Origin of the sequence: Streptomyces sp. SYP-A7185 (assembly GCF_046103685.1) — a bacterium.
GTDB lineage: Bacteria > Actinomycetota > Actinomycetes > Streptomycetales > Streptomycetaceae > Streptomyces.
Genome location: NZ_CP122310.1, coordinates 5,925,524 through 5,981,568, shown reverse-complemented (window position 1 = coordinate 5,981,568; position 56,045 = coordinate 5,925,524). Strand labels below are relative to the sequence as shown.

Below are 56,045 nucleotides of genomic sequence, written 5' to 3'. Positions count from 1 at the left end.
CGGTCGCCGTTGTACGCGACCACGCCGACGCTGCCCCGGGCGCTGGCCGCGACCGGTACGCCGCCCAGCCGGACCGCGTGGCTGCGACCGCGCGCGTCGAAGGCGTCGAAGCCGTCCCACACGGCCAGGTGGCGCAGCGGCTCGGCCTCGTTCTCGTACGCGACGACCAGCGTCCAGCCGCCCCACGCGCCGGCCTTGGAGTGCCCCATGGCCACGTTGACCTGCGCGACGGTGTAGAGCCCCGCCCCGCTGGCGCGCACCAGCGGCGTGACGTCGGCCGATGCCTGGAAGGCGTCCGCCCCGTTGGCGGTGCGGTGTCCGACCAGGGTGTCGGCCCTGACGTGCTGGTAGCTGCCGCCCGGCTCGGCGATGAGGGCCTTGCCGTTGTCCTTGGGCGGCTTCTGCTCGCCGACGCGGAGGTTGCCGCCCCAGTACAGGCGCGCGTAGGACACCCGGGAGCCGGACGGGATCCGGACCTCGCCGCGGCTGGAGTTGTAGGTGTTCGGGTCCTGGTCGACGTCGACGTAGAACATGTCGAAGTCGTTGTTGGCGGCCGTCCCGCCGCCGCGCGCGGAGGGGCACGACACGGCGCGCTCGGCCATCGGCTCGCGGCAGGTGATGGAGGTGTTGGCGGCGCGGGTGATCCCGCCGTGCTGGAGGGAGTGGTAGCGCTGCTTGAACTCGATGCTCGCCGCCTCGGCGGCGGGGGGCGCGGGCGCGGCCACGGCGGCGCCGGGCGCGGCGACCACCGCGAGGGAAAGGGCGCACCACGTCACGCGCCGCAGCAGGGGGGCCAGGGAATTACGCATGACCGGGGGTGCCCTTTCGGGAAAGGCCGAACCAGGAGGGGGACCATAAGAGGGAATGGAATGCGAAAGTCACACCGGACCCGTAACTTCCCGCACTTGTTCGTTCAAATGACATCAGGAGGAGAGCAACACTAGCGGCTTTGAGGATTAATCAAGGAAGGCTGACAAGTGTGTCGGATTGGTGAAGTGACTAACGCCCGAAGGCGCCCGCAATCACGGTTCGCGGGCGCGCGTGGCAACCGCGCGCCGACAGATCACCCTTTTGGGCCCACAACTCTCTCGGGCGACGCCCGTTGATCCATGCGCCGGGCACCCCGCCCTGCCGAGCATCAACTGACCAAGGAGCAACTCTCCATGTCGCGTACCGCGAAGGCCCTCGCCCTCTCCACCGTTGCCGTCGCCGCCATGGCCGGCAGCGCCGGCATCGCCGCCGCCGACGCCGGTGCCCAGGGTGCCGCCACCAACTCCCCCGGTGTCATCTCCGGCAACGCCGTCCAGGTCCCGGTCCACGTCCCGGTCAACGCCTGCGGCAACACCGTCAACGTCATCGGTCTCCTGAACCCGGCGTTCGGCAACACCTGCGTCAACAGCTGACGCTTCGGCAGCACGCCCTGAGCGACGGCCGTTCTCCCCCGAGGAGGACGGCCGTCGTGCGTTCCCCAAGGTCCCTCCGACGGCCGCCATGCCCCCGAATGGCAGTCGCTCGGTTGCGGTCGGTCCCCACCGCTTTCACGGTGAACACAAGATCCGACGCATCACCGAAGGGAACATCCATGCGTGCTCTGCCCGTACGGCGCATCGCGACGTCCGTCCTCTGCGCCTCTCTCCTCCTCGGGACAGCCGGCCCCGTCATCGCCGCCGAGAGCGACTCTCCGCATGGCAGCTCCCAGGAGGCGGCCCGCGCGCCGGTCCCCGGTGCGGACAAGCTGCTGGCCCAGGCCAAGACCCTGGGCGACGCCGGCGGCGTGCTCACCCCCGTCACCGATCTGCTCACCGCCGTACTCAAGGCCGACGCCGGGAAGCTGACGCCCGAGCAGGCCACGAAGCTCGCCGCCCCGGTGAAGGACGCCATCACCAAGGCCTCGGCCGCGGCCCCCAAGGCCCCGGAGCTCCCCGAGACCCCGGCGGCACCCGAGACCCCGGCGCTCCCGCAGGCCCCGGCCCTCCCCAAGGCCCTGTCCGACGACGACAGGGCGGCGGCGGCCGACCCGAAGGCCGACGCCCTGAAGGCGCTCCAGACCGCGGTCGACACCCTGGTCAAGGCCGCCACCAGCGGCGACGTCAAGGCGGTGACCGGCGCGGTGCCGACCGTGCTCACCGGTCTGGTCAACCTCGTCGCGGCCACGCTGCTCGGCGGCGGTCTCCCGGCACCCGACCTGGCGGGCCTCCCGGCCCTGCCGAAGGCACCGGAGCTGCCGGCCGCCGGACTGCCGCAGGCACCCCAGCTCCCGGCCGCCGGTCTGCCCCAGGCGCCCGCGCTCTCCTGAGCCGCTGCCGGTTTCCCGTCGCGTCGGCCCTCACGGCCGGCGCGACGGGTTTTTCACGTGCGAATGACCGTGCTCCACGGGGAGTTCGTGCGTCCATCTCATAAGAGAATGAGACACCGCCTTCGTTCGGGTGGGTTCCGGGAATTTCCGCCGCACAGAGTTTCCGCCGTACAGAGCGCTCGTTACCCAAGGCGAAGTGGAAATCCCCCCAGGCGACCGTGTGTCGCCGCAGAAAGGAACACGATGAAGCCCCTGAAGGCTGCCGCCGTCGTCGCCGGGTCCATGGTCATCGCAGGTGCCGCCGCACCCGCTTTCGCCGCCGACCTCACGCCCACCAGCCTGAACGGTGCCCTGGACACGATCACCGCCCAGCAGACGCTCGACGCCGCGCCGGTGGCCACCAACGCCCTCGACAAGGAGAACAAGGACTCGGTCGTCAACACCGTGTCGGGCGCGGCGGACAGCCTGCACGCGGGTGGCGGCGCCGGCAAGCTCCTCGGCGGCCTCCCCGTCGCGAAGTAGAGCTTCTCCTCTGCTCCTTGTCACCACCCCGAGCCGTACCGCCGCGAGCGAACGGCACGCGGCAGCGAGGGCCGGTCCCGCGGGCACATGCCACGGTACCGGCCCTCGGGCTTGTCTCCGGCCCGATTCACCCTCCCCGGCGCCCAGTTCGACTGGAGAGCCCCGGAGTTCGACCGGCCCGTGACCCGATCGTGTGATCGCGCGCCCGCACTCACCCAGTCAAGTGAACGGCGGGAACGGGACGCCCGGGCACCTCGCTACCGTTCCAAGATGACCTCGACATCGAGCGAAACCCGCACCTTCCGAGCCGCCGATCTGGGCACTCTCACCGTGGTCGCCTGGAGCGGTGAACACCCCGAGGAAGAGCACGACATGCCCTTCCTCCTCGCCTACTCGCTCGGTGACGGCGAAGGCGGCCCCGAGGCGGCGACCGCGGCCATCGAGACCCTCCTCCAGAACACCGGACTGCCCATCGGCGGCCCCGTCGTGGAGAGTTCGCGCAACCCGAGCCTGCCCGTCACCCTCCTCGTCGAGGCCGGCCAGGCGGTCCTGAACATGCCCTATCTCAACGCCCAGTGCGTCGTACCGCCGGAGTGGCTCGCCGCGGTGGAGGCACGCGGTCACGCCTACTTCATGTTCACCACGCGCCCCTGGCCCGAGGCCAAGCCCGGCGTCCCCCTCGCCGAGGGCGCGCTCGCCGCCTTCGCGGGCGCCGAGGAGACGATGACGCGGGCCGCGCACTGCCTGCTCACCTCGAAGAGCCTGCGCGGCTAGGACCGGGAGTCACCGCCAGGGCCCGCACACGCCTGGGGTCCGCCGGTCGGGACAGACCGGCGGACCCCAGTACCCGTGACGCGGTGGTTCGGCGCTCGCCGTCAGAGCAGACCGAGGCCCAGGTCCGCGTCCAGCAGGTGGTGGTCGTGGTGGTGATGGTGGTGGTCGCCCCAGCAGCCACCGTGGTCGCACGGGTGGGAGGCCACCTTCCGCGCCGGAACGTCCGCGGCCTGCGCGGCGGTGGTGAGCGGAACCGCCACGGCGAAGGTGAGCACGGCGGTCGCCGCCGCACGACGAAGCTTGATGTTCATGGGGGATCTCCTAGATCCGTCGGGGACGCGTCCGACGCTAATCAGCCCCACAGACCCTGTCCTGCCGAGAGATCGCCGACTACTGCAAAAGGGTGCCGCGCGCGCCGCGGGTCAACCCAGTGAGGACCGCAGCGATGCAGACCAAGACGTCCCTTCCCGAAGCCCGCAAGCCCGGGGTCCGTGAGCCCGGGGCCCGGGTGCCCGAGGCCCCCTTAGGGCAGGTGGATCCGCCCTCCGGTGCCGCAGGCGGGAGCCGGGCGTTCGCGCTGCTTCTGGTGATCACGGGCGCGGCCGGCCTGCTGGCCGCCTGGGTGATCACGCTGGACAAGTTCAAGCTGCTCGAAGACCCGGACTTCTCGCCGGCGTGCAGCCTCAATCCGGTGGTCTCCTGCGGCAACATCATGAAGAGCGAGCAGGCCGCCGTCTTCGGATTCCCGAACCCGATGCTGGGCATCGCCGCGTACGCCGCCGTGATCTGTGTCGGCATGGGCCTGCTGGGCGGGGCGCGCTTCCCGCGCTGGTACCACCTGACGCTGAACGCGGGCACGCTCTTCGGCGTCGCCTTCTGCACCTGGCTCCAGCACCAGTCGCTCTACGAGATCAACTCGCTGTGCCTGTGGTGCTGCCTGGCCTGGGTCGCCACGATCGTCATGTTCTGGTACGTGACCTCGTTCAACGTCCGCAACGGCTTCCTGCCCGCACCCCGCGGACTGCGGACGTTCCTGGGCGAGTTCACCTGGGTCTTCCCGGTCCTGCACGTCGGCATCGTCGGAATGCTGATCCTCACGCGCTGGTGGGACTTCTGGACCAGCTGACATCCCCTTAAGGCAGCACGCGCAAGGAGGCATCACCATGGTCGGAACAGCAGGTGGACGGCGCCCGGGGTGGCTCACGCGCCGGGCCACGACGGGCGGCCTCATCGGCGTCGCCGTGGCCGCCGTGACGGGGCAGGCGGCCCTCCAGTGGTGGTCACGGCGACCGGACCGGCAACCGCCGTCCGACGACCTCGGTGACGGCGGGTTCGACGAGGTGTACGCGGGCCGGCACATCCGGGGGTCGAGGGCCGCCGCGGGCAGCGGACACGCGGGCGCCGCCTGGGACATCACCGTCGACGGGCGTCCGCTGCATCTGATGCGGCGCGCCGACGGCGGCTATCTCAGCATGATCGACCACTACCAGTCGTATCCGACGCCCCTCATCGCCACCCGCCGAGCGGTGGACGAACTCGGCCGCGGCCAGCGGCTGCGCGGCGAGAGCGCCTGAACGTCCGACCGCCGCCCCCGCATCCCCGGCCCGCAGGAGCGAACCCCCGTGGTGTACACGCGCAAGAACCAGGCCCGGCTCACCAGCGCCGAGAAGCGACGCTTCGTCAACGCGGTGCTCGACCTCAAACGCAGGGGCGAGTACGACGAGTTCGTCCGGATCCACGTCGAGCACTACGTCTCCGACGGGGACAGCGGGCTCAGGGTGGCCCACATGACGCCTTCGTTCCTGCCCTGGCACCGCCGGTTCCTCCTGGAGTTCGAGCGGGCCCTGCAACGGATGGACGCGTCGGTGACCGTCCCGTACTGGGACTGGACGGCGGACCGGGAATCCACCGCCTCGCTCTGGGGCAGCGGCCTCATGGGCGGCAACGGCCGGCGCTCCGACCGGCGGGTCACGACCGGTCCCTTCGCCCGCTCGAACGGCATCTGGGTCATCAAGGAAGGGGAGACGGACGGCGACTTCCTCATGCGCGACTTCGGCCGCCCGCAGAACCCGATCGACCTGCCCACCGAGGCGACCCTGGACTGGGCGATGCGCGACCCGGTCTACGACACCGAGCCCTGGGACTCCACCTCGTCCACCGGCTTCCGCAACAAGCTGGAGGGGTGGACCTCCGGCGTCGGCAACGCCAAGTGGCGCAACCACAACCTGGTCCACCGCTGGGTCGGCGGGCACATGCTCGGCGGCGCGTCGGTCAACGACCCCGTCTTCTGGCTCAACCACGCCTTCGTGGACCTGCTGTGGGACCGCTGGCAGGAGAGGCACCCGCGGTCCGCGCCCTACCTGCCCGAGCAGCCGCCGGGTCCCGGGCACGGCCCGCTGAACGGCCGTATCTGCGCACGTCACGAGGGGATGCCGCCGTGGGACGCGAAGCCGGACGACCTGATCGGCCACCGGGGCATCTACCGGTACGCGTGAGCGTGACGCGGTCCCACCGGGACGCGCACCCAGCAGGTCCTTGGCGCGGGGCGCGGAAAAGCCCCCGGCGGTCGTGGACCGCCGGGGGCTCATGCACGGGGGGTCAGCCGCCGTAGCCGCCCGGGGCGCCCGGGTGACCGCCGTGGCCGCCGTCGGCGTTGACGCACTGGTTGCCGAACGCCGGGTTCAGCAGACCGATGACGTCCACAGTGTTGCCGCACACGTTGACCGGGACGTGGACGGGGACCTGGACGAGGTTGCCCGAAAGGACGCCGGGCGAGCCCACGGCCGCACCCTCGGCGCCCGCGTCCGCCATGGCCATGCCGGTGCCACTGAGCACCACGGCGCCCGTGCCGAGGGCAACAGCGGCTGCCTTCGCGATGCGAGACATCACGTTCTCCTTTGAATTGACGAGTACCGCCGCATGCACGCGGCCGTACTGTCCCTTCAACGGCGTCATCGACCGCAGGTAACGGCACTCATCGGTACATCATTGGTGAAATCGGCCGAACGCCCGTGACCACCGCTGTTCCGAGCCCGTTGCGCAGCACATGATCTCAACACGACGCATCGCCGCCGCCCTGGCTCTCGCCGCCGGCGCCACCGCCCTGGCCGCGCCCGCCGCGAGCGCCGCCGACATCTCCCCGACCGGCACGCTGGACTCGCTGGCCGCGTCCTCGGTCCCCGAGGAGCACCGCGCCGAGCTGCCCACCGTCACCGAGCAGCTCAACGGCGTCAACGGCCTGTACGAGCTCCAGCAGCTGCACCAGCTGACCGACCTGGCCGCCCCGGTCACGGGCCTGGTGCCCGCGGTGGAGTACTGATCCGCCGCTGATGCACCCCTGCGCGCAGGCGGGGCCAGGTCCTTTCGGGCCGGGCCCCGCCTTTCGTGTGCCGCCCCGTGTGCGGCGGTGGACGGTCGCCGTGCTCCGGATACTCCGGTGACAACACGGCGTACGGCTTTCTAGACTCGCCGGGCGGGCCGCGACGGGAAGTCGGCGGCACGCGCACGCCGATCGGACGATCGGCCGACCGAACGATTCAGCACGTCAAGTGAGGGGGGCCGGGCCATGCGTGAACGCACAGCTGCCCACGCTCCCCGGTCCCGGTTCGACGTGATCCTGGTGTCTTCGTGCGTGCGGTGCCGGCTGCGCGGCCGTCACCGGAACTCCGCGGCGACCCTCTGATCCACGGACGCACGTCTCCCCTGTGAGCACGTGCGCCCGAGTACGCCCGAGTACGCCCGGACATTCGCGCTGCCCCGCCCCCATCACACCGAAAGGCCACGGGCCGTGCGCACCACCGTCAACACCCGGACCACACACCTGCCTCCGCGTTCTTCCGGCACCTGTGCCGACGTACGCAATCTCGGCATCCTCGCCCACGTCGACGCGGGCAAGACCACCGTCACCGAACGGATCCTGTTCCTGACCGGTGCCACCCACAAGAGAGGTGAGGTCCATGACGGCACGACCGTCACCGACTTCGACGCGCAGGAGCGCGACCGCGGGATCACCATCTTCGCCGCGGCCGTCAGCTGCGCCTGGGACGGCCACCGCATCAACCTGATCGACACCCCGGGGCACGTCGACTTCGCCGACGAGGTGGAGCGCTCGCTGCGGGTGCTCGACGGCGCGGTCGCGGTGTTCGACGCCGTCGCGGGCGTGGAGCCGCAGAGCGAGTCGGTGTGGCGGCAGGCCGACCGGTACGAGGTGCCGCGGATCGCGTTCGTCAACAAGCTGGACCGTGCGGGCGCCGACCTCGACACGGCGGTCGCGTCGATACGGGAACGCCTGCACACGGTCCCGCTGGTGGTGCAGCTGCCGATCGGGCGCGATGACGCGTTCACGGGAGTCGTGGATCTGCTGGGCATGCGGGCGCTGATCTGGCACGCGGGCAGCGACACGTACGAAGTGGCGCCGGTCCCCGAGGCGCTGCGCGAGGAGGCGCACCGGCGCAGGCGCGCCCTTGAGGAAGCGGTGGCGGAGCTGCACGCGGCGGCGATGGAGGAGTACTGCACGACGTCGGCGCTCTCCACCGCCGCGCTGACGGCCGCGCTGCGCGACCTCACCCTCAGCCGCGAGGGGCTCGTGGTGCTGTGCGGGTCGGCCTACCGCAACCGCGGGATCGAGCCGCTGCTCGAAGCCGTCGTGGCCTATCTGCCGTCCCCGGCGGACGTGCCCGCGGTGCGCGGCACCCTGGGCGACGCCGTGCAGGAGCGGGCGGCCGACCCGGAGGCGCCGTTCGTGGGCCTGGCGTTCAAGGTGAACGCGACGGCGACCGGACGCCTGACGTACGTACGCGTGTACGCCGGAACGATCACGAAGGGAGACACGGTGATGGACGCGGGAACGGGCCGGACCGAGCGCGTCGGCCGGATCCTGCGGGTGCGGGCCGACCGCCACGCGGAGCTGGACCGGGCCGCCGCGGGCGACATCGTGGCCGTGGTGGGCCTGAAGACGGCCCGCGCGGGCACGACGCTGTGCTCCCCCGCGGCGCCGCTGGTCCTCGAACCTCCGGCGGTGGCCGTCTCGGTGGTCTCCGTGGCGGTCGAGGCCCGCAGGAGCGTGGACACCGGCCGGCTGTCGGCGGCGCTGGCACGTCTGGTCGAGGAGGATCCGTCCCTCGCGGTGCGGGTCGACCGCGAGACGGGCCAGACGGTCCTCTCCGGCATGGGCGAGCTGCACCTGGAGGTGGCGGTGGAGAAGATCCGCCGGGCCCACGGCATCGAGGTCGGCGTCGGCCGTCCGCAGGTGGCGTACCGCGAGACCGTCGTGCGCGGGGTGTCGGGTCTGGTCTACCGGCACGTCAAACAGGACGGTGGCGCGGGCCAGTTCGCGCACGTCGTCCTGGACGTCGAACCGCTGGCGGCCGAGCCGGGCACGCCGCTGACGTTCGCCTTCGGCGCCACGGTCACCGGGGGCCGGGTGCCGCAGGAGTACATCCGCGCGGTCGAGGCCGGCTGCCGGGACGCGCTCGCGGAGGGTCCCCTCGGCGGGCATCCGGTGACGGGCCTGCGCGTCACGCTCACCGACGGGGCGACCCATCCCAAGGACTCCTCGGAGATGGCGTTCCGGGCGGCGGGCCGGTTCGCGCTGCGTACGGCACTGCGCGCGGCGACGATGCAACTCCTGGAACCGGTGGTGGAGTTGACGGCGACGCTGCCGGACGACGCGGTGGGCGGTGTGCTCGGCGACCTGGCGGCGCGCCGCGGCCGGGTCACGGACTCGGCCACGCGCTCCGGGACGGCCACGGTCACGGCGACGGTGCCGCTGTCCGAGCTGTTCGGCTACGCGTCGCGACTGCGCAGCCGTACGCAGGGGCGGGGCACGTTCACCAGCCGCCCGCTGGGATACGCGCCGGCACCGGCCGGGGTGCATGACCGCTAGGTGAGCGGGAGAAGCGGGGTCACGCCCCCACGGCGTGGCCCCGCTTCGATGCCGCCCCTAGCGGGCCACCCTTACCGGAGGGAGAAACTCCTGGTGGAGGACTTCTTCGCACCTCCTCCGTTGATCACGAACTGCGATCCGGGTTCCTTGAAGATGTCGCCGTCCCGCGAACCGCTGATCGACACGTCGGTGAGCGTGGCGCTGCCCCGCGCGCCGCTCATGGCGAGGATGCCGGAGCCGTTGTTGGACTTGGAGATCGTCACGTCGGAGATCTTCACGTCCGGCATGGTGCCGCCACCCGTCTTGAACTGGATGCCGTCGTACGTCGAGTCGTGGATGTCGGTGTCGCGGATCGTGACGCCGGGGATGTCCGGGCCCTGCGCGAACAGCGTGATGGCGCCGAACTCCTGGTCCTCGTTCCAGAACGCGCCGCCGGTGCGGTAGAGCCCGTTGTTGGCGATCAGCGTCTGCCCGGTGAAGGGGATCGGGTCGTGGTCGGTCGCGAGCATGATGCCGGGGTAGTTCATGGTGTCGTACACGAGGTTGTTCTCGATCTTGTTGCCGTAACCGCCGTACACCGCGATGCCGTTGGCCCGCCACGGCAGCTGGACCGTGTTGTTGCGGAAGGCGTTGTCGTGGCCGACGTCCACCGAGGTGTCCTTGACGTACTTGCTGGCCCACACGGCGAGCGCGTCGTCGCCGGTGTTGCGGAACGACGAGTTGAAGACGGTGGAGTTGCGGGTGCCGTTGGTGAAGTTCACCCCGTCCGCGTACGTGTTGCGGATCCGCATGCCGCTGAACTCCAGGCCGTCGCCGGGGCCCCACAGCTCGGGGATGTTGCTGTAGTCGCGGCCGACCCAGGCACCGACGTTGGCGTGCTCGATCCACACGTCGTTGATCTTCGTGTTCTTGCCGAAGCGGCCGTTGAGGCCGACGCCGCCCTCCGCGTTGCCGTCGCCGCCGCGGATGGCGCCGGAGCCGAAGATGGCGATACCGGAGATCTTGGTGTTGTCGTCGATGTCGAAGCCGAAGTTGCCCTCGTGCGGATGGTTGATGCCGCCCGCCTCGTGCGGCGGGGTCAGCGTGTAGAGCTGGGAGTGCCACATGCCCGCGCCGCGGATCGTGACGTCACGGATGCCCACCTGGTTGAACTGGCCGCGGTTCAGCGGGTCGTCGGTGAGGATCTTCTGCTCCTGGCGCCACTGCCCGGCCGGGATCCACACGCAGGCGATGTCGCCCTTCTGGTCGGCCGTCACCGCGCGCTGGATGGCGGAGGTGTCGTCGATACCGTCGTTCGGGATGGCGCCGTACTGGGTGATCGAGGTGCACTCGGCGGGCTTGCTCGCCGCGGGGGCCACCTGCTCCAGGTCGACCAGGTCGACGACGTAGAACGCGGCGTCGTCACCGGCGTCGCGCTGGAGCTTGAACTTGGTGCCCTGCGGATACGTCTGCGTGAGCAGCGCGTGCGACTCGTCGAAGAGCCGCCGCGCGTCGCCGCCGGGGGTGTTGGTCAGGCCCTCGGGCTGGTCGGTGTTGCCGTACAGCCAGCTGTGCTTGGAGGAGAGGGTCAGCTTCTGCACGAACTTGCCGTCGGCGTAGAGGCTGAGGGTCTTCTCCTGGCCACCGCCGCCGGGCGCGTCGGGTATGGAGTTGCGTACGACGATGGAGTTGGCGGCGCTGGTCGAGGTGAACTCGACGAACTGGCCGGTGGAGGTGAGGCGCACGGACTTGCGCCCCGAGGACTCGGTCGCGTAGTTGGTGTGGCCGAAGGTGCGCTCGGCGTCGGCTTGGAGGAGCGTGCCCTCGTACCGCCCGTCCTCGGCCTCGTACTCGACGTACGGCACGGCCGCCCCGCGTCCGACCACGATGGAGCGGGCGAAGACGTTGTTGTTCTCGTTGGTCTCGGCGACCGTGTTCGTGGCGTCGGCGGTCGCGGTGAGCGTGGCGCCGCCGCTGACGGCGGTCCAGCTGCCGCTGATGGTCACCGTGGCCGTCTCACCGGCGGCGATGGCGGGAGCCGTGCCGGTGAGGGTGGCGCCGCCGACCGTCAGCCGGGTCACCGATCCGGCGCTCACGCCGCTGGTGCCGCGGTTGTGGACCTTCGCGGCGAAGGTGACCTTGGCGCCGACGGCGGGGTTCGCCGGGTCGGAGGTGATGCCGGTGACTTCCAGATCGGGCCCGGGGCTCTGACTGACCGTCAATTTGCTGTCGGCCGTACGGCTGTTGTTGTCGTCGTTCTGCTCGTCGACGGTGTCGGTCGGGTCGACCACGGCGGAGACGGTGTAACTCCCCTGCGCGCGCTTGCCGATGGCGACCTTCACGACGGCCGACTCGCCGGCGCCGAGGGCGGGTACCGCGGCGCTGCCCGCGACCGTGCCGCCGAGGCTGACGTTCACGGTGGTGGCGGCTGCTGCCGCACTGCCGGTGTTGCGGACCGTCGCGTTCACGGTGACCGGGTCGCTCTCGGAGGGCTGCGCGGGGTCCCAGGTGAGGTTCGAGACGGTGAGGTCGGGGTTGGGCGCCGGGGTCCCCATGACCTGGAACTCGGCGGCCTGGGCGCCGTATCCGGAACTGTTGCTGAAGATCTTCAGCTGTACGTCGGCGTATCGGCCGCTGACCGGGATGGTCACCGAGTTCTGGTTCCCGGACGGGCTGAAGGAGTGGTCGGCGCGGGCTTTGACGGACGTGAAGCCCTGCGCCGACTGCTCACGGCCGAGGACCTCGATGCTCTGCGTGCGGGTCGCCCAGGCGGGGTCGGAGTTGAGCTTGACGACGACCGAGGTCAGGTCGGCGTTGGCGCCGAGCTTCACCGTGAGCGTCGACGGGTGGCCGCTCGACTCCCAGTAGGTGTTGGTGTTGTTGTCGTTGGCGTTCGGGGCGAAGTAGTTCTGCGTCGACGAGGACGCCTCGATCGGCTTGTTCAGGGCGAGGTTCACGGGCTCGGCGGCGGGCCGCGCGGCAGCCGCGCCACCGCCGAGGGGCACGAGCCCCAGGGCGGTCAGTCCGGCACAGAGCGCGGCGGTGATCAGCCGCCGGCCGCGTCGTTGCTTACGTCTCATGGCGTCCTCTTGTTCCACGGGGGTGTCGCACGGGGGGTGCGGTGGAGGGAGTGCGGTGGAGGGAGTGCGGTGGAGAGTGGTGCGGTAGATGGGGTGCAGTGGAGGGGGCACAGCCGGATTGCAGAAGATGCGGGATTTCCGACACACAGTCAGTTTTTTGCGGCTGCGGGCCACAGATTTGCCCCACGCCCCGGGAATGTCAACGCTTCGCACACACCACTCAACCCCTGTACGCAGCAAGGGTTTTCGACTTGCGCTGCGGTTGCGTAGCGGACGGCAGGGGCTTGGGGCTGGCCAGTGGGGGTCGGCGGGATGGGACGGAGGGCACACCTGTCACCACACGTCACCCCGGGCAGCAAATTTCTTGCTCGATCCCATCAAAAATTTGCGTGCCCCTGCCAGTCATACGCCGAAGGAAAAGCGCCACGCCCGCACGCCCGCCCCGCTGATCGGCGCCTGGCGTGCGCACATCCCGGTATGGGCATCCTCGCCCCGGCGCCATCCCGGCACGGGAAAGAGCAAAGGGCCCGACTCCGAAGAGTCGGGCCCTTTCTGAACTGCATGGTCGCCGGGCAGCGGCGCGGTGATGCGGGATGCGTCGGCCGTCACACGTTGAAGCGGAACTCCACCACGTCGCCGTCCTGCATCACGTACTCCTTGCCCTCCATGCGGGCCTTGCCCGCCGCGCGGGCGTCGGCGACCGAGCCCGTTTCGACCAGGTCCTCGAAGGAGATGACCTCGGCCTTGATGAAGCCCTTCTGGAAGTCCGTGTGGATCACGCCCGCCGCCTCGGGGGCCGTGGCGCCCTGGGGGATCGTCCAGGCGCGGGATTCCTTGGGGCCTGCCGTGAGGTAGGTCTGGAGGCCGAGGGTGCGGAAGCCCACGTGGGCGAGAGTGGCGAGGCCCGGCTCTTCCTGGCCCACCGACTGGAGGAGTTCGAGTGCCTCGTCCTCCTCCAGCTCCACCAGCTCCGACTCCAGCTTGGCGTTCAGGAAGATCGCCTCGGCCGGGGCGACCAGGGCGCTCTGCTCCGCCTTGAACGCGTCGTCCGTCAGCTCGTCCTCGTCCACGTTGAAGACGTAGAGGAAGGGCTTGGTGGTCAGGAGGTGCAGGTCGTGGAGGAGCTCCTCGCGGCCCGAGCCCTGGACGATGCCCGCCGAGAAGAGCGTGTCACCCTTCTCCAGGATCGCCTGGGCCTCCTCGACCGCCTTGACCTTGGGCGCCACGTCCTTCTTGATCCGCGACTCCTTCTGGAGGCGCGGCAGGACCTTCTCGATCGTCTGGAGGTCCGCGAGGATCAGCTCGGTGTTGATCGTCTCGATGTCGTCCTTGGGCGAGACCTTGCCGTCCACGTGCACGACGTTCTCGTCCTTGAAGGCGCGGATGACCTGGCAGATGGCGTCCGACTCGCGAATGTTCGCGAGGAACTTGTTGCCCAGGCCCTCGCCCTCGCTCGCGCCGCGCACGATGCCGGCGATGTCGACGAAGTCGACCGTCGCCGGGAGGACCTTCTGCGAGCTGAAGATTTCCGCCAATTTCGTGAGGCGGGGGTCGGGGACGCCGACCACGCCGACGTTCGGCTCGATCGTGGCGAACGGGTAGTTGGCCGCAAGCACGTCGTTCTTGGTCAGGGCGTTGAACAGGGTCGACTTGCCGACATTGGGCAGACCGACGATTCCGATCGTGAGCGACACGTTGCGACTTCCCGTACGTGAGTGCTGGGGGTGGACGGCCCGGAGGGCCGGAGCGACCGTAGGGCAGTCCCCCAGTCTACGGCGTGCGTGCCCCGCCCTCGTCGGCGTACCGCCCTCCTTTCGAACGCATGGCCAAGGTCGGCCAAAGGGCGTGTCCCAGGCAGGATTATCGGTATGGCTCGACCTAGGTTGGTCCGGTGGAGCAACACAGGACGCGTCCCCCTCAGCCTCCGGCCCGGCCGCGACGCACCGCGCCCCTGCCCCCGCAGGGCAGGCCCGCCGATGCGGCGACGGTCTACCGCGCCGCCTCCCGTCCCCGCCGCCCGATGCCCCCCTTCGTCCGCAGACTGCACGCGCTGCCGCTCTACCGCGTCCTGCGCGGGATGCCGAACCCGCGTCTCACGGGGCTCGGCAGCGCTCTCTTCTGCGCCGCGACGATGTTCCTGCTCGCCTGTCTGCTGTGGCTGCTCTTCGGGGGTTCCGCCGTCGCGTACGGCGTGCTCTTCGTGCTGGTGAGCGGTCTGACCGCGTTCTGGGTGCGGCCCGCCGACCTGGTGACCGCGCCGATCGCCGTGCCCATCGCCTTCGCCGTCGGCCTCGTGCCGATCTCCGGAGGAAACGGCGGAGGCTTCGGCGGGCACTTCATGGGCCTGATCACCCTGCTCGCGCTGCACGCGGGCTGGCTGTACGGCGGGACGCTCGTCGCCGGTCTCGTCGTGCTCGGGCGGCGCGTCAAGCTCATGGGGCAGCGGCGCCGGGCGCGGGCCGCGTCCCCCGCCACCGCCGGGGCGCGGCCTCGGCCGCCCCAGGGCGCGAAACGGCGCATGCCCACCGCGTAGGCAGGCATGCGCCAGGCAGGCTTGCGGCGGTGAGGCATGCGCCAGGCAGGTTTGCGGCGGTCAGGCATCCGCCGGTCAGGTTCGCGGCGGTCAGGCATGCGCCGGTCAGGTTTGCGGCGTCTTGCCCTACGCCTTCTCCGCCGCCATCGCCGCGCCCACGATCCCCGCGTTGTTCTGAAGCTCCGCGGGGACCAGCTCGGCCCGGATGCCCTCGATCAGCGGCAGGAACTTGTGGGCCTTGCGGCTCACGCCGCCGCCGATGATGAACAGCTCGGGCGAGAACAGCATCTCCACGTGCGCCAGGTACTTCTGGACGCGGTGCGCCCAGTGCTCCCAGGTGAGGTCCTCGTCCTCCTTGGCCTTGGACGAGGCCCGCTTCTCCGCGTCGTGCCCGTGCAGCTCCAGATGGCCCAGCTCGGTGTTCGGGACGAGGCGGCCGCCGGTGAACAGGGCGCTGCCGATGCCCGTGCCGAGGGTGAGCAGGATGACCGTGCCCGTGCGGCCGCGGCCGGCACCGAAGTGCATCTCGGCGACGCCCGCCGCGTCCGCGTCGTTCAGGACGGTGACGGGGGCACCGCCGATCCGGTCCGAGACCAGCTTCTGGATGTCCGTGCCGATCCAGCTCTTGTCGACGTTCGCCGCCGTGCGCGCGGTGCCGCCGGTGATCACTCCGGGGAACGTGGCGCCGACCGGGCCCGTCCAGCCGAAGTGCTCGACGACCTCGCGCACCTTGTCGACCACGCCGTCGGGCGTCGCCGGTTGCGGAGTGAGCACTTTGTGCCGCTCTTTTGCCAGGTCTCCACGGTTCAGGTCCACGGGCGCGCCCTTGATCCCTGATCCGCCGATGTCCACACCGAAGATCTGCATGCGACCCACGTTACGGGCAGTGCCTGGCACGCGCGTTACTTCCGGGACAGCTCGGCGGCCTCGGCGCGCAGGTCGCGGCGGAGCTCCTTCGGCAGCGAGAAGGTGATCGACTCGTCGGCCGTCTTCACCGTCTCCACGTCCGCGTACCCCCGCTCGGCCAGCCACTCGATGACGCCGTCCACCAGGATGTCGGGGACGGAGGCGCCCGAGGTGAGACCGACCGTGGACACGCCCTCCAGCCACGCCTCGTCGATCTCGTCCGCGCCGTCCACCAGGTGGGAGGCGGGGGCGCCCGCGTCCAGGGCGACCTCGACCATGCGGATGGAGTTCGAGGAGTTCTTGGAGCCGACGACGATGACGAGCTCGGCGTCCTCCGCCAGCTTCTTCACCGCGATCTGGCGGTTCTGCGTGGCGTAGCAGATGTCGTCGCTCGGCGGGGAGATCAGGCCGGGGAACTTGGTCTTGAGGGCGTCGACCGTCTCCATGGTCTCGTCGACCGACAGCGTGGTCTGGGAGAGCCAGACGACCTTGTCCGGGTCGCGGACCTCGACGTTCGCGACGTCGTCGGGGCCGTCGACCAGCGTGATGTGGTCGGGCGCCTCACCGGACGTGCCGATGACCTCCTCGTGGCCCTCGTGGCCGATCAGGAGGATGTCGAAGTCGTCCTTGGCGAACCGGACGGCTTCCTTGTGGACCTTCGTGACCAGGGGGCACGTCGCGTCGATCGTCGCCAGTTTCCGCTCGGCGGCTTCCGCGTGGACCGTCGGCGCCACGCCGTGCGCGGAGAACATGACGATGGAGCCCTCGGGGACCTCCGCCGTCTGGTCGACGAAGATGGCCCCCTTCTTCTCCAGGGTCTGCACCACGTACTTGTTGTGGACGATCTCGTGGCGGACATAGATCGGGGCCCCGTACTGCTCAAGGGCCTTCTCGACGGCGATCACGGCACGGTCCACACCCGCGCAGTAGCCGCGGGGGGCGGCGAGCAGGACTCGGCGGGCAGGAGTCGAAGCAGTCATACCCCCATCGTAAGGCCGAGCCCAGCGCGTCAAAGATCGCCTTCTTGGGGAGACTGGAGGCCTGCGTTCACTTACGGAGGCACGATGTCCGGTTACTCCGGCAACTCAGACAGGGCGGCCGGCGCCCACCCCGGCGCCACCGGCGAGGGCGAGGGCGGCGGCGACGGGCTGCGTCGCAGCCTCGGTTTCCGCGATCTCGTCGTCTACGGGCTGCTGTTCATCGCCCCGATGGCGCCGGTCGGAGTCTTCGGAACGCTCGACGCCAAGTCGCACGGCGCCGTGGCCCTCGTCTACATCATCGCCACCGTCGCGATGGCGTTCACCGCCTTCAGCTACGCCCAGATGGTGAAGGTGGTCCCGCAGGCGGGTTCCGTCTTCGCCTACGCGCGCGTGGGGCTCGGCAACGGCCCGGGGTTCATCGCCGGGTGGATGGCGATGCTGGACTACCTCCTCATCCCGGCCGTCGCCTATCTCTTCTCCGGCATCGCGATGGAGGCACTCGTGCCGTCCGTCTCCCGGTGGGTGTGGACGGCGATCGCGGTCCTGGTGACGACCGCGCTGAACCTGTGGGGCGTACGGGCGGCGGCGCGGGTCGGGTTCCTGGTGCTCGCCATGGAGATCGTCGTCCTCCTCGTCTTCGTGGTGTCGGCGATCGTCGTACTGGCGCAGGACGGGGCGCAGCGGGACTGGCTCTCGCCGCTGAGCGGGGACGGCTCGCAGGGGGCGTTCGCGCTGGGTGCCGTGGTGGGGGCGGTGTCGGTGGCGGTGCTCTCGTATCTGGGCTTCGACGCGATCGCCTCGTTCGCGGAGGAGGTGACGGGAGGCTCGGCGAAGGTGGCGCGGGCGGTGCTGTTCTGCCTGGTGCTGGCGGGCGCCCTGTTCATCGCCCAGACGTACCTGGTGGCGCTCCTGGAGCCGGTGTCGTCGGCCCAGCTGGCCGCCGAGCCGGCCAAGCAGGGGTCCGCTTTCTACGATGCGGTCGACTCGGCGGTCGGGGACTGGCTGCACGATCTGGTGGCCGTGAGCAAGGCGATCGGTGCGGCGTTCGCCGCGCTGGCCGGGCAGGCGGCGGCGGGGCGGCTGCTGTTCGCCATGGCGCGCGACCGGCGGCTGCCGGGGGCCCTGTCCAAGACGGAGTCCGGGACTCCGCGGCTCGCGCTGCTGTGCGCGGCCGTGATCACGATGGTCGCCGCGGTGTGGGCGGCCCGGCGGGACGACGGGATGGATCACCTGGTCTCGGTGGTGAACGTCGGGGCCCTGACGGCGTTCGTCTTGCTGCACGCGAGCGTGGTGGGGTGGTTCGCCGTCCGGCGGCAGGGGGGCCCGGTGAGCTGGTGGCGGCATGTTCTGGTGCCGGTGCTCGGGGCGGCGATCACCCTGGCGGTGATCTTCGAGGCCGCGGGGTCCGCGCAGGTGGTGGGGGCGGTGTGGCTGGCCGTGGGGCTCATCGTGCTCTTTGCCCAGCGGGCTCGGCGGGCTGAGCGGGCTCAGCGGGGGGACGCCTAGCCGCAGCCTCCCGGCGATTCTCTCCCGCCCGCTCACCCGACACTCCGCGTCCGGTCAGCGACGCAAGAGCCGCAGAGGCCGGGGGCCTCGGTGTCCGCCCCCACCTCGCCGAAACGGGACCCCCCTCGTGTCAGAGGGTGCCGATACGCTCGGCGCATGGCTTTGAACACGTCCGCTGATGCCCCGCTGCCCGTCGGCGAGGTGTCGCGGCTCATCGGCGGGTGGATCGACCGGCTCGGTGCCGTGTGGGTCGAGGGGCAGATCACCCAGCTGTCCCGCAGGCCCGGCGCCGGCGTGGTCTTCATGACGCTGCGCGACCCCTCGCACGACATCTCCGTCAGCGTCACCTGCTACCGCCAGGTGTTCGACGCCGTCGCCGACGTCGTCTCCGAAGGCGCCCGAGTCGTCGTCCACGCCAAGCCCGAGTGGTACGCGCCCCGGGGCCAGCTCTCCCTGCGGGCCGTCGAGATAAAGCCCGTCGGCGTGGGAGAGCTGCTCGCGCGGATCGAGCAGCTGAAGAAGAGCCTCGCCGGGGAAGGGCTCTTCGCGCCCGAGCGCAAGAAGGCCCTGCCCTTCCTGCCGCAGCTCATCGGGCTCGTCACCGGCCGCGCCTCCGCCGCCGAGCGGGACGTCCTGGAGAACGCCCGGCACCGCTGGCCCGCCGTCCGCTTCGAGGTGCGCAACGTCCCCGTCCAGGGCGTGCACGCCGTCCCGCAGGTCGTCCAGGCGGTGAAGGAACTCGACGCGCTCGACGCCGTGGACGTGATCATCGTGGCGCGCGGCGGCGGCAGCGTGGAGGACCTGCTGCCGTTCTCGGACGAACAGCTCGTACGGGCCGTCGCCTCCTGCCGTACGCCCGTCGTCTCCGCGATCGGCCACGAGCCGGACAACCCCCTGCTCGACCACGTCGCCGACCTGCGCGCCTCCACCCCGACCGACGCCGCCAAGAAGGTCGTCCCGGACGTCGGCGAGGAGTACGAGCGCGTGCGGTGGCTGCGGGACCGGGCCCGGCGCTGCATGGACGCCTTCCTGGACCGCGAGGACCGCGGCCTCGCGCACGCGCTGGCCCGCCCCTCCATGGAGAATCCGCACCGCATGATCGAGGAGCGCGAGGAGCAGGTATCGGCGCTCGTCGACCGCAGCCGCCGCACGCTGGGGCATCTGCTCGACCGCGCCGAGTCGGAGCTGACGCACACCCACGCGCGCGTGGTGGGCCTCTCCCCCGCCGCGACGCTCCAGCGGGGGTACGCGGTGTTGCAGAAGGCCGACGGCGCGGTGGTCCGGGCGGCGGACGAGGTGATCCCCGGCGAGGAGCTGCGGGCCCGGGTCGCCGAGGGCGATTTCACCGTACGGGCCCTGGCCGGCGCGGGAGACCCGGAGGACCGGGAGGACCCGGCCGCCACAGCCGCGCCCGCCGTCACAGCCGCACCCTCCGAGTGAGACGCACCGCAGCACGCAGGACCCGCTGGCCACACGAACCGTAGGAGCCGTGCGAGCCGGGCGAGCAACAGACGTCGCGTGAGCCGCACAAGCCGCACGAGCCTCACAAGCCACATGAGCTGAACGAACCGACATTTAGGGTGGGCACATGACCAGCAAGACGGACGAGGCCACGAGCCCGGCGGACGCACTCGGCTACGAGCAGGCGCGGGACGAGCTCATCGAGGTCGTACGCCGCCTGGAGACGGGCGGCACCACGCTGGAGGAGTCGCTCGCCCTGTGGGAGCGCGGCGAGGAGCTGGCGAAGGTGTGCCGCCGCTGGCTCGACGGTGCCCGCGCCCGCCTGGACGCCGCCCTGGCCGGGGGCGAGGGCGAGGACGAGGACGACGCGGAGGGCGACGACGCCTGAGCCACGCCGCGCCCCTCCCGGCACCCCGCCCTGACCTGGTGCGTTGTGAAGCGGATCACCAAGCGGCCGATTTGGTTGAAACTTAAACCGCAACGCCGTACGGTCGGTACCGCAAGCTGATTCACGCCCCACGCACGCACCGAGAAGGTTGATCCATGTCTCTCGTCCTTGACCCCGCCGCGCAGGACCTGCTCTTCCGCGAGGCCCGCACCGCGAACTCCTTCACCGATGAGCCGGTCACCGACGAGCAGGTGCAGGCCATCTACGACCTGGTCAAGTTCGGCCCGACCGCCTTCAACCTGTCGTCGCTGCGCATCACGCTGGTCCGCTCCCCCGAGGCCCGCGAGCGCCTGGTCCAGCACATGGCCGAGGGCAACCAGCCGAAGACCGCGAGCGCCCCGCTCGTCGCGATCCTCTCCGCGGACAACGAGTTCCACGAGGAGCTGCCGGCGCTGTTCCCGCACTTCCCGCAGGCCAAGGACGTGTTCTTCTCGGAGCGTCCGGCCCGTGAAGGCGCCGCGCACCTCAACGCCGCCCTCCAGGCCGCCTACTTCATCATCGGCGTGCGTGCCGCCGGTCTGGCCGCGGGCCCGATGACCGGCTTCGAGGCCGCCGGCGTCCAGAAGGAGTTCCTGGACGGCGACCACACCCCGCTGATGATCGTCAACATCGGCAAGCCGGCCGAGAACGCCTGGTTCCCGCGCTCCCCGCGCCTGGAGTTCGACCAGGTCATCGAGACCGTCTGAGACATCTGAGACGTCTCAAGACATCTGAGACCGACGCCCGCCGACGAGCGGGCGGCACGAGTGAGGGCCCCGGCGACCACGCCGGGGCCCTCACTCGTCTCACCCGTGTCGTCTCTCGCGCGTCGCCTCACGCTCGTCGTCTCACGCGCGCTGCGACTCGTCCGGACGCGTCAGGACGTCTTCAGCGCCCGCGCCATCTCCGTAAGGCGGTCGAACGACGCCGTGCCCGCGATCACCGTCGTCGCGCCCTTGTCCTCGCGTACCAGGGCGTCGTACGTCCCGCCCTTGTAGCGGTGCCACGTCCGGTCGTTGATCTTCTCGGTGACCTTCGTCCGCTCGGCCCGCTGCGTGGCCTCTTCGATGAACTTGGACGGCTTCGCCGTGGACTGCTTGACCACGACGTACTCGTCGGACGGGTCGAGGAAGCCCAGGTGCCAGGCGTCGCCCTCGGCGCCGTTGAACCGCACCGACGTCGGCTTCCACGCCTTGGCCAGGCCCTCGGGGGCCGCCACCGGGTACGCCGCCGCCCTTCGCGCGCTCAGCAGCTCGATCCTGTAGTCGACGCGCTTGACGGGGCTCTTGGAGTCGTCGTGCGGGATGAACACGTACATCGCGCCGGCCACGAGGGTGATCACCACCATCGACCACAGCATGTTCCGTACGGTCTGCTTGCCTTGTCTGCCTGCCACGCCCCCATGGTCTCAGGCCACGAACGCGACCTTTCCCCCGGCTTCCCCTCGGCCTCCCCCGCAGACCCCTCGCGCCCGATCCGCTCATGCGTGGGGCCCTCTGCTCATTTTGTCGGCCTACGGATAGAGTCGTGCCACACCCTCATCCGGCCGTCGTCGTATCAGCAGAAAGGTGCGCTCCGATGACCGAGCATCATCTCCCTTCCGAGCTCGAAGTCTCTCCCGAGGCTCCCGACCGCAACCTCGCCCTGGAGCTCGTCCGGGTCACCGAGGCCGCCGCCATGGCCGCGGGCCGCTGGGTCGGCCGCGGCGACAAGATCGGCGCCGACGGCGCCGCCGTCAGGGCCATGCGGACCCTCGTCTCCACCGTCTCGATGAACGGCGTCGTCGTCATCGGTGAGGGCGAGAAGGACGAGGCCCCGATGCTCTTCAACGGAGAGCGCATCGGTGACACCACCGGCGCCGAGGTCGACATCGCCGTCGACCCGATCGACGGCACGACCCTGTGCGCGAAGGGGATGCCGAACGCCATCGCCGTGCTCGCCGCCGCCGACCGCGGTGCCATGTTCGACCCGTCCGCGGTCTTCTACATGGACAAGCTGGTCACGGGCCCGGAAGCCGCCGACTACGTCGACATCAACGCCCCGGCGTCCGTCAACATCCGCCGCGTCGCCAAGGCCAAGGGCCGCTCGCCCGAGGACGTCACGGTCATGATCCTCGACCGCCCCCGCCACGAGGGCATCGTCAAGGAGATCCGCGAGACGGGCGCGCGCATCAAGTTCATCTCGGACGGCGACGTCGCCGGTTCGATCATGGCCGTGCGCGAGGGCACCGGCGTCGACATGCTCATGGGCATCGGCGGCACCCCCGAGGGCATCATCTCGGCCTGCGCGATCAAGTGCCTGGGCGGCGTGATCCAGGGCAAGCTGTGGCCGAAGGACGAGGCGGAGCGCCAGCGCGCGCTCGACGCGGGCCACGACCTGGACCGCACGCTGTCGACGACCGACCTGGTCCGCGGGGACAACGTCTTCTTCGTCGCGACCGGCATCACGGACGGCGAACTCCTCCAGGGCGTGCGGTACGCCGCGGAGAAGGCCTCGACCTCGTCCCTGGTCATGCGCTCCAAGTCGGGCACGATCCGCAAGATCGACTCCGACCACCGGCTCGCGAAGCTGCGCGCTTACAGCGCCATCGACTTCGACCGGGCCAAGTAGGCTCTACAGCGCGCGAGTTGCGCACACCGGAGGGGGCGCCCCGTGCGGGGGACGCCCCCTTCGGCGTAGCAAAAGGGCGATGAAGGACCGACGGAAGCGCCATCCGGCGGCGGCGAGCCTTCCGCCGGCAGCAAGCCATCCGCCGGCAGCGAGCTATCCGGCGGCGGCGATCGGACCCGCGGTCGTGTGCGCGGCCTTCTTGAGCTCCATGTCGCGCCGGCGCCGCCTGGCGAGCACCACGCGGCGCTCCGCGGCCGTGAGGCCGCCCCAGACGCCGTACGGCTCGGGCTGGAGCAGGGCGTGCTCCCGGCACTCGACCATCACCGGACAGCCGCCGCAGACGCGCTTCGCGGCTTCTTCCCTGGACAGGCGTGAGGCCGTGGGTTCCTTGGACGGGGCGAAGAACAGCCCGGCCTCGTCTCGCCGGCACACCGCCTCGGTGTGCCACGGAGAATCTTGGTCGCGCACTGGCGCCTTTCCCCAAGGGCTCGCCTGCACGCGTCCAGGGGATGCCCCATCGGCCGGAACAGCGGCTACCTGCAGGGACTGATGCGACGGCTGCAGCACGGGTCTACTCCTGACGACGGCTTCGCGAGCGAGAGACGATGCAGCAAGCTCTACCCGCTGTGCACACGCCTATGCACTGAGTTCCGATGTACGGAAGTTCGCGCCGTCAGTGGCCGGATGCGCCCCTCAGTGGCCGAGATGTTTGCGCAAGTGCTTGTGCAGGTCCCGGATCAGCTTCCCGCGCCGGGGCTTCGCCTCGATGTTGCCGAGGACCGCGAACCCGTCGACGAAGACGACCGGCGCGTCCCGCTCGGCCGAATCGAGGGTGTCCACCTCGAAGTTGCCGAGGACACCCGTGCCGTTCCCCCGCAGGGAGATGTTCTCCGGGACGCGGATCTGGACGTCCCCGAAGACGGAGATCGCCCGGATGACGACCTGCCGCTGCTCGAAGATCGCCTCGCTGAGGTCGATCTCCACGCTGCCGAAGATGGCGTACGCGTGCGTGCGGCGGCTCACGCGCCAGCGGCCCTTGCGGACCGAACTGCTGAAGACCGCGACCAGGTTCTCGTCGGCGACCGGGGGCACCACGCCGTCCGAAGGGCGGGAGGGGACGGGCTCGGGCCGCACCGCGCGGTACGCCGTGTCGCTGGCCGCGGGCAAGTCGCTGACCAGCGGCTTCAGTTCACCCATGGTCTTGGCGCGGTAGACGCCGTCGATGCGCTCGCCGTGCTCCTCCGCGGTCAGGCGCCCCTCGGCGAGTGCCTCGCGGAGGATGTCCGCCGTGCGGTCCCGGTCCGCGTCCGACGCGCGCAGGTCTGCCGGCCGCGGTTCCGGGTGGGTCTGCTGGGGGCGCTTGTCTAGGTCCACACCACTCAGCGTACCCAGACGCGATAGATCGCGACTAGCCCCTGTGGACAACCCGTCCGCCGCCCGGCGCGCGCTACTGAGCCTTACCTCACAGGCTCGCCCCGCTTCGGGCGTTCTACGCTGGTTGGCGCGTCGCCAATGGAGGCCGCGCCGCTGTCTGCCGAGTGAGGAATGGCCGTAATGCCAGAGTTTGAGTACTCCGATCTGCTCCCGCTGGGAGAGGACACCACGCCGTACCGGCTGGTGACCTCCGAGGGTGTCTCCACTTTCGAGGCCGACGGGCGGACGTTCCTCAAGGTCGATCCGGAGGCGCTGCGCACGCTCGCCGCCGAGGCGATCCACGACATCCAGCACTACCTGCGGCCCGCGCACCTGGCCCAGCTGCGGCGCATCGTCGACGACCCGGAGGCGTCGGGCAACGACAAGTTCGTGGCGCTCGACCTGCTGAAGAACGCGAACATCGCGGCCGCGGGCGTGCTCCCCATGTGCCAGGACACCGGCACGGCCATCGTCATGGGCAAGCGCGGCCAGAACGTCCTCACCGAAGGTGAGGACGAGAAGGCGCTCTCGCACGGCATCTACGACGCGTACACGAAGCTGAACCTGCGCTACTCGCAGATGGCTCCCCTGAACATGTGGGAGGAGAAGAACACCGGCTCCAACCTCCCCGCCCAGATCGAGCTGTACGCGACCGACGGCGGCGCCTACAAGTTCCTCTTCATGGCCAAGGGCGGCGGCTCGGCCAACAAGTCGTTCCTCTACCAGGAGACGAAGGCCGTTCTGAACGAGGCCTCCATGATGAAGTTCCTGGAGGAGAAGATCCGCTCCCTGGGCACGGCCGCCTGCCCGCCGTACCACCTGGCGATCGTCGTCGGCGGCACCAGCGCCGAGTTCGCCCTGAAGACCGCGAAGTACGCCTCCGCGCACTACCTGGACGAGCTGCCCGCCGAGGGTTCGCCGACCGGCCACGGCTTCCGCGACAAGGAGCTGGAGGAGAAGGTCTTCGAGCTGACGCAGAAGATCGGCATCGGCGCGCAGTTCGGCGGCAAGTACTTCTGCCACGACGTGCGCGTGGTGCGGCTGCCCCGGCACGGTGCCTCGCTGCCCGTCGCGATCGCCGTCTCCTGCTCGGCCGACCGCCAGGCCACGGCGAAGATCACCGCCGAGGGCGTCTTCCTGGAGCAGCTGGAGACGGACCCGGCGCGCTTCCTGCCGGACACCACCGACGAGCACCTGGGCGAGAGCGACGAGTCCGCGGACGTCGTCAGGATCGACCTCAACCAGCCCATGGACGCCATCCTCGCCGAGCTCACCAAGCACCCGGTGAAGACCCGCCTCTCCCTCACCGGCCCCCTGGTCGTGGCCCGCGACATCGCGCACGCCAAGATCAAGGAGCGGCTCGACGCGGGCGAGGAGATGCCGCAGTACCTGAAGGACCACCCGGTCTACTACGCCGGTCCCGCCAAGACCCCCGAGGGCTACGCCTCCGGTTCCTTCGGCCCGACGACGGCCGGCCGGATGGACTCCTACGTGGAGCAGTTCCAGGCCGCGGGCGGCTCCAAGGTCATGCTCGCCAAGGGCAACCGCTCGAAGCAGGTCACGGATGCCTGCGGCACGCACGGCGGCTTCTACCTTGGCTCGATCGGCGGCCCCGCCGCGCGTCTGGCGCAGGACTGCATCAAGAAGGTCGAGGTCGTCGAGTACGAGGAGCTCGGCATGGAAGCCGTGTGGAAGATCGAGGTCGAGGGCTTCCCCGCGTTCGTCGTGGTCGACGACAAGGGCAACGACTTCTTCCAGAACCCGGCCCCGGAGCCGACGTTCACGACCATCCCGGTGCGGGGTCCGGGCCTGGCGTAGTACGGACGGAAGGGCCCTCTCCGCGCATCGGCGGAGAGGGCCCTTCCGTGTCTCCGGGAATCCCCGAAGCGACCCCGGAGCCTCCCGGGAGCGAGGTCAGGCGAACCGCTGGTTCGCCGCCCCCGTGCACTTCTGGAGCCGCAGCGGCTCCTTGGCGCCCGCCAGGGTCAGGCAGAGGTCGTTCGCCGCGGCGGGCCGCAGCGTGCCCGCCTCACGGGCGAACTTCTGGTTGGCGCCCCCGTGGCAGTTCCACAGCGTCACGGCGGTGCCTTCCCCGGCGGTGCCCGGGACGTCCAGGCAGCGGTCCTGGGTCAGGCCGGTGTGCAGGGACCGCTGCCCGGCGTCGTACCACCAGGTCTGGTTGCGGTTGCCGGTGCAGTCCCAGCCCTGGACCTTGGTGCCGTTGCGGCTCTTGGAGGCGTCGACGTCCACGCACGTGCCCGTGCCCGCGTTCTTCAGCGGCTTGTACGCGTCGTCCCAGCCGCCCTGGTAGAGCTTGGGGCTGCCCGTGCTCGCCGGGTCCGCGCAGCCGCCCTCGCGCCAGCCGGAGTCGTAGATCTGCGTCAGGCAGGAGGCGAAGGCCGCGTGTCCGCGGGCGTTGGGGTGGAAGGACTGGCGGACCGAGTTGGAGTCCGGCGGGAAGGGGTTGGAGAGGTCCACGTACAGACCGCGCGCCCAGGTGTCCTCCATGCAGACCTCGTGGCCGTGGAAGAGGCGGGAGTTGTCGAGGTAGGTCGCGCCCGCGGCCTTGGCGGCCTTGCGCATGCCCGTCTCGAAGGCGGGGACGGCGAAGTTGCGGCCCCACTCGGTGTCGGAGTCGTAGCCGAGACCGCCGCAGACCAGCTTGCCCGGGAAGGACGGGTTGTCCCGGAAGTCCGGGCCGATCGGGCTCGGATAGCCCATGACGACCAGCTTGTAGTCGTCGCCCGCGTACCCCGCGTCCTTCATGACGGTCTTCAGGTCGCGGATGGACTGCTCGACCTTGGGCACGAGCGCGTCGACCCGCGCCTGCCAGCCGGGCGTGTACTTGCCCACGCAGGAGCCCTGGCTGAGCAGGAAGCGCGTCACGCAGTCGGTCATCACCGGCGCGAATTCGAGGTCGTCGTTGGCCCCGATGACGAGCATCACCGCCTTGATCTTGGTGTTGCGCGCCTTGACCGCGAGGTTGTCGCTCTGCACCAGCTCGTCGGGGTACTGCTTCTGCCCGCCGATCTTGATGTTGACGGTCTGCGCTCCCGAGCAGGCGACGTTGTACGTCACGTCCGCGGGGATGCCGGTGCGGTGGATCGCGGCGTCCGGGGAGCGGTGACACCAGTTGTCGGGGCCGTCGGTGCCGGGTTCGTACGTCCCGACGCCCTCCCCCGAGATCTCGCTGTCGCCGAGCGAGATGAGCCCCGTCTTCCGGTCGGCGAACGGGCGCTCGGCCGGGTCGCCGTACAGCTTGGTGGCCTCGGCCGCGCGGATCTTCTCCAGCTCGGGCGGCAGGGACGTGGCCGCGGGGGCCGCGGGTGCGGCGCTCCCCCGGCCGGTGCCTCCGGTCGCCTGGGCGGGTGCGGCGGCGACGGTGCCGAGCACCGCCGCCATCGCCACGGCCGCCGCGAACGTCCCTCGCGACCGGCCTCGGTGGCCGCGTCTGATGCGCTTCATTGCGCCTCCCCGGTTTGGTGTTACCCACGGTTTTTACTGGTCAGTAAGAGCCTTGGGAATACCTAGAACAAGACAAGTGCTCAACTTTTCAGCGGGGTTTGACGGAGAGGTAGGTTCGTGGCATGACCAGCGACGCCAGCGCAAGCGCAAGCGGTGAGTACCGGATCGAACACGACTCCATGGGCGAGGTGCGGGTCCCCGCCCACGCCAAATGGCGGGCGCAGACGCAGCGGGCGGTGGAGAACTTCCCCGTCTCGGGGCAGCGTCTGGAGCGCGCGCACATCGCGGCGCTCGCCCGCATCAAGGCCGCCGCGGCCAAGGTCAACGCGGACCTCGGGGTGCTCGACAAGGACGTCGCGCAGGCGATCGCCGACGCGGCGGCCGAGGTGGCCGAGGGCCGCTGGGACGAGCACTTCCCGGTGGACGTCTTCCAGACCGGCTCCGGCACGTCGTCCAACATGAACACGAACGAGGTCCTCGCCACGCTCGCCACCGAGCGCCTGGGCCGGGACGTCCACCCGAACGACCACGTGAACGCCTCCCAGTCGTCGAACGACGTCTTCCCCTCCTCGATCCACATCGCGGCCACGGGCGCGGTGACCCAGGACCTGATCCCGGCGCTCGGCCATCTGGCGACCGCCCTCGAACGCAAGGCGGCGGAGTTCGCCGACGTGGTGAAGTCCGGGCGCACGCACCTGATGGACGCGACGCCCGTGACCCTCGGCCAGGAGTTCGGCGGGTACGCGGCCCAGGTGCGGTACGGCATCGAGCGGCTGGAGGCCTCGCTGCCGCGCCTGGCCGAACTCCCGCTGGGCGGCACGGCGGTGGGCACCGGGATCAACACCCCGCCCGGCTTCTCGGCGGCCGTGATCGACGAGGTGGCGCGCACCACCGGGCTTCCGCTGACCGAGGCCAGGGACCACTTCGAGGCCCAGGGCGCGCGCGACGGCATCGTGGAGACCAGCGGCCAGCTGCGGACCATCGGCGTCGGCCTGACGAAGATCGCCAACGATCTGCGCTGGATGGCCTCCGGCCCGCGCACCGGCCTGGCCGAGATCAACCTGCCCGATCTTCAGCCCGGCTCCTCGATCATGCCGGGCAAGGTGAACCCGGTCATCCCGGAAGCCGCCCTGATGGTCGCCGCGCAGGTCACCGGCAACGACGCGACGGTCGCCGCGGCGGGGGCCGCGGGCAACTTCGAGCTGAACGTGATGCTGCCCGTCATCGCCAAGAACGTCCTGGAGTCCGTACGCCTCCTCGCCAACGTCTCGCGGCTCCTGGCCGACCGGACGGTGGACGGCATCACCGCGAACGCCGAGCGGGCCCGGGAGTACGCCGAGTCCTCGCCCTCGGTCGTCACCCCGCTGAACAAGTACATCGGGTACGAGGAGGCGGCGAAGGTCGCCAAGAAGTCGCTGGCCGAGCGGAAGACCATCCGCGAGGTCGTGCTCGACGGCGGATACGTCGAGCGGGGCGACCTCACCCTGGAGCAGCTGGACGAGGCGCTGGACGTGCTGCGGATGACCCGTCCGTAGCGGCCGTTCTCCCCGCCGCCCGGTCCCGTTCCCGGGAGCGTGTCCGGGCGGCGACTAATATCTCTGCATGACAGACCTCACCACGCCGCCAACGACGAGCAGCGAAGCAGCACACTGGGCCCCCGGCGCCCAGGTGCTGTGGCGGTACAAGGAGAACGCCGGGGACAGGATCCACATCTGCCGGCCCGTCACGGTCGTGCAGGACACCGCGGAGCTGCTCGCCGTGTGGATGGCGCCCGGCACCGAGTGCGTGAAGCCCGTGATCGCGGACGGGACCCCCGTGCACCACGAGCCGCTCGCCACCCGGTACACCAAGCCGCGCGCCCTGCGCAGGGACCACTGGTCCGGCACCGGCGTCCTGAAGCTGGCCCGCCCCGCGGAGCCCTGGTCGGTGTGGCTGTTCTGGGACCCGGGATGGCGGTTCAAGAACTGGTACGTGAACCTGGAGGAGCCGCGCGCCCGTTGGGCCGGAGGCATCGATTCCGAGGATCACTTTCTGGACATCTCCGTGCGGCCCGACCGGACCTGGCGCTGGCACGACGAGGACGAGTTCGCCCAGGCCCAGCGCGCCGGTCTGATGGGAGCGTCCAAGGCGCGGGAGGTGCGGGCCGCGGGAGACGCCGCGATCGATGTGATCCGCTCGTGGGGACTGCCGTTCTCGGACAACTGGCCGCACTGGCGCCCCGATCCGGACTGGGAGATTCCACGCCTTCCGGATGACTGGGACCGCACGCCCGCACATGTGACGTCATGAGACCCTTGATGCGCCCCCATGGTTCAAACGTAGGATCGTCCTCCGCAAGGGCGCACAGCAGCAACTCAGCAGCAACTCCCTGAGCTTGCGCGTTGCCTGACAGGATGTCATCGAAGGGCGGCAGAACGTGAGCGAGGCGAGCGAGTTCGACCGGTACGGCGGGCCATCCGGCGTGCTGCCCGACCGGACCGGTCAGGCCGAGGCCTTCGACGCCATCGGTCAGTACTACGACGACGCCTTCCCCCACAAGGACGGCCAGCTCGCCGCCGGGCGCAGGCTCGCCGACGCGCTGCCGCCCGGGTCGCGGTTGCTCGACGTGGGCTGCGGCACCGGCGTGCCGACCGCCCTTCAGCTCGTGGAGGCCGGGCACTCCGTCCTCGGGATCGATCTCTCCGCCGGCATGCTCGATCTGGCCAGGAAGAACGTGCCTGCGCAGAGCGCCGAGTTCCGGCAGCTCGACGTGGCGGCACTGCGCTCCGAAGGCCCCGACGGGGTCGGCCGGTTCGACGGGATCGCGGCATTCTTCGCGCTCCTGATGCTGCCGCGCGCCGAGATCCCGTACGCTCTGCGCCTGCTGCACGGACTGCTGCGCCCCGGTGGCCTGCTCGCGCTCTCCATGGTCGAGGCCGACCTGGACGACGCGGGGATTCCGTTCCTGGGGCACACAATCCGGGTATCCGGATACCTGCGGAGCGAACTGCGGCAGGTCGTGCGTGACGCGGGCTTCGACATCGTCGAAGAGGACACGTACTCCTACGCCCCGGCGAGCACCGAGGTACCACCCGAGCACCAGCTCTTCCTGCACTGCCGACGCGGCTGACCAACGTAGCCACCGGACACCAAGGCGCAGCCCCGGACGGACGGATTCGAAACGCGTGACGGAGCACTCCATCCCCGACGAGGGCCGACAGCCCCGAGCTGCCCGGCCCGCCGCCCCCGCGGATCACCGCGGGGCACCGGCGCGTGCCCCGAAGGCACGGGGCACCCAGAGCGCGGCCGCTTTACCCGCACAGGCCCGGACGGGCGACTCCACCGCGAGCCCCAGCGACGAGCACTCCCAGTCGCCGGGGCCCTCGGGGCAGCAGCCCGACCAGCACCGGCCGCGGCCCGACCAGGGCGCGGGGCAGAGCGGCGGACAGGACATCCACGACGGCGTCCCCCCGGGCGCCCCCGGCGGTGAGGAGCGGCGTACGGGACAGCCACGGCCGCCGGGCTCCGGCCCCGCGGCGATGCGACGTGACGGCGACCGGCTGCGTTTCGTGGGTGCCGCGACCCGGCGCATCGCGCGCGGCATCGACCTGGACGAGATCGTGATGGGCCTGTGCCGGGCCACGGTCCCCACGTTCTCCGACGCGATACTCGTCTATCTGCGCGACCCGCTGCCGGTCGGCGAGGAGCGGCCCAGCGGCGCACTCATCCTGCGCCTGCGCCGGACCGACCGGCTGCGCTCGATCGAGGAGGGGGCCGAGGACCCCGACACCGAGAGCAACGGCATGCCCTCCCTCCAGGTGCAGACCGACCTGGTGACCACCTCCGAGCTGTGCGAGGTGCACCCCGGCGGCGCCCTCGCCGAGGTCCTGCGCGGGGTACGCCCGGTCTTCGCCGACGCCCCCGCGGCCCGTGCCGCGCTGCCCGAACTGCTCGGCGAGGGACGCACGGTGCCCGCCGGGCAGCGGACGATCCTCGCGCCGCTGCGGGGCAGACGCCGGGTGATCGGCGCCGCGGTGTTCCTGCGCCGCCCCGACCGGCCCGCGTTCGAGAACGACGACCTCCTCGTCGCCGCCCAGCTGGCCACGCACAGCGCGCTCGGCATCGACAAGGCCGTGCTCTATGGCCGCGAGGCGTACATCGCCGACGAGCTCCAGCGCACGATGCTGCCCGAGACCCTGCCGCGCCCCACCGGCGTCCGCCTGGCGTCCCGCTATCTCCCGGCCGCCGAGACGGCCCGGGTCGGCGGCGACTGGTACGACGCGATTCCGCTGCCCGGCAGCAGGGTCGCGCTCGTCGTGGGCGACGTCATGGGGCACTCCATGACCTCGGCGGCCATCATGGGCCAGCTGCGGACCACCGCGCAGACCCTGGCCGGGCTCGACCTGCCGCCCCAGGAGGTCCTGCACCACCTGGACGAGCAGGCCCAGCGGCTCGGCTCGGACCGGATGGCGACCTGCCTCTACGCGGTCTACGACCCGGTCGCCCACCGCATCACCATCGCCAACGCCGGGCATCCGCCGCCCGTCCTGCTGCATCTGGGCGGCCGCGCCGAGGTCCTGCGGGTCCCGCCGGGCGCGCCCATCGGCGTGGGCGGCGTCGACTTCGAAGCCGTGGAGCTGGACGCGCCCGCGGGCGCCACGCTGCTGCTCTACACGGACGGCCTGGTCGAGTCGCGCCTGCGGGACGTGTGGACCGGCATAGAGCAACTGCGCGAACGGCTCGCCGCCACCGCCCAGTTGACCGGGCCGGACCATCCGCCGCCCCTGGAGGCCCTGTGCGACGACGTCCTGGACATGCTCGGCCCCGGTGACCGGGACGACGACATCGCGCTCCTGGCCGCCCGGTTCGACGGCATCGCGCCCAGCGACGTCGCGTACTGGTTCCTGGAGCCGGAGGACGCCACGCCGTCCCGCGCCCGCCGCCTGGCCCGCAGCGCCCTGGAGCGCTGGGGCCTCGAAGAGCTGACCGACTCCGTGGAGCTCCTGGTCAGCGAGGTCGTGACGAACGCCGTGCGGTACGCCACCCGTCCGGTGACCCTGCGGCTGCTGCGCACGGACGTGCTGCGCTGCGAGGTCGGCGACGACGTGCCGCAGCTGCCGCGGCTGCGCCAGGCGCGGGCCACGGACGAGGGCGGACGCGGGCTCTACCTGGTCAACAGGCTGGCCCGGCGGTGGGGCGCGACGCGCCTGAGCACCGGCAAGGTCGTGTGGTTCGAGCTGAACCACAACAACCACGGCTGAGTCCGGGGCAGTCCGGGGCAGTCCGGGGCGGCAACCGGCACTGGAACCGGAGCGGGAACAGGAACGGCACACGGCGAAGGCGCCCGGAAGCAACTGCTTCCGGGCGCCTTCGCCGTGTCTGGCCCTCAGTCCCTGCCGGGCCGCCCGTTCGGGTTCTCCGGGATCTCGATGGAGTCCGTGGGGTCGGGCTCCTCCGGGTCCTCCGTGGGCGGATCCGTGGTCGGCTCGTCCGTCGGCGGCTGCGTCGTCGGGGTCTCAGTCGGCTTGTCCGTCGTCGGGTCGTCCGTCGGCGGCTTCGTCGTCGGCTCCTTGGTCTTCGACGGCTCCTCCGTCGGCTCCTCGGGGGCCTTCGTCGTCGGGTCCGGGGGCGGTGCGATGGCCGCTCCCATGGACGTGTCCAGGTCGAACTGGCTGGGTGAGCCCATCGCGTCGAAGGTGTACGCCGCCCAGATCTGCGCCGGGAAGCTGCCGCCGTCGACGCGCGGCAGACCGCCCGCGCCCCGCATGGAGACCTGCTTGCTCTCCTCGGCGGTGCCGGCCGCGCCCTCGCCGAAGAGGCCGACCGAGGTGACCAGCTTCGGCGTGTAGCCGGTGAACCAGGCCGACTTGTTGTCGTCGGACGTACCGGTCTTGCCCGCCACGTCCTGCACCGGGCTGCGCACCGCGCGGCCCGTGCCGTCGTCGACCACGCCGGTCAGGACCGAGGTGAGCGAGTCCGCCGTGCCGCGGTCGACGACCTCTTCGCCGATCGGGTCCGGCAGCTCGATGGTGCGGTCCTTGTGCTCCACGGAGGCCACGAGCGCGGGCGTGACCTTCTTGCCGTGGTTGTCGAGCGTGGCGTAGACGCCCGCCATCTCCAGCGGGCTCGCGCCCATGGTGCCCAGGGTCTGCGCGGGCACGGCGGGCAGGTCCTCGACGTCCATGCCGAGCTTGCCCGCGGTCTCCAGGACGTCCTCCATGCCGACGTCCACGCCCATCTGCGCGAAGACGGAGTTGATGGACTTGTTCATCGCCTTCTGGACGGTGACCGGGCCATAGCTCTTGTCGTCCTCGTTCGGCGGCGCGAAGGCGACGTCGCTGCCCTTGACCGGGCGCTTGGTGGTGCCGTCGTAGATGGTGTTCGCCGTGATCGGCTGGCCCGACTGCGTCTTGGCCCCGTTCTCCAGGGCGGCGGCCAGGATCAGCGGCTTGAAGGTGGAGGCCGGCTGGTAGTCACGCCGGGTCGCGTTGTTCGTGTAGTGCTTGACGAAGTCCTGGCCGCCGTACATGGCGAGGACCTTGCCGGTCTTGGGGTCGACGGACGCGGCGCCCGCCTGCACCCGGGCGTCGGCCTTGCGCTTGTCGGGGTCGAGCCGGTCGTTCAGCTTCTTGTCGACGGCCTTCTCCAGAAGCCTCTGCTTCTTCTTGTCGATGTTGAGCGTGATGGTGTAGCCGCCGGCGTCGAACTGCTTCTCGCTCAGGTGGCCGGCCTTCATGACCTCGGCCTTGGCCCGCGTCACCAGATAGCCGGTCTGGCCCTCCAGGCCCGGCGCGGCCTTGGGCGGCTGCGGCTTCTTGAAGGTGAGGCCCTCGCGCTCGCTCGCGGACAGCCAGTCCTCCTCGACCATGTTGTCGAGCACGTAGTTCCAGCGGGCCTTGACCAGCTTCCTGCTGGCGTCCGTCGCGGACGTCCAGTCGTACTGGCTCGGGGCCTGGAGGAGAGCGGCGAGGTAGGCGCCCTGCGAGACGCTCAGCTTCTCGGCGTCGACGCCGTAGTACGCCTGGGCCGCGGCCTGGATGCCGTAGGCGCCGCGGCCGTAGTAGCTGGTGTTGATGTACCCGGCGAGGATGTAGTCCTTGCTCTTGTTCTGGTCCACCTTCAGCGAGATGACCAGTTCCTTGAACTTGCGGGTCACCGTCTGGTCCTGCGTCAAGTAGTAGTTCTTGACGTACTGCTGGGTGATCGTCGAGCCGCCCTGCTTGCCCTTGCCGGTGACGGTGTTGATCAGGCCGCGGGCCGTGCCCTTGAAGTCGACGCCCTTGTCCTTGTAGAAGGACTTGTTCTCGGCGGCCACGAAGGTGCGCTGGACCTTCTTGGGCACCTTGTCCAGCTCGACGACCTCGCGGTTCAGCTCGCCGGTGCGGGCTATGACGTCGCCGTTCTTGTACTTGTAGACGTTGCTCTGGAGCTTGGCCGCGGCGTTGCCCTCGGGCACGTCGACGACCATGTACAGGACGACGAAGCCGAGCATGCCGAGCAGGCAGAGTCCGAAGAAGGTCCCGAGGACCTTCTTCAGCGTGAAGAAGCGGCGTATGCCCGTGCGCTTGGGTTTTCCGCCGCCGGCGGGGCGCACGCGCGCTGCCCGGCGCGCGCCGCGCTGCCGCGCTTGTCGCTCTTCCGCTCGGCCCATGAGTCTGAGTGCTCCGCTTCCGTCTAGGTCTCATCCGTACGTCGAGTCAGCTCATGAAGCTAACACCGCACCCTGGGACAAACTCATGCCGATCCAGTCTTTTCCGGACGTGACAATGAGCACCTGCCCGTATGAACCGACGAACACAGGCCCCAGAAGGTTGCCCGTCTTTCGAACCCGTGAACTGTCCGTGAGCACCCCGTGACCGGTATACATCGCGGGTATACACACCGTGTAGAGTGCTCCGCATGTCCATCGGTCACACCCTCCTCGGCCTGCTTGAGTCGGGCCCGCGCCACGGCTACGACCTCAAGCGCACCTTCGACGAGAAGTTCGGTCACGACAAGCCACTGCACTACGGGCAGGTCTACTCGACCATGTCCCGCCTCCTGAAGAACGGCCTCGTCGAGGTCGACGGCATAGAGGCGGGCGGCGGCCCCGAGCGCAAGCGGTACGCGATCACCGACGCCGGCATCACCGACGTCGAGCAGTGGCTCGCCACCCCGGAGAAGCCCGAGCCCTACCTCCAGTCGACCCTCTACACGAAGGTCGTCCTCGCGCTCCTCACCGAGCGCGACGCCTCGGGGATGCTCGACTCCCAGCGCGCCGAGCACCTGCGCCTGATGCGCATCCTCACCGACCGCAAGCGCAAGGGCGACCTCGCCGACCAGCTCATCTGCGACCACGCGCTGTTCCATCTCGAAGCCGACCTGCGCTGGCTGGAGCTCGCCGCCGCACGCCTCGGCAGGCTCGCCCAGGAGGTTCGCCCCGCATGACCCCCGCCGGTTCCCTCCTCACCGCCTCCGGGCTGCGCAAGACGTACGGTCCGACGACCGCGCTCGACGACGCCGCGTTCTCCATCCACCCCGGCGAGGTCGTCGCCGTCATGGGCCCCTCCGGCTCCGGCAAGTCGACGCTCCTGCACTGCCTCGCGGGGATCGTCAAGCCCGACGCGGGCTCCATCACCTACAACGGCCGCGAACTCACGGGGCTGCCGGACACCACGCTCAGCGCCCTGCGCCGCAGCGAGTTCGGCTTCGTCTTCCAGTTCGGGCAGCTGGTCCCCGAGCTGACGTGCGTGGAGAACGTGGCGCTTCCGCTGCGCCTGAACGGCGTCAAGCGCAAGGACGCCGAGGCCACCGCCCGTACCTGGATGGAGCGCCTGGAGGTCGAGGACGTCGCCGCCAAGCGGCCCGGCGAGGTCTCCGGCGGCCAGGGCCAGCGGGTCGCGGTGGCCCGCGCGCTCGCCACCGGCCCGCGGGTGCTCTTCGCCGACGAACCGACCGGCGCCCTGGACTCGCTCAACGGCGAGCGCGTGATGGAGCTGCTCACCGACGCCGCCCGCTCGACGAACGCCGCCGTGGTCCTGGTCACGCACGAGACGCGGGTCGCCGCCTACTCCGACCGCGAGATCGTCGTACGCGACGGCAGGTCACGGGACATGGAGCGGGCGATATGAGCCTCGACACGCGTGCCCGGGCGGCCGGCGGGACCCGGCCCCCGCTCGCCGACGACTCCGCTTCCAAGGGCGCCCGCGCCTTCCTCCGCGACCTCGCCATGGGCATCCGCTTCGCCGTCGGCGGCGGTCGCGAGGGCTGGACCCGCACCCTCCTCACCGCGGTCGGCGTCGGCCTCGGCGTGGCCCTGCTGCTCGGCGCGGCCTCCGTGCCCAACCTGCTCCAGCACCGCGAGGAGCGCTCGGTGGCCCGCTCGGCCGAGGGCGAGTTCTCGGCCAGGAAGATCGACCGGTCCGACTCGACGGTCCTCCAGCGCGACGTGCCCACCGACTACCGCGACGCCACGGTGAGCGGCCGCGTGCTGCGCGCCGAGGGCAAGCACCCGGTCCTGCCGCCGGGCCTGGAGAAGCTCCCCGCGCCCGGCGAGATGGCCGTGTCGCCCGCCCTGCGCGAGCTCCTCGACAGCTCCGACGGCGCCCTCCTGAAGGAGCGGCTCGCCGACTACCGCATCACGGCCACCATCGGCGACGCGGGCCTGACCAACCCCAAGGAGCTGTACTACTACGCCGGTTCCGACGCCCTCACCCCGGCCAAGGGCGGCCACCGCGTGGACAAGTTCGGCTACCAGGAGCCCCCCGAGCCCCTGGACCCGATGCTGGTCGTCCTGGTGGTGCTGATCTGCGTGGTCCTGCTGACCCCGGTGATCATCTTCATCGGCACGGCGGTCCGCTTCGGCGGCGACCGGCGCGACCGGCGCCTCGCCGCGCTGCGCCTGGTCGGCGCGGACGCCCACAGCGTGCGGCGGATCGCCGCGGGCGAGGCCCTGTGCGGTGCCCTGCTCGGCCTGGCCGTGGGCGGTCTGCTCTTCCTGGGCGTACGCGAGGTGATCGGCACCCTCGACGGGTGGAAGATCAGCGCCTTCCCCTCCGACGTGGTGCCGGTGCCCGCCCTCGCGGTGCTCATCCTGCTCGCCGTGCCCGTCACGGCGGTCCTGGTCACGCTGATCTCGCTGCGGGCCGTCTCCATCGAGCCGCTGGGCGTCGTGCGGAGCACCAAGCCCCGCAAGCGGCGGGTGTGGTGGCGCGTCGTCATGCCGCTCCTCGGCCTCGGCATCCTGCTGGCCGCGGGGCAGGTCGGCGACGGCATGGCGCCGCCGGTCTTCGCCATCGGCGCCGGCGCGACGCTCACCCTGGTGGGCCTGGCCGCGCTGCTGCCCTGGCTCGTGGAGGCGAGCGTGTCCCGGCTGCGCGGCAGGGGCCCCGTGCCCTGGCAGCTGGCCGTCCGCAGGCTCCAGTTGAGCAGCGGTACGGCCGCCCGCGCGGTCAGCGGCATCACCGTCGCGGTGGCCGGCGCGGTCGCCCTCCAGATGCTGTTCGTCGCGATGCACGACGACTTCAACCGGATGACCGGCAACGACCCCGCCCGCGCCAAGATCATCGTCAGGGCCGACGGCGGCGACGCCGATCTGGCCGACCGGATGATCGACGAGTTCCGCGAGACCAAGGGCGTCTCGAACGTCATCGGCACGGTCTCCTCGTACGTCGTCAGGCCCGGCAAGCTCAAGAAGTCCGAGGACGTCCGGCCCACCACCGAGCTGACGGTCGGCACCTGCGCGAACCTGCGCGAGCTGGCCCGGATCGGCGCGTGCGAGGACGGCGACACCTTCGTCGTGCACACCGGCGACCCCGAGATGAACCAGTGGGTCGACCAGTCGGCCCGCCCCGGCAAGCCGGTCGACCTCAACGCCATCAGCTGGGACGAGCACGGCCACCGGCACGTCCCGTGGACGCTGCCCGCCGACTCCCGCACGGTCACGGCCCGCCCCGACCCGGGCGGCGAGCTGCACGACGGCATCTATGCCACGCCCGGCGCGATCGACCTGTCCAAGATGACCGACGCCTTGACGACCGCGATGATCCAGGTCGACCCGGAGGTCCCGGACGCCGAGGAGTACATCCGCAACACCGCGGCCCACGTGGACCCGTTCCTCGACGTGCGGACGCTGCGCATGGTCGAGCGCGACAAGCAGTACGCCACCATCCAGAAGGGCCTCCAGGCCGGTGCGATGGCGACGATGGCGCTGATCGCGGCGTCCATGCTGGTCTCGATGATCGAGCAACTGCGGGAGCGCAAGCGCCTGCTCGCGGCCCTCACCGCGTTCGGCACCCGCCGCGGCTCCATGGCGTGGTCGATCCTGTGGCAGACCGCCGTGCCGGTGGCGATCGGCCTGGCACTCGCCGTGGCCGGCGGCCTCGGTCTCGGCTGGGTCATGGTCCGCATGATCCAGAAGACGGTCACCGACTGGTGGCTGTTCGCGCCCCTGATGGCCGCGGGCGCCGCTCTGGTCGCGGTCGTGACGCTGCTCAGCCTGCCGCCGCTGTGGCGCATGATGCGCCCGGACGGCCTGCGCACGGAGTAACTCCCCGGCCAGGGGCGCTACGTCGCCGGTGCGGGGTCACACCACCCGCACCGGCAACGGCTTCACGGCACCCCGCATCGCGGCGGCCAGCGCCTCGTACTCCGCCGCGCGCGCGGCCCCCGTCCGCATGGCGAGGGCGATGCGCCGGGTCGGGGCCGGGTCCGCGAAGTACCCGGTGAGCAGCTGGTTGCTGCGGCTGGTCTCGACCCGGACGGCGGTCCGCGGCAGCAGCGTCACGCCGAGCCCGCCGGCCACCAGCTGGACGAGGGTGGAGAGCCCGGCGGCGGTGGTGGTCACCGGGGCGTCCGCGCGGCCCGCCTCCCGGCAGATGTCCAGGGCCTGGTCGCGCAGGCAGTGCCCCTCGTCGAGCAGCAGCAGGTTCAGCTCGCGCAGGGCGTCGCGCGGAATGCCCTCGCGCCCCCCGAGCCAGTGGTCCAGCGGCGTGACGAGCACGAAGTCCTCGTCGAAGAGCGGCAGTTCGGTGACCCCTGGCACACCGAGCGGCACCGCGAGCAGCAGCAGGTCGAGGCGGCCCGCGGCGAGCCCCTCGATCAGCGACGACGTCTGCTCCTCGTGCACCTGGAGATCCAGGTCCGGGTACTTCTCGTGGACCAGGCCGATCAGCGTGGGCAGCAGATAGGGCGCCACGGTGGGGATCACGCCGAGCCGCAGCGCCCCGGTGAACGGCGCGCGCACCGCGTCGGCCTCCTCCATCAGCGCCCCGACCTCTTCGAGCACGGCCCTGGCGCGCACCGCGAGGCGCTCACCGGCCGTGGAGAGCAGCACCTTGCGGGTCGTACGCTCCAGCAGGGTGACACCGAGTGTCTCCTCCAGGGCCGACACGGCCCCGGAGAGCGCGGGCTGACTCATCCCGATCGCGGCCGCGGCGTCCCGGAAGTGCAGATGCTCGGCGACGGCGGCGAAGGCGCGCAGCTGGGCGAGACTGGGCTGGCGGGCCCCACGCCGGGCCACGGGCTTGGCACTGGTGGCCACGGGCCCTCCTCTTCTCTCTACGGGTACTGATAGCCAGGTTCGATCAACACGACCCACTCTAGCTATTTCCCTAATCAATGCACTCTGTGCCACGATCAACATCAGTCCAACCCCCCAGGAAACTCCCCAAAAGGGAATTTCTGTGCAGCAAGGAGAGCGCGTGCTCACTGTCGGTGACAAGTTCCCCCAGTTCGATCTGACTGCCTGTGTCTCGCTGGAGAAGGGCTCGGAGTTCCAGCAGATCGACCACAAGACCTACGAGGGCAAGTGGAAGATCGTCTTCGCGTGGCCCAAGGACTTCACCTTCGTGTGCCCGACCGAGATCGCCGCTTTCGGCAAGCTGAACGACGAGTTCGCCGACCGTGACGCCCAGATCCTCGGCTTCTCCGGCGACTCCGAGTTCGTGCACCACGCCTGGCGCAAGGACCACCCGGACCTGACGGACCTGCCCTTCCCGATGCTGGCCGACTCGAAGCACGAGCTCATGCGTGACCTCGGCATCGAGGGCGCGGACGGCTTCGCCCAGCGCGCCGTCTTCATCGTCGACCAGAACAACGAGATCCAGTTCACGATGGTGACCGCCGGTTCCGTCGGCCGTAACCCCAAGGAGGTCCTCCGGGTCCTCGACGCGCTCCAGACCGACGAGCTGTGCCCCTGCAACTGGACCCAGGGCGACGAGACCCTGGACCCGGTCGCGCTGCTCTCGGGCGAGTGAACGGAAGGCTCTGACATGGCACTCGACGAACTGAAGTCCGCCGTACCGGACTACGCCAAGGACCTGAAGCTGAACCTCGGCTCGGTCATCGGCAATTCGGACCTGCCGCAGCAGCAGCTGTGGGGCACGGTGCTCGCCTGCGCGATCGCCTCCCGCTCCCCGAAGGTGCTGCGCGAGCTGGAGCCCGAGGCGAAGGCGAACCTCTCCCCCGAGGCGTACACCGCCGCCAAGTCCGCCGCCGCGGTCATGGCGATGAACAACGTCTTCTACCGCACACGCCACCTGCTGTCGGACCCGGAGTACGGGAACCTGCGCGCCGGTCTGCGGATGAACGTCATCGGCAACCCCGGTGTGGAGAAGGTCGACTTCGAGCTGTGGTCGCTCGCCGTCTCCGCCATCAACGGCTGCGGCCAGTGCCTCGACTCGCACGAGCAGGTGCTCCGCAAGGCCGGCGTGGACCGCGAGACGATCCAGGAAGCCGTCAAGATCGCCGCGGTGATCCAGGCGGTCGGCGTCACGCTGGACTCCGAGGCAGTGCTCTCCGAGTAACCTCCGGACACCACGAAGGGCCCCGCAGACCTCTTGGTCGGCGGGGCCCTTTCGCGTAGGGGACCGCTCTACCGCTCGGCGGTGGGCTCCGGTTCCACCGGCGCGACGTCCAGGGCCGTGGCCCCCCGCGGCTGCGGTGCCTGCTTCAGGGCGGCCTCCTGCGAGTACGCCCGCAGATAGCCCACCACCGTGTTCGTGACGGCGACCAGCGGCACCGCGACGACGGCTCCGCCGATCCCGGCGACCAGACCGCCGGCGGCCACCGAGAGCACCACGGCCAGCGGATGCACCCGTACGGCACGGCCCAGGATGAACGGCTGGAGGATGTGGCCCTCGATCTGCTGCACGGCCAGGACCACCACGAGGGTCATCACACCGGTGAAGACGCCCTGGGTCACCAGGCCCACCACCACGGCGAGCGCGCCCGAGATGACCGCGCCCACCAGCGGGATGAACGCGAACAGGAAGATGAAGACGGCCAGCGGCACCGCCATCGGCACCCCGAGGAAGTAGATCCCGAGCCCGATGAAGATCGCGTCGATCAGAGCCACTATCACCGTGCCGCGCACATAGGCCGTCAGCGTGCGCCAGGCACGCGGCCCCGCGCCCGCGATGCCGGGCCGCGCGGGCGCCGGGACCAGCTTCAGGACCCACTGCCAGATGCGCTTGCCGTCGTAGAGCAGGAACAGCGTCGAGAACATCGCGAGCAGGATGCCGGTCATGGCCTCCACGATCACGGTGACGCCTTCGAGCCCCGCCGAGGTCAGCTCCTCGGTGTTGGCGCCGACCGCCTCGCGCAGGCTCTTGGCGATGTCGTTGATCTGGTCCTCGGTGACGTGGAACGGGCTGGTGAGCAGCCAGTTGCGCAGATCGTCGATGCCGTCCTGGACCTGGCTGGACAGCGTGTCCACGTTGTCCATGACCTGCCAGACCACGAACCAGCCGACCAGGCCGATGACGACGAAGCCGAGCACGGCCGTGACGACCGTCGCCAGGCCCCTCGGCAGGCCGAACCGCTTGAGGCGGACCACCGTCGGCTGGAGCATCGCGGTGACGAGGAGCGCGGCGACGAAGGCGAAGACGACGAGCTGTACGGCGCTGATCACCTTCATCAGCACCCAGAGCGTGCCCGCGAGCACGAGCAGCCGCCAGCCGGCCTCGGCCGCGACCCGCATGCCCCACGGGACCGCCGCGACGGGGTCGGGGCGTGCCGCTACGGCGGGGGCGTACGCGGGAGGCGCGGGAACGACGTCCGAGGAGTCGTCGGCTGCTGCCGCGTCACCGTCGGCGTCGCGGGGCGCGAACCGCCGCGCCGGCCTGACGTCGTCCTCGGGGTCGGAGTCAGCGTCGTCGCGCCCCATCCGCTCCCCCATCTGAGAGAGCCCGGAACCCAGCCGGCCGATCCACCCTGGTACACGCGACATGATCCATCCTCTTCCCCCGTCTTTCCCCACCACTCCCCCCTGGAGTCGTCGGACTGACCGTACACGGCTGAGACCCCCCACCGAAGGACGGTGAGGGGCCTCTGAAAGGTTGAGCGATACGCGGCTCAGTACCAGTTGTTCGCCTGCCAGAAGTCCCAGGCTCCGCACGGGCTTCCGTAGCGGTCGTTCATGTAGCCCAGGCCCCACTTGATCTGCGTGGCGGGGTTCGTCTGCCAGTCGGCTCCGGCCGAGGACATCTTGGAGCCGGGGAGCGCCTGGACGAGGCCGTACGCGCCGGAAGAGGCGTTGGTGGCCTTGTAGTTCCAGGTGGACTCGTGGTTGACGATGTTGCTGAAGCACTGGAACTGGTCACCGGGGACCATCTGCCGTGCCATCGCCTGAACCTGCGAGACGGAGTACGAGGACTGCGGGGCGAAGTCGGAGGCGTCGCGCGCGGAGGAACGGCTGGCCTTGGTCTCCGCCGCCGCCTCACGCTCCTTCTTGGCCGCCGCCTTCTCCGCCTTCTCGGCGGCTTCCGCCTTCTCCGCGGCCTTCTGCTTCGCGATCGCCGACTCGGCGGCCTGCTTGCGCGCTGCTTCCGCCGCCGACTTCTTCGCGGCCGTGTCGGCAGCCATGGCCTGTGCGTCGGCCTGCTGCGTCAGGGACGCGGTCTGCACCTGGGCCTGCTGACCAGCGGGGATGTCTGCGAGGAGGGTCGCTTCGCTTGCCGTCGCCTCGAAGTCGTTGTCGTTCGAGGCGCCCGGGGTGCTGCCCGAGGCGACACCGACAACAGCGCCGACGGTGGTGACCGCGGTGGCGGATGCCACGGCGAATCCCCGGACCGAAATCCGGCTCACACGGTTTCCTTCCAGCATCGCCCGCATGGGTGACCTCGCGGACGCAATCGTGCCCCTGGCGCTGGCCTCCGCTGGTATCTCGGTCACGGGAGGCACGGGCCCGGTGGACAACTCCCGTGACGGGAGCGTCGCGTGGTGCTTCGGGCGGCATGCGACGGCCACTATGAAGTTCTGGTGTCTCTGAGTTGCAGTACCGCAGGGGGTACCGGTGTGTCGCATGCGGGGCCTGACAGGACCCAGACTCTGCCCCAGCCGGATGCCGCAAGGCAATTCTCCGTGCCGTGTGAAAGCTCACACCTCGTTTGCCCCAGAAGTTTTTCGGAAAAGGGCGAGCACCACGACGCCGCCCGGCTAAGCTCCTTCGCTTCGCCGGGCGGCGCCAACTACCGCGTAACCAGGGTGAACTGGTTCAGATCGCTCCGTCCTCCAGCATTTCGGTCACGAGCGCCGCGATCGGCGAGCGCTCCGATCGGGTGAGGGTGACGTGGGCGAACAGCGGATGGCCCTTCAGCTTCTCCACCACGGCAACTACCCCGTCGTACCGCCCCACTCGGAGGTTGTCGCGCTGGGCGACGTCATGGGTGAGGACGACACGGGAGTTCGCCCCGATCCTGGACAGAACGGTCAAAAGAACGTTTCGTTCCAGGGATTGGGCCTCGTCGACGATCACGAACGCGTCGTGCAGCGAGCGCCCGCGGATATGGGTGAGCGGGAGCACTTCGAGCATGCCGCGCGCCGTCACCTCCTCGATGACCGCCTTGCCCGCCACCGACCCGAGCGTGTCGAAGACCGCCTGGGCCCAGGGGCCCATCTTCTCGGCCTCGGTGCCGGGCAGATAGCCGAGCTCCTGCCCGCCCACCGCGTACAGCGGCCGGAAGACCATCACCTTCTGGTGCTGGCGGCGCTCCAGGACCGCTTCAAGTCCCGCGCAGAGCGCGAGGGCCGACTTGCCGGTGCCCGCCCTGCCGCCCATCGACAGGATGCCGATGTCCGGGTCGAGCAGCAGATCCAGCGCGATGCGCTGCTCCGCGCTCCTCCCCTTGATGCCGAAGGCCTCACGGTCGCCGCGCACGAGACGGACATCGCCCTCGGCCGTGACCCGGCCCAGCGCCTTGCCCCTCTCCGACTGGATGGTGAGGCCCGTGTGGACGGGCAGACCGGCCGCCTCCGGCACGTGCAGGGTCTCTTCCTCGAAGAGGAGATCCACCTGTTCACCGGAGAGGGTCAGTTCGGACATTCCGGTCCAGCCGGAGTCCGTGATGGCGAGCTCGGCGCGGTACTCCTCCGCGAGGAGGCCGACCGAGGACGCCTTGATCCTCAGAGGCAGATCCTTCGACACGACGGTGACGTCGTATCCCTCTGCCTGGAGGTTTCGCGCTACGGCGAGAATCCGTGAGTCGTTGTCCCCCAACCGGTAGCCGGCCGGAAGCACGCCGGGATCGGAGTGGTTGAGCTCGACGCGCAGCGTGCCGCCCAGATCGCCGATCGGGATCGGCGCGTCCAGGCGACCGTGCCGGACCCGGCAGTCGTCCAGGAGGCGCAGGGCCTGCCGGGCGAAGTAGCCGAGCTCGGGATGGTGCCGCTTGGCCTCCAGCTCCGTGACCACGACGACGGGCAGCACGACTTCGTGCTCGTCGAAGCGGTACATGGAGTTCGGGTCTGCGAGCAGAACGCTGGTGTCGAGAACATAGGTGCGCCTGTCGGACATGCGGCGCTTCGCGCTGGTCACCACGGAAGGACGTACCCCCTCGGATGAGGTCGGGGAGCGACGGGAAGGATGCCGGGAGAAGTCCGGACCGGTCTCGGACCGCAGTGCGCGGGCCGAGCTCCGGCCCTCCACTTCGCCCGTACTCACCGCACGGTCGTCCTGGTGCAAAGGGCCTCCCGGGCGGACGGCCCCATGCCGCCCGCTGAGATACGACATCCGTGAATCGGATGTCGACCTGCAAGGCTTATTCCCTCGAACACGCGCAGCCATGCCAGGGCATATGACGGCGCGTCCGTGAACTCTGGGTTACTCACGCCTCACCCACGCGAGCACCCGAGGGGGTGTCAGCCGCCGTAGCGCCGGTGCCGGGCCGCGTAATCACGCAGCGCGCGCAGGAAATCGACCTTGCGGAAGGCCGGCCAGAAAACTTCACAGAAGTAGTACTCGGAGTGGGCCGACTGCCAGAGCATGAAGCCGGACAGGCGCTGCTCACCACTCGTTCGGATCACCAGGTCCGGGTCCGGCTGGCCGCGCGTGTAGAGGTGCTTGGAGATCAGGTCGACGTCGACCGTCTCGGCGACGTCCTCCAGGCTGGTGCCCTTGTCCGCGTGGTCCAGGATCAGCGAGCGGACCGCGTCGGCGATCTCCTGCCGGCCGCCGTACCCGACGGCCACGTTGACCAGTATTCCCTTGTTGCCGTGGGTGGCCTGCTCGGCCTCCTTCAGGACGGCCTGGGTGCGGGAGGGCAGCAGGTCCATCGTGCCCACGTGGTGCACGCGCCAGCGGCCGTCGGCCGCGAGGGAGCGGACGGTGTCCTCGATGATGCCGAGGAGCGGGATCAGCTCCCGCTCGGGACGGTCGAAGTTGTCCGTCGACAGCATCCAGAGCGTGACGACCTCGACGTCCGTCTCGGCGCACCAGCCGAGGAACTCCTCGATCTTGTACGCGCCCGCCTGATGGCCCTGTTCGGTGGTCCCGCCGGATGCCTTCGCCCAGCGCCTGTTGCCGTCGAGGATGACCCCGATGTGCTTGGGCACCTGATCGTGGTCGAGGCGGCCTTCCACCCGGCGTGCGTAAAGTCCGTACACCAGGTCGCGCAGGTTCACTTCTGTCAGCCCCTCCAGCAGATGGCAGTCCCCGAAGGCGAAAGCCTACCGCTGCGGGGGCGGGCCTCCGCCCTCGGGTGAGCGGGCGATCGCTCTTCGGTCGGGCGGGTGTCCGGACGTTCGGCGGTCGCGGGGCGGCACCGGAAGATCCCCGGCTGGCGTAGCTTCGTACCCATGAACGACACGTCTCTGTACCGAGCGGCAACGGACCGTTACAGCACCATGGAGTACCGGCGCACGGGCCGCAGCGGCCTGAAGCTGCCCGCCGTCTCCCTCGGCCTGTGGCACAACTTCGGCGACGACAAGTCCCTGGAGAGCCAGCGCGCGATCCTGCGCCGCGCCTTCGACCTGGGCGTCACGCACTTCGACCTGGCGAACAACTACGGCCCGCCGGCCGGTTCGGCCGAGCTCAACTTCGGCAAGCTGTTCGCACAGGATTTCGCCCCGTACCGCGATGAATTGGTCATTTCGACCAAGGCGGGCTACCTCATGCACCCCGGCCCGTACGGCGAGTGGGGTTCGCGCAAGTACCTGCTCTCGTCCCTCGACGCCTCGCTGAAGCGGATGGGCGTCGACTACGTCGACATCTTCTACTCGCACCGCTTCGACCCCGAGACCCCGCTCGAAGAGACGATGGGCGCGCTCGCCTCCGCCGTCCAGCAGGGCAAGGCGCTGTACGTGGGCGTCTCCTCCTACAACAGCGAGCAGACCGCCGAAGCGGCGCGCCTGCTGCGGGAGATGGGCGTGCCGGCCCTCATCCACCAGCCCTCGTACTCGATGATCAACCGCTGGACCGAGGACGACGGCCTGCTCGACACGCTGGAGAGCGCGGGCATGGGCTGCATCTCGTTCGTGCCGCTCGCCCAGGGCCTGCTCACGAACAAGTACCTCAAGGGCATCCCCGAGGGTTCGCGCGCCACGCAGGGCAAGTCGCTCGACCCCGACCTCCTGAGCGACGAGGTCCTGCGCCGCCTCAACGGCCTGAACGACATCGCGGCCCGCCGCGACCAGTCGCTCGCGCAGCTGGCGCTCAACTGGGTGCTGCGCGACGAGCGCATGACCTCCGCGCTCATCGGCGCCTCCAGCGTGAAGCAGCTGGAGGAGAACGTCGCGGCGCTGGCCGGTCCGAAGCTGACGGACGAGGAGCTGACGGAGATCGACACGTACGCGGTCTCCACACCCGGCACCAACATCTGGGCCGGGCGGGGCTGACGTCCGGGACCCGGCGCGCGCGGATCCTGCCCTTCGGGGCTGGGCCTACCGGCGGGCGCGCGGGTCCTGTGGACGGGTGCCCGGGTCCTACGGGTGGGTGCGCGGGCGCTTGAACCAGGCGCCCGCGGCACCCTGACTCAGCAGGACCACCGTGGCGATGGAGGCGAGCAGCCCCAGGAGGCCGGCGGGGTTGCCGGCGGCGAGGCTGCCGAGTCCGAGAGCGATCTGGACGCTCATCAGGACAATGCAGGTCACGCGTATGCCGTGGCCCGCGTTCTTGAACGTGAAGGCGAAACCGGCGGCCACGAGCAGGCACAGGCTCGACCCGAAGGCGGCTCCGGCCGTCTCGGCGTCACCCGACGCGGCGATGGCGATCGTGCCGAGCAGGACGAGGCCGCCGAGCACCCACATGATGATCTGCGCGGCACGGACGACACCGGGCATCGTGAGCGGGGCGGCTGGTCCGTAGCCGTAGCCCGGCCCGTAGGCGGGCCCGTGGCCGGGGGCCTGTCCGGCGCCGTGGCCGGGGGCCTGTCCGGGGGCGTTTCCGTATACGGGGTGCTGGGCGGGGCCGCCGTAGGAGGGGAGTCCCTGCTGGGGGCCGGCCTGGGGGTCATGGGGCGGCGGGGGGAACTGATTCGACATGTCCCTGACCATATCCGGAGGCTTCTGCTCCGAGAGGAGCGGCGGGAGACGGCTCCACCGCGTCCGGGCACAAAAAATCGGGCCGGTCCGTGGGGGGGAGACGGACCGGCCCGAGGGGGGGTTTCCACCATAACCCTTCGTAAGTGATGCTGCGCGCATCGGCGTGCCACAACTACTCTCCGAAATCGCCTGACGACTCCGCGACCCTGTTCTCCCACCGGATTTCGGCCCCGCCGACCGATTCAGGCCTCGCGCGGCGATAGCCCGTTGGGGGGAACGGAGGGTGAGGCGCCCGCTTGACGCGACGCGGGGGCGCGCCACTAGCTTCGGCTCGCATGGCGACGCTTCTGCTTCCGACCGGGCGAGCACTTCCCCTGGAGATCGCGGACTCCGCCGGCGCGCGGCGGCGCGGGCTGCTCGGCCGGGACGGGGTGACGGGGGCGCTGCTCCTGAGCCCCGCGAACAGCGTGCACACCGTGCGCATGCGGTTCACCGTCGACGTGGCCTACCTGGACCGGAAGCTGCGGGTGCTGTCCGTACGGACGATGCGCCCCGGCCGGATCGGGCGCCCCCGGCTGCGGGCCCGGCACGTCCTGGAGGCGGAGGCCGGGGCGATGGCCCGGTGGGAGGTGCGGCGGGGCGTACGGGTGGAGGTGCGGAACGGTGGGGGCGCTTGGGACACAAGGGCCGCTAGGGCCGCTCGGGGCCTAGAAAGGACTGTCAGGCAGCCCCGCTGGCCGGGACAAGGGATGGAGGACGAAGGATGAGAGATGAGGGCGCGCGGTGCCGCGCAGCCCCCTCCGCCGCGCGGCACCGCACACGTGGCTTTGCTCACGCGAATTCGCCTTGGTCTGAACTTACGTGATTCTCGCGATCGGATCGAGCCAGTACGGATAACGATGCGGAATCAACGGGACCTGGTTCGGGATCACTTGGCTAACGATCGCCCCGACAGGCAACCTCGGGCGGCCGTTTCCCGTCAGGCGGCGCGTCCGTCGCCTTTGCCCGACTTTTGATGCCTTGGGTCACATGTCCTGTTGGCCACGAGCTGCTGCATGTGTTCGTCGCCCCACACGCCCAGCGGGATCAGCGCCTCGTTGAGGGACATGCCGAGGGGCGTCAGCGAGTACTCGACCTTCGGCGGGACCTCCCGGTACACCTCGCGGTGCACGATGCCGTCGGACTCCAGCTCGCGCAGCTGCTGGACGAGGACCTTCTCGCTGATTCCGGCGATGTGCCGCCGCAGCTCGCCGAAGCGCAGGGTCGCGCCCGCGTACAGCGCCCAGAGGATCATCGGCTTCCACTTGCCGCCGACGACGTCCACGGCCGCGTCGAGGCCGCACGCGTACAAGGCTTTGGTCTCCGTGCAGCCGTCCGAACCGTCCGCCACGCCGCCCCCCGTCACCGACACTGACACCGAATTGCCCTCCGCGCCGCTCTTCGGCATGGTCCACTCCTCGTGTCCGCAGGGCCAGTTGCCCGTTCGACAGTACCGAAGGAGACCTCCGATGAGCGCCCCTGCCGCCGTCACGTGGAGTGCCGCCAACGCCCGGCGCATGGAGCGGCAGTTCCTGCTGCGTCCGGCGATGCCGGGCGAGGCGGGGCCGGGCGAGGTCGTCGCCGCCATGCTCGGCGCGCAGGCGCAGGTGCTGTCCGCCGCCGAACTGTCCGTGGGGCTGCGGATGAACGGGGCGTCGCGGCAGGACGTACGCGACGCGTTGTGGGGCGAGGAGCCGAGCCTGGTCAAGACGTACGGGCCACGCGGCACCATCCACCTCCTCCCGTACGACGAACTCCCCCTCTGGACGGCCGCGTTGCCCGCCGTACCGTCCGGGGCGAGTCCTTTCAAGCCCGAGGCGCGCGTGACGCCCGACCAGGCGGAGGAGATCGTCACGGCGATCGGTGAGGCGCTGGACGGCGTACGGCTGACCATCGACGAGTTGGGCGCGGAGGTGGTGGCGCGCACCGGGCCGTGGGCCGGCGACCTGGTGATGCCCGCGTTTCAGGGCATGTGGCCGCGCTGGCGGCAGGTCGTGCACCTGGCGGGCCAACGCGGGGCGCTGTGCTTCGCGCCGGACCGGGGCCGCAAGGTGACGTACACACGCCCTCGGGACATCGGGGAGCCGCTGGGGGCCGAGGAGGCGACACGGCTGCTGGTGCGGCGCTTCCTGTGCGCGTACGGGCCCGCGACGGCGCAGGACTTCGCCAGGTGGCTCTCGGGCCCGCCGGGGTGGGCCTCCGCGCTGTTCGCCTCGCTCGCGTCCGCCGGTGAGATCGAGGCGGTCGAGCTGGCCGGGGAGCCCGGGTCGTGGGTGGTGGCGGGCGACACCGAGTTCCCGGCGGGGCCGCCTCGGGGGGTCCGCCTTCTCCCCTACTTCGACGCGTTCGTCATCGCCTCACACCCCCGCGCCCGCCTTTTCCCGGGCCGCGCCTACGAGCGTGCGCTCAACCGGGGCCAGGCGGGCAACTTCCCCGTGCTGCTCGTCGACGGAATCGCGGCGGGAGTCTGGCACCAGCGACGCTCGGGCCGCCGGGTGACGGTGACGGTGGAACCCCTGGACGCCTTGAGCACCCACCAGGAACGGGAGCTCGCGGTGGAGGCGGAGAGGGTGGGCGAGGTACTGGAGGCACGGGCGGAGCTGGTGGTGGGGCTGGTGGGGGTGGGGCCGCATGCGTAGGGGTGGGGGGTGAACGTGAGTGGGGGCGGGGCCTGGATCGTGGCGGCGGCCAGGGGAAGGGCCGGGGGTCGGGGGCCGAAGTGCGTGCGCCGGGGGGCTACGGCTTACGCAGCCGGAAGAGATGCCGACTGCTGTGGGCGACAAAGGGGCCGTCGGTCTGGATCTGCTCGTGCAGCTCACGGAGACGGGGCCGGTACTTCTCCACGGAGAAGTCAGGCACCATCCAGACGACCTTCCGCAGGAAGTGGACGACGGCGCCGACGTCGAAGAACTCCATGCGCAGCCGCTCGGCCCGCAGGTCCACGACCTCGAGCCCCGCGGCCTCGGCCTCCGCGCGCTCCTGGTCGGGGTGGCGCCCCTGCCGGATCTCCTCGGGCTGCGGGCCGAGGAAGTACTCGACGACCTCGAAGACGCTGGCGGGTCCGACGTGCTGGGCGAAGTACGTGCCGCCCGGCCGCAGCACGCGGGCGATCTCCTCGAAGTCGGCCTTCACCGGATGCCGGCTGGTGACCAGGTCGAAGGCCTCCGCGGCGAACGGCAGCGGGGCGTCCTCCGGCGAGGCCACGACGACCGCGCCCCGCGGATGCAGCAGGGCGGTGGCCTTGGCGACGTTCGGCGGCCACCCTTCCGTGGCGACGGCGAGCGGCGGCAGGGAAGGCGCGGAGGCGAGGACTTCACCGCCGCCGGTCTGCACGTCGAGGGAGGCGCCGGCGTGCCGGAGCTGCTCTCCCATGGCGTGGGCATACCTCCAGGAGGGCCGCTGCTCGGTGGCCCGCCCCTCGAACCAGGAGAAGTCCCAGCCTTCGGTAGGAGCAGACTCCGCTTCCGCCACAAGCACGTCAAAACTACGCATGCTGCGATCTTCGCATCGCGAGGGGCGGGGACTCACGTCATTTAACGGGGGGGGCGGGGAGAGGCTGAGGCGGGCCGAGAGGGGGGGCCGGACGAGGAGGCTGAGCACGAGGAGGGCGGAATACGACGCCCCGCGCCACATCAGGCCAGGGCAGGGCGGGGCAGGGCGGGGCAGGGCGGGCTGGTGCCGTCGGGCATCGGTGAGGCGGCGGATGTCGTCCGTACCCGTGAGGCTCTGATGTGTGAGTGCGCTGGGAAAGACAGCAGGTTTGCCAAGTAGCCACGGTCCAGCGCGTCTACGGGGGAGGCTTGCGGCGTGTGGTCGGCATCGGGGGCAGCCGCATTGGTCTACATACCTTCGCATGGCAAGGGATTCCCAAGCCCTGACGTCACGTGGGCCACTCCGTGGGACTTTCTTGCCGTTCGCGGGGTGGACCTGCGGAACGGGCGCTGGGTGGGCCTCGTCGCAGTTGTGGATGTTGGTCGCCTTGCCTTGGGCTATCAGTTCCCGTTGGGGTTCGGGATCTTTACGGGGCTCTGGTCCGGCAAGGCGCCCAGGAGTGGGGTACCGCTCCACGATTCCGGTGCCCATCTCCGAGTGGTCGCGCCCTCTTCAAGACCTGCCAGTCTCTCCGGGAGACCCGATCCGCAGTCGCTTGAGGAGACCGGTGCCACTCTCCGGAGCGATCGCGCGCCCCCTCACCACCTGGCGCTCACCCCAAAAGATCCGGTCGACAGTCGCTCGACGAAGCGGGTCCCCCATCTCCGGAGCGGTCGCGCGCCCCCTCACCACCTGGCGCTCGCCCCCGGAGATCCGGTTCGCAGTCGCTTGACGAGACCGGTGCCCATTTCCGGAGCGACCGCGCCCGCGCGCCCTGCCCCCCGCCCCTGTTCAGCCCCGCTCTGCTCCGCCCGCTCCCTCCCCCTCCCTCCCTCCCTCCCTCCCGCCCGGTTTCTCCTCGCCGTTTCCCGTGACGGTCACCTCAGAAGAACCAGTCCGCGCTCGACCGGAATACCTCTTCTCCCCACGGGAGTGGTCGAGAGTCTCGCCTCTTGGGCCGTTCGGTCGGGTTTCCTCGCGTGGTGGAGGGGTGGGTGTCAAGGGTGGAGCGGAGCGGAATCGGCGTAGCCGACGCGACGCAGGAGCGCCCTTGACTCCCACCCCGGAACCACCAGCCTCGGGACAACCGGACGGCCCCGGCACCCACACCACCACAGGCCCACCAAAGCCACCCCGACGGTTCAGTCCTGGCTGCCGGACGGGGCCGTTCCCGTGCCTGCGCCGGCGCCCCGCGGGAAGGTCACCTCGACTCGGCGGTTCTTCTTGCGGCCCTGCTCCGACGTGTTGTCCGCGATCGGGTAGTCCTCGCTGTAGCCGCGTACGGAGTACGTGACCTCCGGGCCCAGATAACTCGCCAGCTTGTCGTGCACCGCCTCCGCGCGCTTACGCGACAGCGTCTTGCCGTGGCTGTACGAGCCGAGGTTGTCCGTGAAGCCGAACACCCTGATGGTCGTCGCCTTCTGGGCCTTCGCCTCCTCCGCGATCGCCTTGATACGAGCGTTCGCCTCTGGATTGAGGTTGTTGCTGTCCTTGGGGAACAGGACCTCCGCCTGGAGCGCGAACTTGACGTCCGTGTTCGTGTCCTCGCGGCGCTCCTCACCACCGAGGTCTTCCACCACTGACTTGATGTCCAGGACCTTCGCCGGGGCCAAGGTCGCCCCATCGGCCAGCTTCAGGCCGGGGCTGTTGGAGTCCACCTCGGGGGGCGGTGACGTGGTGCTGCTGCCGGGGGGTGCGCTGGGGTCGTCTTCGTCGGCGAAGGCGGGGGTGCCGGTCAGGAAGATCAGCACGGTGAGGGTGCTCACCGTGGCAAGGGTCCGTGTGCGGGGGCGTGATCGTGGGTGGCCCATGGGTCACTCGCCCTCGGAGATCTCGATGGAGGCGGGGGGCATCGACCCGACCTGGAACGTGACCTTGCTGGTCCCCTCGGGTGGCGCGGGGAACTGGGCGAACCAACTGGCCGTATCACCCTGCTTCACTCGGCCGTTGAACTTCGTGCACAGGCAACGCCCCGAGGTGTCTCGGAGTACGAGGTACTTCTTCTTCCCGTCGTTGTCCACCAAGCTGGCGCCGGAGAGAGAGCCTCCGTTCGAGCGAAGCTCCCGCTCGTCGCTTGCCCAGTTGGCTCCGAGCCAGGACTGACTGCCGTTGTTCGTCACCGTTCCGGACACGGTGACGAAGCCGCCCCCGTCACGGAGGGCCGAATCGATCACGACGCTGATGTCACCGTCTTTGCCCTCTGCCAGGGCTTTGTCGTCCTCAGGTGCTTCCGGCTTCTCCTGCTCGTCGCCCTTGTTGTCCTTTGCCGATGAAGAGGATGACGCTCCCTTGTCAGGCTTGTCCTCGTCCCCGCCATCACTGCCACCGCAACCGGCCACCGTCAGGACCAGCCCAGTAGTGATCGCCACAGCGGTCATCGCCCTGCGGGTCTTTGTGGTGCGCCGAATGCTCATCGGTACAGCTTCCTTCTTTCGTCGAACACTCATCAATCGGCCAGGTGAACGGAGAAGAGAACGGATGCGTCTGGAAGATCGCCGAGCTCGAAGTCATCCGGATCTATCTCGAAAGATCCGCTGCCGTCGCATTCGAATTCCACAGCCTTCTCGGGATCCGTGGACGGGCCGACGTCGCATCGCGGCTTGATGATGGCCGTAGCTTCGGCCTGTGCATGCTTGGACTCCGTACCCGGAATGATCGAGTCACCCACCGTGTAGTTGGTTTCGATCTCTGCCCGAAAACCCGGATAGCCGTTCACTTCAGCCGGACCGAAACCCACAACGGACGAGTCGTTGTCCGCGGCCAACGCGACCGCTGCACCCTTGGCGCCTTCACCGGTGAACTCGTCGCCACCCAGCCAGTCGAGCCAGTCATCACCCTCACCGATGGATCCCCCAAGCCCGTCGACAAGCTCATCCCTGGCATCCTGGGCAGCCGCCAGAGCTGCGGCGTCCGCGGCGGACTGGGCGCCGTTACGCGCGGACGCCGCTTGAGCGAACGCGAAGAAGGCGAAAGCAACGAAGAGCAGAATCCCCGTCATCCAGATGTAGATCGGGAGAGTCTGCCCTCGGTCGCCATACAGGCGGGCTGCTGTCAGCCACCGCCGACCACGTCGTCGACCGCGTCCCCTATGGCCGAGGAAATCGTCCCGTCCAGCCCCAGCTGATCGATCAACGTAAAGATCCCCGCAATGAGAATCATCAGCCCCGCATACTCCACAAACCCAGCCCCCGCGTCCCGTTCCCTCCCCCGTGCTCGGGTGGTGACGGTTACGGCCCAGTCGATCCAGACTCTGAGTACGCGATCTTTCAGCACGACGGCCCCTTCTCTCCCACCCGATACACGCGCTGTTGGCGCAGCCAATTTCGGCGCCGTTGTCGTCATAGGCAACGTACGCGAGATCATGTGACCCTTCAGCCACTCTCCGCAACCAATACCGTTCGAGACGCGGAAGTTGGCGAGTTCCCTTCCCCGGGTGCGAGGTCATCACGCACCCCGGGGGCAGGTGGTGGGGATCCGTGACCGGGCGGTCGGCTGTGCGGGGTGTTTCACGACGTCCCCTCCCATGGATTCCGTGAACTCGCCTTTTGCAAAGGTCGGGTGGTGGGGCTCGGTCCGGAGGGGCCGCCCTTCGGAGTCTTCGCGCCCATTCCCTCTTCCCGTGACTGTCCCATATCTGGTTGCAGCCGCGAAGAGGTTTCGCCGAGTGGCTTGATTCCGGCTGCCGTCGGCAGGCTCACCGCGCTGTTCACGGCACCCTCACTTCCCCAGGATCGAGCCGAAGTCCGACCCCGAACCCAGGAACATCCCCGCCGCGATCAGAATCATCGTGGCCGGAAGCATGAAGACCAGCGTCACCATCGTCGCCTTGGGGATCGTCTTCGCCGCCCTGCGGCGGGAGTTCTG

The 56,045-nt window shown here is 70.2% G+C and carries 53 protein-coding genes (2 of these 53 running past the window's edge); 28 read left to right on the top strand and 25 right to left on the bottom strand.

Annotated elements, in window-relative coordinates:
• Positions 1-809, bottom strand: partial view of a DUF3344 domain-containing protein gene (locus tag QBL25_RS26375; RefSeq protein WP_409059448.1) — the 5' portion only. Its footprint begins 289 nt before the window's first position; only the first 809 of its 1,098 coding nucleotides appear in the window; it begins with the start codon at positions 807-809; the stop codon falls past the left edge of the window.
• 354 nt (positions 810-1,163) lie between these two features.
• Here QBL25_RS26375 and QBL25_RS26370 point away from each other — a divergent pair, with 354 nt between their 5' ends.
• The 4 genes from QBL25_RS26370 (at position 1,164) to QBL25_RS26355 (ending at position 3,592) form a co-directional block, all read left to right on the top strand.
• Positions 1,164-1,403, top strand: a complete 240-nt coding sequence (locus tag QBL25_RS26370; protein WP_409059447.1) for a chaplin — start codon at positions 1,164-1,166, stop codon at positions 1,401-1,403.
• 179 nt (positions 1,404-1,582) lie between these two features.
• Entirely contained in the window at positions 1,583-2,296 is a 714-nt protein-coding gene (locus QBL25_RS26365; protein ID WP_409059446.1) for a hypothetical protein, read from the top strand.
• Between the two features lie 243 nt (positions 2,297-2,539).
• A complete protein-coding gene (locus QBL25_RS26360; RefSeq protein WP_409059445.1) occupies positions 2,540-2,818 on the top strand; it encodes a hypothetical protein in 279 nt (92 codons plus the stop codon).
• A gap of 270 nt (positions 2,819-3,088) precedes the next feature.
• Positions 3,089-3,592, top strand: a complete 504-nt coding sequence (locus QBL25_RS26355; protein ID WP_409059444.1) for a DUF5949 family protein — start codon at positions 3,089-3,091, stop codon at positions 3,590-3,592.
• A 101-nt stretch (positions 3,593-3,693) separates the two neighbouring features.
• On the opposite strand, the gene QBL25_RS26350 is transcribed toward QBL25_RS26355, so the two are convergent.
• Complete coding sequence (locus QBL25_RS26350) at positions 3,694-3,903, bottom strand: hypothetical protein (protein WP_409059443.1); 210 nt, start codon at positions 3,901-3,903, stop codon at positions 3,694-3,696.
• Between the two features lie 134 nt (positions 3,904-4,037).
• On the opposite strand from QBL25_RS26350, the gene QBL25_RS26345 reads away from it, so the two are divergent.
• Genes QBL25_RS26345 through QBL25_RS26335 form a run of 3 tightly spaced genes read left to right on the top strand, consistent with a single transcriptional unit; the run spans position 4,038 to position 6,087 of the window.
• Entirely contained in the window at positions 4,038-4,718 is a 681-nt protein-coding gene (locus QBL25_RS26345) for a vitamin K epoxide reductase family protein (RefSeq protein ID WP_409059442.1), read from the top strand.
• A gap of 37 nt (positions 4,719-4,755) precedes the next feature.
• Entirely contained in the window at positions 4,756-5,166 is a 411-nt protein-coding gene (locus QBL25_RS26340) for a tyrosinase family oxidase copper chaperone (RefSeq protein WP_409059441.1), read from the top strand.
• Positions 5,167-5,214: 48 nt separating this feature from the next.
• Positions 5,215-6,087 carry a tyrosinase family protein gene (locus QBL25_RS26335; protein ID WP_409059440.1) on the top strand — a complete coding sequence of 291 codons (873 nt, stop codon included), beginning with the start codon at positions 5,215-5,217 and terminating at the stop codon, positions 6,085-6,087.
• A gap of 103 nt (positions 6,088-6,190) precedes the next feature.
• On the opposite strand, the gene QBL25_RS26330 is transcribed toward QBL25_RS26335, so the two are convergent.
• Positions 6,191-6,478, bottom strand: a complete 288-nt coding sequence (locus QBL25_RS26330) for a chaplin (protein WP_409059439.1) — start codon at positions 6,476-6,478, stop codon at positions 6,191-6,193.
• 160 nt (positions 6,479-6,638) lie between these two features.
• Between QBL25_RS26330 and QBL25_RS26325 the strand changes: the two genes are divergently transcribed.
• Together QBL25_RS26325 and fusA are read left to right on the top strand one after the other, a co-directional pair.
• Entirely contained in the window at positions 6,639-6,911 is a 273-nt protein-coding gene (locus tag QBL25_RS26325) for a hypothetical protein (protein WP_409059438.1), read from the top strand.
• A 501-nt stretch (positions 6,912-7,412) separates the two neighbouring features.
• Entirely contained in the window at positions 7,413-9,476 is a 2,064-nt protein-coding gene (gene fusA / locus QBL25_RS26320; protein ID WP_409062786.1) for an elongation factor G, read from the top strand.
• Positions 9,477-9,547: 71 nt separating this feature from the next.
• On the opposite strand, the gene QBL25_RS26315 is transcribed toward fusA, so the two are convergent.
• Both QBL25_RS26315 and ychF read right to left on the bottom strand, forming a co-directional pair.
• Entirely contained in the window at positions 9,548-12,535 is a 2,988-nt protein-coding gene (locus QBL25_RS26315; protein WP_409059437.1) for a CARDB domain-containing protein, read from the bottom strand.
• 605 nt (positions 12,536-13,140) lie between these two features.
• Positions 13,141-14,229, bottom strand: coding sequence for a redox-regulated ATPase YchF (gene ychF, locus QBL25_RS26310; RefSeq protein WP_409059436.1), 1,089 nt, complete (start codon positions 14,227-14,229; stop codon positions 13,141-13,143).
• Positions 14,230-14,426: 197 nt separating this feature from the next.
• Between ychF and QBL25_RS26305 the strand changes: the two genes are divergently transcribed.
• On the top strand, positions 14,427-15,068 hold the full coding sequence (locus QBL25_RS26305) for a DUF6542 domain-containing protein (protein WP_409059435.1): 642 nt from the start codon (positions 14,427-14,429) through the stop codon (positions 15,066-15,068).
• Between the two features lie 126 nt (positions 15,069-15,194).
• On the opposite strand, the gene ppgK is transcribed toward QBL25_RS26305, so the two are convergent.
• Together ppgK and QBL25_RS26295 are read right to left on the bottom strand one after the other, a co-directional pair.
• The gene (ppgK, locus tag QBL25_RS26300; protein WP_409059434.1) at positions 15,195-15,935 is read right to left on the bottom strand and encodes a polyphosphate--glucose phosphotransferase; all 741 of its coding nucleotides are present in this window, start codon (positions 15,933-15,935) and stop codon (positions 15,195-15,197) included.
• 35 nt (positions 15,936-15,970) lie between these two features.
• A complete protein-coding gene (locus QBL25_RS26295; protein ID WP_409059433.1) occupies positions 15,971-16,954 on the bottom strand; it encodes a 4-hydroxy-3-methylbut-2-enyl diphosphate reductase in 984 nt (327 codons plus the stop codon).
• An 84-nt stretch (positions 16,955-17,038) separates the two neighbouring features.
• Here QBL25_RS26295 and QBL25_RS26290 point away from each other — a divergent pair, with 84 nt between their 5' ends.
• The 4 genes from QBL25_RS26290 (at position 17,039) to QBL25_RS26275 (ending at position 21,055) form a co-directional block, all read left to right on the top strand.
• Complete coding sequence (locus QBL25_RS26290) at positions 17,039-18,460, top strand: APC family permease (RefSeq protein WP_409059432.1); 1,422 nt, start codon at positions 17,039-17,041, stop codon at positions 18,458-18,460.
• 156 nt (positions 18,461-18,616) lie between these two features.
• The gene (gene xseA / locus QBL25_RS26285) at positions 18,617-19,900 is read left to right on the top strand and encodes an exodeoxyribonuclease VII large subunit (RefSeq protein ID WP_409059431.1); all 1,284 of its coding nucleotides are present in this window, start codon (positions 18,617-18,619) and stop codon (positions 19,898-19,900) included.
• Positions 19,901-20,048: 148 nt separating this feature from the next.
• Positions 20,049-20,309, top strand: a complete 261-nt coding sequence (locus QBL25_RS26280) for an exodeoxyribonuclease VII small subunit (protein WP_409059430.1) — start codon at positions 20,049-20,051, stop codon at positions 20,307-20,309.
• 155 nt (positions 20,310-20,464) lie between these two features.
• Positions 20,465-21,055, top strand: coding sequence for a malonic semialdehyde reductase (locus QBL25_RS26275; RefSeq protein WP_409059429.1), 591 nt, complete (start codon positions 20,465-20,467; stop codon positions 21,053-21,055).
• A 170-nt stretch (positions 21,056-21,225) separates the two neighbouring features.
• On the opposite strand, the gene QBL25_RS26270 is transcribed toward QBL25_RS26275, so the two are convergent.
• Positions 21,226-21,744, bottom strand: coding sequence for a DUF4245 domain-containing protein (locus tag QBL25_RS26270; RefSeq protein WP_409059428.1), 519 nt, complete (start codon positions 21,742-21,744; stop codon positions 21,226-21,228).
• 182 nt (positions 21,745-21,926) lie between these two features.
• Between QBL25_RS26270 and glpX the strand changes: the two genes are divergently transcribed.
• Positions 21,927-22,958, top strand: coding sequence for a class II fructose-bisphosphatase (glpX, locus tag QBL25_RS26265; protein WP_409059427.1), 1,032 nt, complete (start codon positions 21,927-21,929; stop codon positions 22,956-22,958).
• 153 nt (positions 22,959-23,111) lie between these two features.
• On the opposite strand, the gene QBL25_RS26260 is transcribed toward glpX, so the two are convergent.
• Together QBL25_RS26260 and QBL25_RS26255 are read right to left on the bottom strand one after the other, a co-directional pair.
• The gene (locus tag QBL25_RS26260; protein ID WP_409059426.1) at positions 23,112-23,525 is read right to left on the bottom strand and encodes a WhiB family transcriptional regulator; all 414 of its coding nucleotides are present in this window, start codon (positions 23,523-23,525) and stop codon (positions 23,112-23,114) included.
• Between the two features lie 126 nt (positions 23,526-23,651).
• Positions 23,652-24,332, bottom strand: coding sequence for a DUF1707 domain-containing protein (locus tag QBL25_RS26255; protein ID WP_409059425.1), 681 nt, complete (start codon positions 24,330-24,332; stop codon positions 23,652-23,654).
• A 180-nt stretch (positions 24,333-24,512) separates the two neighbouring features.
• Here QBL25_RS26255 and QBL25_RS26250 point away from each other — a divergent pair, with 180 nt between their 5' ends.
• Positions 24,513-26,189, top strand: a complete 1,677-nt coding sequence (locus tag QBL25_RS26250; RefSeq protein ID WP_409059424.1) for a fumarate hydratase — start codon at positions 24,513-24,515, stop codon at positions 26,187-26,189.
• Positions 26,190-26,285: 96 nt separating this feature from the next.
• Here the strand turns inward: QBL25_RS26250 and QBL25_RS26245 are convergent, their stop codons facing one another.
• Positions 26,286-27,836 carry a ricin-type beta-trefoil lectin domain protein gene (locus QBL25_RS26245; protein ID WP_409059423.1) on the bottom strand — a complete coding sequence of 517 codons (1,551 nt, stop codon included), beginning with the start codon at positions 27,834-27,836 and terminating at the stop codon, positions 26,286-26,288.
• A 122-nt stretch (positions 27,837-27,958) separates the two neighbouring features.
• Here QBL25_RS26245 and QBL25_RS26240 point away from each other — a divergent pair, with 122 nt between their 5' ends.
• The 4 genes from QBL25_RS26240 to QBL25_RS26225 all read left to right on the top strand — a co-directional run bounded on the left by QBL25_RS26240 (position 27,959) and on the right by QBL25_RS26225 (position 33,076).
• Complete coding sequence (locus QBL25_RS26240) at positions 27,959-29,371, top strand: class II fumarate hydratase (protein ID WP_409059422.1); 1,413 nt, start codon at positions 27,959-27,961, stop codon at positions 29,369-29,371.
• A 67-nt stretch (positions 29,372-29,438) separates the two neighbouring features.
• Positions 29,439-30,125, top strand: a complete 687-nt coding sequence (locus QBL25_RS26235) for a DUF402 domain-containing protein (protein ID WP_409059421.1) — start codon at positions 29,439-29,441, stop codon at positions 30,123-30,125.
• A 127-nt stretch (positions 30,126-30,252) separates the two neighbouring features.
• Positions 30,253-30,945, top strand: a complete 693-nt coding sequence (locus QBL25_RS26230; RefSeq protein WP_409059420.1) for a class I SAM-dependent methyltransferase — start codon at positions 30,253-30,255, stop codon at positions 30,943-30,945.
• A 55-nt stretch (positions 30,946-31,000) separates the two neighbouring features.
• A complete protein-coding gene (locus tag QBL25_RS26225) occupies positions 31,001-33,076 on the top strand; it encodes a SpoIIE family protein phosphatase (RefSeq protein ID WP_409059419.1) in 2,076 nt (691 codons plus the stop codon).
• 125 nt (positions 33,077-33,201) lie between these two features.
• Here QBL25_RS26225 and QBL25_RS26220 read toward each other — a convergent pair whose 3' ends face one another.
• Positions 33,202-35,466 carry a transglycosylase domain-containing protein gene (locus tag QBL25_RS26220; RefSeq protein ID WP_409059418.1) on the bottom strand — a complete coding sequence of 755 codons (2,265 nt, stop codon included), beginning with the start codon at positions 35,464-35,466 and terminating at the stop codon, positions 33,202-33,204.
• A 248-nt stretch (positions 35,467-35,714) separates the two neighbouring features.
• Here QBL25_RS26220 and QBL25_RS26215 point away from each other — a divergent pair, with 248 nt between their 5' ends.
• From QBL25_RS26215 to QBL25_RS26205, 3 genes are read left to right on the top strand one after another with little or no spacing between them, the layout of a single operon-like run.
• Positions 35,715-36,242, top strand: a complete 528-nt coding sequence (locus QBL25_RS26215) for a PadR family transcriptional regulator (RefSeq protein ID WP_409059417.1) — start codon at positions 35,715-35,717, stop codon at positions 36,240-36,242.
• Complete coding sequence (locus QBL25_RS26210; protein ID WP_409059416.1) at positions 36,239-36,925, top strand: ABC transporter ATP-binding protein; 687 nt, start codon at positions 36,239-36,241, stop codon at positions 36,923-36,925. The genes QBL25_RS26215 and QBL25_RS26210 overlap by 4 nt, the downstream gene beginning before the upstream one ends.
• Entirely contained in the window at positions 36,922-39,342 is a 2,421-nt protein-coding gene (locus QBL25_RS26205; protein ID WP_409059415.1) for an FtsX-like permease family protein, read from the top strand. Before QBL25_RS26210 ends, QBL25_RS26205 begins: the two co-directional genes overlap by 4 nt.
• A gap of 36 nt (positions 39,343-39,378) precedes the next feature.
• Here the strand turns inward: QBL25_RS26205 and QBL25_RS26200 are convergent, their stop codons facing one another.
• The gene (locus tag QBL25_RS26200; protein ID WP_409059414.1) at positions 39,379-40,335 is read right to left on the bottom strand and encodes a LysR substrate-binding domain-containing protein; all 957 of its coding nucleotides are present in this window, start codon (positions 40,333-40,335) and stop codon (positions 39,379-39,381) included.
• Positions 40,336-40,495: 160 nt separating this feature from the next.
• Here QBL25_RS26200 and QBL25_RS26195 point away from each other — a divergent pair, with 160 nt between their 5' ends.
• Positions 40,496-41,050, top strand: coding sequence for a peroxiredoxin (locus QBL25_RS26195; RefSeq protein WP_409059413.1), 555 nt, complete (start codon positions 40,496-40,498; stop codon positions 41,048-41,050).
• A gap of 15 nt (positions 41,051-41,065) precedes the next feature.
• Positions 41,066-41,599 carry an alkyl hydroperoxide reductase gene (locus tag QBL25_RS26190; protein WP_409059412.1) on the top strand — a complete coding sequence of 178 codons (534 nt, stop codon included), beginning with the start codon at positions 41,066-41,068 and terminating at the stop codon, positions 41,597-41,599.
• A gap of 68 nt (positions 41,600-41,667) precedes the next feature.
• On the opposite strand, the gene QBL25_RS26185 is transcribed toward QBL25_RS26190, so the two are convergent.
• From QBL25_RS26185 to QBL25_RS26170, 4 genes are all read right to left on the bottom strand, one after another.
• Complete coding sequence (locus QBL25_RS26185; protein WP_409059411.1) at positions 41,668-43,023, bottom strand: AI-2E family transporter; 1,356 nt, start codon at positions 43,021-43,023, stop codon at positions 41,668-41,670.
• A 125-nt stretch (positions 43,024-43,148) separates the two neighbouring features.
• Positions 43,149-43,898, bottom strand: a complete 750-nt coding sequence (locus tag QBL25_RS26180) for a lytic transglycosylase domain-containing protein (protein ID WP_409059410.1) — start codon at positions 43,896-43,898, stop codon at positions 43,149-43,151.
• Between the two features lie 391 nt (positions 43,899-44,289).
• The gene (locus QBL25_RS26175) at positions 44,290-45,612 is read right to left on the bottom strand and encodes a PhoH family protein (protein ID WP_409059409.1); all 1,323 of its coding nucleotides are present in this window, start codon (positions 45,610-45,612) and stop codon (positions 44,290-44,292) included.
• Between the two features lie 320 nt (positions 45,613-45,932).
• The gene (locus QBL25_RS26170; protein ID WP_409059408.1) at positions 45,933-46,694 is read right to left on the bottom strand and encodes an isoprenyl transferase; all 762 of its coding nucleotides are present in this window, start codon (positions 46,692-46,694) and stop codon (positions 45,933-45,935) included.
• A gap of 174 nt (positions 46,695-46,868) precedes the next feature.
• Between QBL25_RS26170 and mgrA the strand changes: the two genes are divergently transcribed.
• The gene (mgrA, locus tag QBL25_RS26165; RefSeq protein WP_409059407.1) at positions 46,869-47,906 is read left to right on the top strand and encodes an L-glyceraldehyde 3-phosphate reductase; all 1,038 of its coding nucleotides are present in this window, start codon (positions 46,869-46,871) and stop codon (positions 47,904-47,906) included.
• Positions 47,907-47,993: 87 nt separating this feature from the next.
• Here the strand turns inward: mgrA and QBL25_RS26160 are convergent, their stop codons facing one another.
• The gene (locus QBL25_RS26160; RefSeq protein WP_409059406.1) at positions 47,994-48,551 is read right to left on the bottom strand and encodes a DUF3824 domain-containing protein; all 558 of its coding nucleotides are present in this window, start codon (positions 48,549-48,551) and stop codon (positions 47,994-47,996) included.
• A 335-nt stretch (positions 48,552-48,886) separates the two neighbouring features.
• On the opposite strand from QBL25_RS26160, the gene QBL25_RS26155 reads away from it, so the two are divergent.
• A complete protein-coding gene (locus QBL25_RS26155) occupies positions 48,887-49,318 on the top strand; it encodes a DUF192 domain-containing protein (protein ID WP_409059405.1) in 432 nt (143 codons plus the stop codon).
• Positions 49,319-49,530: 212 nt separating this feature from the next.
• On the opposite strand, the gene QBL25_RS26150 is transcribed toward QBL25_RS26155, so the two are convergent.
• A complete protein-coding gene (locus QBL25_RS26150) occupies positions 49,531-49,998 on the bottom strand; it encodes a winged helix-turn-helix transcriptional regulator (protein ID WP_409059404.1) in 468 nt (155 codons plus the stop codon).
• 61 nt (positions 49,999-50,059) lie between these two features.
• On the opposite strand from QBL25_RS26150, the gene QBL25_RS26145 reads away from it, so the two are divergent.
• Entirely contained in the window at positions 50,060-51,229 is a 1,170-nt protein-coding gene (locus tag QBL25_RS26145) for a winged helix DNA-binding domain-containing protein (protein ID WP_409059403.1), read from the top strand.
• Between the two features lie 97 nt (positions 51,230-51,326).
• On the opposite strand, the gene QBL25_RS26140 is transcribed toward QBL25_RS26145, so the two are convergent.
• The 6 genes from QBL25_RS26140 to QBL25_RS26115 form a co-directional block, all read right to left on the bottom strand.
• Positions 51,327-52,082 carry a class I SAM-dependent methyltransferase gene (locus QBL25_RS26140; RefSeq protein ID WP_409059402.1) on the bottom strand — a complete coding sequence of 252 codons (756 nt, stop codon included), beginning with the start codon at positions 52,080-52,082 and terminating at the stop codon, positions 51,327-51,329.
• A gap of 1,241 nt (positions 52,083-53,323) precedes the next feature.
• The gene (locus QBL25_RS26135; RefSeq protein ID WP_409059401.1) at positions 53,324-53,992 is read right to left on the bottom strand and encodes an OmpA family protein; all 669 of its coding nucleotides are present in this window, start codon (positions 53,990-53,992) and stop codon (positions 53,324-53,326) included.
• A 3-nt stretch (positions 53,993-53,995) separates the two neighbouring features.
• On the bottom strand, positions 53,996-54,595 hold the full coding sequence (locus tag QBL25_RS26130; RefSeq protein ID WP_409059400.1) for a hypothetical protein: 600 nt from the start codon (positions 54,593-54,595) through the stop codon (positions 53,996-53,998).
• A 32-nt stretch (positions 54,596-54,627) separates the two neighbouring features.
• Positions 54,628-55,221 carry a pilus assembly protein TadG-related protein gene (locus QBL25_RS26125; protein WP_409062785.1) on the bottom strand — a complete coding sequence of 198 codons (594 nt, stop codon included), beginning with the start codon at positions 55,219-55,221 and terminating at the stop codon, positions 54,628-54,630.
• Positions 55,222-55,232: 11 nt separating this feature from the next.
• Complete coding sequence (locus tag QBL25_RS26120) at positions 55,233-55,424, bottom strand: hypothetical protein (protein WP_409062784.1); 192 nt, start codon at positions 55,422-55,424, stop codon at positions 55,233-55,235.
• Between the two features lie 474 nt (positions 55,425-55,898).
• Positions 55,899-56,045 carry the final stretch of a DUF5936 domain-containing protein gene (locus tag QBL25_RS26115; RefSeq protein ID WP_409062783.1) on the bottom strand. It continues 729 nt past the right edge of the window, so the window shows 147 of its 876 coding nt (coding positions 730-876); its start codon lies beyond the right edge, outside the window — the gene reads right to left on this strand; the stop codon is at positions 55,899-55,901.

What these genes read in the sequence shown, in the direction of transcription:
- QBL25_RS26370 (WP_409059447.1), top strand. Translation starts at nt 1,164, where the DNA reads ATGTCGCGTACCGCGAAGGCCCTCGCCCTCTCCACCGTTGCCGTCGCC.
- QBL25_RS26365 (WP_409059446.1), top strand. Translation starts at nt 1,583, where the DNA reads ATGCGTGCTCTGCCCGTACGGCGCATCGCGACGTCCGTCCTCTGCGCC.
- QBL25_RS26360 (WP_409059445.1), top strand. Translation starts at nt 2,540, where the DNA reads ATGAAGCCCCTGAAGGCTGCCGCCGTCGTCGCCGGGTCCATGGTCATC.
- QBL25_RS26355 (WP_409059444.1), top strand. Translation starts at nt 3,089, where the DNA reads ATGACCTCGACATCGAGCGAAACCCGCACCTTCCGAGCCGCCGATCTG.
- QBL25_RS26350 (WP_409059443.1), bottom strand. Translation starts at nt 3,903, where the DNA reads ATGAACATCAAGCTTCGTCGTGCGGCGGCGACCGCCGTGCTCACCTTC.
- QBL25_RS26345 (WP_409059442.1), top strand. Translation starts at nt 4,038, where the DNA reads ATGCAGACCAAGACGTCCCTTCCCGAAGCCCGCAAGCCCGGGGTCCGT.
- QBL25_RS26340 (WP_409059441.1), top strand. Translation starts at nt 4,756, where the DNA reads ATGGTCGGAACAGCAGGTGGACGGCGCCCGGGGTGGCTCACGCGCCGG.
- QBL25_RS26330 (WP_409059439.1), bottom strand. Translation starts at nt 6,478, where the DNA reads ATGTCTCGCATCGCGAAGGCAGCCGCTGTTGCCCTCGGCACGGGCGCC.
- QBL25_RS26325 (WP_409059438.1), top strand. Translation starts at nt 6,639, where the DNA reads ATGATCTCAACACGACGCATCGCCGCCGCCCTGGCTCTCGCCGCCGGC.
- QBL25_RS26315 (WP_409059437.1), bottom strand. Translation starts at nt 12,535, where the DNA reads ATGAGACGTAAGCAACGACGCGGCCGGCGGCTGATCACCGCCGCGCTC.
- ppgK (WP_409059434.1), bottom strand. Translation starts at nt 15,935, where the DNA reads ATGCAGATCTTCGGTGTGGACATCGGCGGATCAGGGATCAAGGGCGCG.
- QBL25_RS26295 (WP_409059433.1), bottom strand. Translation starts at nt 16,954, where the DNA reads ATGACTGCTTCGACTCCTGCCCGCCGAGTCCTGCTCGCCGCCCCCCGC.
- QBL25_RS26290 (WP_409059432.1), top strand. Translation starts at nt 17,039, where the DNA reads ATGTCCGGTTACTCCGGCAACTCAGACAGGGCGGCCGGCGCCCACCCC.
- xseA (WP_409059431.1), top strand. Translation starts at nt 18,617, where the DNA reads ATGGCTTTGAACACGTCCGCTGATGCCCCGCTGCCCGTCGGCGAGGTG.
- QBL25_RS26280 (WP_409059430.1), top strand. Translation starts at nt 20,049, where the DNA reads ATGACCAGCAAGACGGACGAGGCCACGAGCCCGGCGGACGCACTCGGC.
- QBL25_RS26275 (WP_409059429.1), top strand. Translation starts at nt 20,465, where the DNA reads ATGTCTCTCGTCCTTGACCCCGCCGCGCAGGACCTGCTCTTCCGCGAG.
- glpX (WP_409059427.1), top strand. Translation starts at nt 21,927, where the DNA reads ATGACCGAGCATCATCTCCCTTCCGAGCTCGAAGTCTCTCCCGAGGCT.
- QBL25_RS26250 (WP_409059424.1), top strand. Translation starts at nt 24,513, where the DNA reads ATGCCAGAGTTTGAGTACTCCGATCTGCTCCCGCTGGGAGAGGACACC.
- QBL25_RS26245 (WP_409059423.1), bottom strand. Translation starts at nt 27,836, where the DNA reads ATGAAGCGCATCAGACGCGGCCACCGAGGCCGGTCGCGAGGGACGTTC.
- QBL25_RS26240 (WP_409059422.1), top strand. Translation starts at nt 27,959, where the DNA reads ATGACCAGCGACGCCAGCGCAAGCGCAAGCGGTGAGTACCGGATCGAA.
- QBL25_RS26235 (WP_409059421.1), top strand. Translation starts at nt 29,439, where the DNA reads ATGACAGACCTCACCACGCCGCCAACGACGAGCAGCGAAGCAGCACAC.
- QBL25_RS26220 (WP_409059418.1), bottom strand. Translation starts at nt 35,466, where the DNA reads ATGGGCCGAGCGGAAGAGCGACAAGCGCGGCAGCGCGGCGCGCGCCGG.
- QBL25_RS26215 (WP_409059417.1), top strand. Translation starts at nt 35,715, where the DNA reads ATGTCCATCGGTCACACCCTCCTCGGCCTGCTTGAGTCGGGCCCGCGC.
- QBL25_RS26210 (WP_409059416.1), top strand. Translation starts at nt 36,239, where the DNA reads ATGACCCCCGCCGGTTCCCTCCTCACCGCCTCCGGGCTGCGCAAGACG.
- QBL25_RS26205 (WP_409059415.1), top strand. Translation starts at nt 36,922, where the DNA reads ATGAGCCTCGACACGCGTGCCCGGGCGGCCGGCGGGACCCGGCCCCCG.
- QBL25_RS26190 (WP_409059412.1), top strand. Translation starts at nt 41,066, where the DNA reads ATGGCACTCGACGAACTGAAGTCCGCCGTACCGGACTACGCCAAGGAC.
- QBL25_RS26185 (WP_409059411.1), bottom strand. Translation starts at nt 43,023, where the DNA reads ATGTCGCGTGTACCAGGGTGGATCGGCCGGCTGGGTTCCGGGCTCTCT.
- QBL25_RS26180 (WP_409059410.1), bottom strand. Translation starts at nt 43,898, where the DNA reads ATGCTGGAAGGAAACCGTGTGAGCCGGATTTCGGTCCGGGGATTCGCC.
- mgrA (WP_409059407.1), top strand. Translation starts at nt 46,869, where the DNA reads ATGAACGACACGTCTCTGTACCGAGCGGCAACGGACCGTTACAGCACC.
- QBL25_RS26160 (WP_409059406.1), bottom strand. Translation starts at nt 48,551, where the DNA reads ATGTCGAATCAGTTCCCCCCGCCGCCCCATGACCCCCAGGCCGGCCCC.
- QBL25_RS26155 (WP_409059405.1), top strand. Translation starts at nt 48,887, where the DNA reads ATGGCGACGCTTCTGCTTCCGACCGGGCGAGCACTTCCCCTGGAGATC.
- QBL25_RS26150 (WP_409059404.1), bottom strand. Translation starts at nt 49,998, where the DNA reads ATGCCGAAGAGCGGCGCGGAGGGCAATTCGGTGTCAGTGTCGGTGACG.
- QBL25_RS26145 (WP_409059403.1), top strand. Translation starts at nt 50,060, where the DNA reads ATGAGCGCCCCTGCCGCCGTCACGTGGAGTGCCGCCAACGCCCGGCGC.
- QBL25_RS26140 (WP_409059402.1), bottom strand. Translation starts at nt 52,082, where the DNA reads ATGCGTAGTTTTGACGTGCTTGTGGCGGAAGCGGAGTCTGCTCCTACC.
- QBL25_RS26135 (WP_409059401.1), bottom strand. Translation starts at nt 53,992, where the DNA reads ATGGGCCACCCACGATCACGCCCCCGCACACGGACCCTTGCCACGGTG.
- QBL25_RS26130 (WP_409059400.1), bottom strand. Translation starts at nt 54,595, where the DNA reads ATGAGCATTCGGCGCACCACAAAGACCCGCAGGGCGATGACCGCTGTG.